This is a genomic window from Aquipseudomonas alcaligenes NBRC 14159, assembly GCF_000467105.1.
Lineage (GTDB): Bacteria > Pseudomonadota > Gammaproteobacteria > Pseudomonadales > Pseudomonadaceae > Aquipseudomonas > Aquipseudomonas alcaligenes.
Window position 1 is genome coordinate 1 of record NZ_BATI01000039.1, and the last position, 53852, is coordinate 53852.

At 65.3% G+C, this 53852-nt stretch carries 55 protein-coding genes; 5 read left to right on the plus strand and 50 right to left on the minus strand.

Annotated features, from left to right (window positions below):
- Positions 1–224 precede the first annotated feature (224 nt).
- Together PA6_RS18835 and PA6_RS18840 are read left to right on the plus strand one after the other, a co-directional pair.
- Positions 225–1100 carry a response regulator transcription factor gene (locus tag PA6_RS18835; protein WP_021702562.1) on the plus strand — a complete coding sequence of 292 codons (876 nt, stop codon included), beginning with the start codon at positions 225–227 and terminating at the stop codon, positions 1098–1100.
- A 129-nt stretch (positions 1101–1229) separates the two neighbouring features.
- Complete coding sequence (locus PA6_RS18840; protein ID WP_021702563.1) at positions 1230–1538, plus strand: TRL-like family protein; 309 nt, start codon at positions 1230–1232, stop codon at positions 1536–1538.
- Positions 1539–1574: 36 nt separating this feature from the next.
- Here PA6_RS18840 and ligA read toward each other — a convergent pair whose 3' ends face one another.
- The 3 genes from ligA to smc form a co-directional block, all read right to left on the minus strand.
- Entirely contained in the window at positions 1575–3932 is a 2358-nt protein-coding gene (ligA, locus tag PA6_RS18845; protein ID WP_021702564.1) for an NAD-dependent DNA ligase LigA, read from the minus strand.
- Positions 3933–4000: 68 nt separating this feature from the next.
- On the minus strand, positions 4001–4813 hold the full coding sequence (gene zipA / locus PA6_RS18850) for a cell division protein ZipA (protein WP_021702565.1): 813 nt from the start codon (positions 4811–4813) through the stop codon (positions 4001–4003).
- Positions 4814–4987: 174 nt separating this feature from the next.
- Complete coding sequence (gene smc, locus PA6_RS18855) at positions 4988–8476, minus strand: chromosome segregation protein SMC (RefSeq protein ID WP_021702566.1); 3489 nt, start codon at positions 8474–8476, stop codon at positions 4988–4990.
- Positions 8477–8650: 174 nt separating this feature from the next.
- On the opposite strand from smc, the gene PA6_RS18860 reads away from it, so the two are divergent.
- Positions 8651–9265 (plus strand): HD domain-containing protein, encoded by a 615-nt coding sequence (locus tag PA6_RS18860; protein ID WP_021702567.1) that lies wholly within the window; start codon positions 8651–8653, stop codon positions 9263–9265.
- Here the strand turns inward: PA6_RS18860 and PA6_RS18865 are convergent.
- The 10 genes from PA6_RS18865 to ccmA all read right to left on the minus strand — a co-directional run bounded on the left by PA6_RS18865 (position 9262) and on the right by ccmA (position 16536).
- Complete coding sequence (locus tag PA6_RS18865; RefSeq protein ID WP_021702568.1) at positions 9262–9579, minus strand: hypothetical protein; 318 nt, start codon at positions 9577–9579, stop codon at positions 9262–9264. The two genes, PA6_RS18860 and PA6_RS18865, sit on opposite strands and share 4 nt — an antisense overlap.
- Positions 9576–10772, minus strand: a complete 1197-nt coding sequence (gene ccmI, locus PA6_RS18870; RefSeq protein WP_021702569.1) for a c-type cytochrome biogenesis protein CcmI — start codon at positions 10770–10772, stop codon at positions 9576–9578. Before ccmI ends, PA6_RS18865 begins: the two co-directional genes overlap by 4 nt.
- Positions 10772–11254 (minus strand): cytochrome c-type biogenesis protein, encoded by a 483-nt coding sequence (locus tag PA6_RS18875; protein ID WP_021702570.1) that lies wholly within the window; start codon positions 11252–11254, stop codon positions 10772–10774. Before PA6_RS18875 ends, ccmI begins: the two co-directional genes overlap by 1 nt.
- Positions 11251–11784 (minus strand): DsbE family thiol:disulfide interchange protein, encoded by a 534-nt coding sequence (locus PA6_RS18880; protein WP_021702571.1) that lies wholly within the window; start codon positions 11782–11784, stop codon positions 11251–11253. The genes PA6_RS18875 and PA6_RS18880 overlap by 4 nt, the downstream gene beginning before the upstream one ends.
- Positions 11781–13754 (minus strand): heme lyase CcmF/NrfE family subunit, encoded by a 1974-nt coding sequence (locus PA6_RS18885; RefSeq protein WP_081694020.1) that lies wholly within the window; start codon positions 13752–13754, stop codon positions 11781–11783. The genes PA6_RS18880 and PA6_RS18885 overlap by 4 nt, the downstream gene beginning before the upstream one ends.
- Before the next feature lie 11 nt (positions 13755–13765).
- Complete coding sequence (ccmE, locus tag PA6_RS18890) at positions 13766–14221, minus strand: cytochrome c maturation protein CcmE (RefSeq protein WP_021702573.1); 456 nt, start codon at positions 14219–14221, stop codon at positions 13766–13768.
- Complete coding sequence (gene ccmD / locus PA6_RS18895; RefSeq protein WP_021702574.1) at positions 14218–14394, minus strand: heme exporter protein CcmD; 177 nt, start codon at positions 14392–14394, stop codon at positions 14218–14220. The genes ccmE and ccmD overlap by 4 nt, the downstream gene beginning before the upstream one ends.
- Positions 14391–15146: a heme ABC transporter permease gene (locus tag PA6_RS18900; RefSeq protein WP_021702575.1), complete on the minus strand. Its 756-nt coding sequence runs from the start codon at positions 15144–15146 to the stop codon at positions 14391–14393. The genes ccmD and PA6_RS18900 overlap by 4 nt, the downstream gene beginning before the upstream one ends.
- An 86-nt stretch (positions 15147–15232) precedes the next feature.
- Positions 15233–15904: a heme exporter protein CcmB gene (gene ccmB / locus PA6_RS18905; RefSeq protein ID WP_021702576.1), complete on the minus strand. Its 672-nt coding sequence runs from the start codon at positions 15902–15904 to the stop codon at positions 15233–15235.
- Positions 15901–16536 (minus strand): cytochrome c biogenesis heme-transporting ATPase CcmA, encoded by a 636-nt coding sequence (gene ccmA, locus PA6_RS18910; protein ID WP_021702577.1) that lies wholly within the window; start codon positions 16534–16536, stop codon positions 15901–15903. Before ccmA ends, ccmB begins: the two co-directional genes overlap by 4 nt.
- Positions 16537–16685: 149 nt before the next feature.
- Here ccmA and fliK point away from each other — a divergent pair, with 149 nt between their 5' ends.
- Both fliK and PA6_RS18920 read left to right on the plus strand, forming a co-directional pair.
- Positions 16686–18233: a flagellar hook-length control protein FliK gene (gene fliK / locus PA6_RS18915; protein ID WP_043217030.1), complete on the plus strand. Its 1548-nt coding sequence runs from the start codon at positions 16686–16688 to the stop codon at positions 18231–18233.
- Positions 18230–18577 (plus strand): EscU/YscU/HrcU family type III secretion system export apparatus switch protein, encoded by a 348-nt coding sequence (locus PA6_RS18920; protein WP_021702579.1) that lies wholly within the window; start codon positions 18230–18232, stop codon positions 18575–18577. Before fliK ends, PA6_RS18920 begins: the two co-directional genes overlap by 4 nt.
- Here PA6_RS18920 and PA6_RS18925 read toward each other — a convergent pair.
- From PA6_RS18925 to PA6_RS19105, 37 genes are all read right to left on the minus strand, one after another.
- Complete coding sequence (locus tag PA6_RS18925) at positions 18531–18998, minus strand: rhodanese-like domain-containing protein (protein ID WP_021702580.1); 468 nt, start codon at positions 18996–18998, stop codon at positions 18531–18533. The genes PA6_RS18920 and PA6_RS18925 overlap by 47 nt on opposite strands.
- 115 nt (positions 18999–19113) lie before the next feature.
- The gene (locus tag PA6_RS18930; protein WP_021702581.1) at positions 19114–19518 is read right to left on the minus strand and encodes a DUF2802 domain-containing protein; all 405 of its coding nucleotides are present in this window, start codon (positions 19516–19518) and stop codon (positions 19114–19116) included.
- 3 nt (positions 19519–19521) lie between these two features.
- Positions 19522–20001, minus strand: coding sequence for a chemotaxis protein CheW (locus PA6_RS18935; RefSeq protein WP_021702582.1), 480 nt, complete (start codon positions 19999–20001; stop codon positions 19522–19524).
- Positions 20002–20083: 82 nt separating this feature from the next.
- Positions 20084–20917 (minus strand): CheW domain-containing protein, encoded by an 834-nt coding sequence (locus tag PA6_RS18940; RefSeq protein WP_021702583.1) that lies wholly within the window; start codon positions 20915–20917, stop codon positions 20084–20086.
- Between the two features lie 86 nt (positions 20918–21003).
- Positions 21004–21792, minus strand: a complete 789-nt coding sequence (locus PA6_RS18945; RefSeq protein ID WP_021702584.1) for a ParA family protein — start codon at positions 21790–21792, stop codon at positions 21004–21006.
- A gap of 51 nt (positions 21793–21843) precedes the next feature.
- A complete protein-coding gene (motD, locus tag PA6_RS18950) occupies positions 21844–22728 on the minus strand; it encodes a flagellar motor protein MotD (protein WP_021702585.1) in 885 nt (294 codons plus the stop codon).
- Between the two features lie 3 nt (positions 22729–22731).
- On the minus strand, positions 22732–23472 hold the full coding sequence (locus tag PA6_RS18955; protein ID WP_021702586.1) for a flagellar motor protein: 741 nt from the start codon (positions 23470–23472) through the stop codon (positions 22732–22734).
- Complete coding sequence (locus PA6_RS18960; protein ID WP_021702587.1) at positions 23472–24572, minus strand: protein-glutamate methylesterase/protein-glutamine glutaminase; 1101 nt, start codon at positions 24570–24572, stop codon at positions 23472–23474. The genes PA6_RS18955 and PA6_RS18960 overlap by 1 nt, the downstream gene beginning before the upstream one ends.
- Before the next feature lie 39 nt (positions 24573–24611).
- Positions 24612–26843 carry a chemotaxis protein CheA gene (locus PA6_RS18965; protein ID WP_021702588.1) on the minus strand — a complete coding sequence of 744 codons (2232 nt, stop codon included), beginning with the start codon at positions 26841–26843 and terminating at the stop codon, positions 24612–24614.
- A 29-nt stretch (positions 26844–26872) separates the two neighbouring features.
- Positions 26873–27661: a protein phosphatase CheZ gene (locus PA6_RS18970; protein ID WP_021702589.1), complete on the minus strand. Its 789-nt coding sequence runs from the start codon at positions 27659–27661 to the stop codon at positions 26873–26875.
- Between the two features lie 19 nt (positions 27662–27680).
- Positions 27681–28055 carry a chemotaxis response regulator CheY gene (locus PA6_RS18975; RefSeq protein WP_169920072.1) on the minus strand — a complete coding sequence of 125 codons (375 nt, stop codon included), beginning with the start codon at positions 28053–28055 and terminating at the stop codon, positions 27681–27683.
- Positions 28056–28137: 82 nt separating this feature from the next.
- Positions 28138–28884 carry an RNA polymerase sigma factor FliA gene (gene fliA, locus PA6_RS18980; RefSeq protein WP_043217031.1) on the minus strand — a complete coding sequence of 249 codons (747 nt, stop codon included), beginning with the start codon at positions 28882–28884 and terminating at the stop codon, positions 28138–28140.
- Positions 28881–29714: a flagellar synthesis regulator FleN gene (gene fleN, locus PA6_RS18985; RefSeq protein WP_021702592.1), complete on the minus strand. Its 834-nt coding sequence runs from the start codon at positions 29712–29714 to the stop codon at positions 28881–28883. Before fleN ends, fliA begins: the two co-directional genes overlap by 4 nt.
- 98 nt (positions 29715–29812) lie before the next feature.
- Positions 29813–31135 (minus strand): flagellar biosynthesis protein FlhF, encoded by a 1323-nt coding sequence (gene flhF / locus PA6_RS18990; RefSeq protein ID WP_021702593.1) that lies wholly within the window; start codon positions 31133–31135, stop codon positions 29813–29815.
- 12 nt (positions 31136–31147) lie between these two features.
- On the minus strand, positions 31148–33271 hold the full coding sequence (gene flhA, locus PA6_RS18995; protein ID WP_021702594.1) for a flagellar biosynthesis protein FlhA: 2124 nt from the start codon (positions 33269–33271) through the stop codon (positions 31148–31150).
- Positions 33272–33387: 116 nt separating this feature from the next.
- Positions 33388–34212: a hypothetical protein gene (locus PA6_RS19000; protein ID WP_021702595.1), complete on the minus strand. Its 825-nt coding sequence runs from the start codon at positions 34210–34212 to the stop codon at positions 33388–33390.
- Between the two features lie 130 nt (positions 34213–34342).
- Positions 34343–35479: a flagellar biosynthesis protein FlhB gene (gene flhB / locus PA6_RS19005; protein ID WP_021702596.1), complete on the minus strand. Its 1137-nt coding sequence runs from the start codon at positions 35477–35479 to the stop codon at positions 34343–34345.
- A 9-nt stretch (positions 35480–35488) separates the two neighbouring features.
- Entirely contained in the window at positions 35489–36265 is a 777-nt protein-coding gene (gene fliR / locus PA6_RS19010) for a flagellar biosynthetic protein FliR (RefSeq protein ID WP_021702597.1), read from the minus strand.
- Positions 36265–36534: a flagellar biosynthesis protein FliQ gene (gene fliQ / locus PA6_RS19015; protein WP_021702598.1), complete on the minus strand. Its 270-nt coding sequence runs from the start codon at positions 36532–36534 to the stop codon at positions 36265–36267. The genes fliR and fliQ overlap by 1 nt, the downstream gene beginning before the upstream one ends.
- Positions 36535–36547: 13 nt before the next feature.
- Positions 36548–37303 (minus strand): flagellar type III secretion system pore protein FliP, encoded by a 756-nt coding sequence (gene fliP / locus PA6_RS19020; protein WP_021702599.1) that lies wholly within the window; start codon positions 37301–37303, stop codon positions 36548–36550.
- Entirely contained in the window at positions 37300–37737 is a 438-nt protein-coding gene (fliO, locus tag PA6_RS19025) for a flagellar biosynthetic protein FliO (protein WP_021702600.1), read from the minus strand. The genes fliP and fliO overlap by 4 nt, the downstream gene beginning before the upstream one ends.
- Positions 37738–37744: 7 nt before the next feature.
- Positions 37745–38224, minus strand: coding sequence for a flagellar motor switch protein FliN (gene fliN / locus PA6_RS19030; RefSeq protein WP_021702601.1), 480 nt, complete (start codon positions 38222–38224; stop codon positions 37745–37747).
- Between the two features lie 74 nt (positions 38225–38298).
- Positions 38299–39270 (minus strand): flagellar motor switch protein FliM, encoded by a 972-nt coding sequence (gene fliM / locus PA6_RS19035; RefSeq protein ID WP_021702602.1) that lies wholly within the window; start codon positions 39268–39270, stop codon positions 38299–38301.
- An 11-nt stretch (positions 39271–39281) separates the two neighbouring features.
- Complete coding sequence (gene fliL / locus PA6_RS19040; RefSeq protein WP_021702603.1) at positions 39282–39824, minus strand: flagellar basal body-associated protein FliL; 543 nt, start codon at positions 39822–39824, stop codon at positions 39282–39284.
- A 211-nt stretch (positions 39825–40035) separates the two neighbouring features.
- Positions 40036–41337, minus strand: coding sequence for a flagellar hook-length control protein FliK (locus PA6_RS19045; protein ID WP_021702604.1), 1302 nt, complete (start codon positions 41335–41337; stop codon positions 40036–40038).
- 79 nt (positions 41338–41416) lie between these two features.
- Positions 41417–41767 (minus strand): Hpt domain-containing protein, encoded by a 351-nt coding sequence (locus tag PA6_RS19050; RefSeq protein ID WP_021702605.1) that lies wholly within the window; start codon positions 41765–41767, stop codon positions 41417–41419.
- Between the two features lie 103 nt (positions 41768–41870).
- On the minus strand, positions 41871–43559 hold the full coding sequence (locus PA6_RS19055; protein WP_021702606.1) for a fused response regulator/phosphatase: 1689 nt from the start codon (positions 43557–43559) through the stop codon (positions 41871–41873).
- Positions 43560–43564: 5 nt separating this feature from the next.
- Positions 43565–43870 carry an STAS domain-containing protein gene (locus PA6_RS19060; protein WP_021702607.1) on the minus strand — a complete coding sequence of 102 codons (306 nt, stop codon included), beginning with the start codon at positions 43868–43870 and terminating at the stop codon, positions 43565–43567.
- 69 nt (positions 43871–43939) lie between these two features.
- Entirely contained in the window at positions 43940–44389 is a 450-nt protein-coding gene (gene fliJ / locus PA6_RS19065; RefSeq protein WP_021702608.1) for a flagellar export protein FliJ, read from the minus strand.
- 3 nt (positions 44390–44392) lie between these two features.
- Positions 44393–45751, minus strand: coding sequence for a flagellar protein export ATPase FliI (fliI, locus tag PA6_RS19070; protein WP_021702609.1), 1359 nt, complete (start codon positions 45749–45751; stop codon positions 44393–44395).
- Positions 45741–46514, minus strand: a complete 774-nt coding sequence (fliH, locus tag PA6_RS19075) for a flagellar assembly protein FliH (RefSeq protein WP_021702610.1) — start codon at positions 46512–46514, stop codon at positions 45741–45743. Before fliH ends, fliI begins: the two co-directional genes overlap by 11 nt.
- Positions 46515–46517: 3 nt before the next feature.
- Positions 46518–47534, minus strand: a complete 1017-nt coding sequence (gene fliG / locus PA6_RS19080; protein ID WP_021702611.1) for a flagellar motor switch protein FliG — start codon at positions 47532–47534, stop codon at positions 46518–46520.
- Complete coding sequence (gene fliF / locus PA6_RS19085; protein WP_021702612.1) at positions 47527–49314, minus strand: flagellar basal-body MS-ring/collar protein FliF; 1788 nt, start codon at positions 49312–49314, stop codon at positions 47527–47529. Before fliF ends, fliG begins: the two co-directional genes overlap by 8 nt.
- A gap of 15 nt (positions 49315–49329) precedes the next feature.
- On the minus strand, positions 49330–49662 hold the full coding sequence (gene fliE / locus PA6_RS19090; protein ID WP_021702613.1) for a flagellar hook-basal body complex protein FliE: 333 nt from the start codon (positions 49660–49662) through the stop codon (positions 49330–49332).
- Between the two features lie 155 nt (positions 49663–49817).
- A complete protein-coding gene (fleR, locus tag PA6_RS19095) occupies positions 49818–51248 on the minus strand; it encodes a sigma-54-dependent response regulator transcription factor FleR (RefSeq protein WP_021702614.1) in 1431 nt (476 codons plus the stop codon).
- 4 nt (positions 51249–51252) lie between these two features.
- A complete protein-coding gene (locus tag PA6_RS19100; protein ID WP_021702615.1) occupies positions 51253–52464 on the minus strand; it encodes a sensor histidine kinase in 1212 nt (403 codons plus the stop codon).
- A gap of 158 nt (positions 52465–52622) precedes the next feature.
- Positions 52623–53852 (minus strand): sigma-54 dependent transcriptional regulator (locus PA6_RS19105; RefSeq protein ID WP_021702616.1); only part of this gene is annotated, 1230 nt, incomplete at its 5' end.

Genomic DNA, 53852 nt, shown 5'->3' on the forward strand with positions numbered 1-53852 from the left:
GATTCAGGGCATGCAAACGATTCTCAGGCGACAGATGGAGCCCTGTGGGGCCGCGAGAGGCGGTCAGGTTTTACGAGGAGAGCGCTTATAAATCAATTGCCTGAGTCGCTTAAAACATAACAAGACTAAGCACCCGGACGATATTTCGATTCAGTATTTGTACTGATGGCACATTGACAATACTCCTCACACAGGGGAGCACAAAAACGTGCAGAGCTAAGTCAATGAAGTCTAACTCGGCCAATACCAACAACCAGCGCAAACCCGTTCTATTGTGGCTGGATCTAACCCACGACCGCTCCACCGAGGAGCTAATGGCACAGTTCCGCCTGGCTTGTGATTGCCGCCTGGCAAAGGAGTCCGGGGTCCCTGCACGCGATGCAGGACAGCAGCCGGACATGATCTGCATGCACTTCGACCGGCCCGATGCGCTTGGCCTGAACCTGCTGCTGGAGGTCAAGCGCACCGCGCCCTCCATCCCCATCACCATGTTCACCGTGCAACACTCCGAGGAACTGGCCGTCTGGGCCATGCGTTCAGGCGTATGGGAGTATCTGGTACTGCCGCTGTGCAGCCGGGACAGGAACCGCTATCTGCAGTCGCTACAGCAGCTCTGCCAGCTGCGCTGGCAGGAAGACAGCCATGCACGCAAGCCTCCTGTCGAGCGTTGCGACATCCTGCCCGAGAGCATTCGACTGACCAAGGAACACCAGAAGCATCAGGCCCTGCACAAGGCGATCGCCTATATCGACCAGCACTACCGCGAAGGTATCGATCAGAAGGATCTGGCCCAGCGCTGCGGCATGACGCCCTTCCGTTTCTCCCGGCTGTTCAAGGAAGTGTACGGACTCGGCTTCATGGAATACGTGCTGCGCAAACGCATGGACCTGGCCAAGGAGCTGCTGGGCAATAGCCAGATGCCAGTCACCAGTATTGGCTACGAGGCAGGCTTCAAGGACCCCTCCTACTTCGCCCGCGCGTTCAAGCAAGCCTTGGGCTGTACACCCAGCGAATATCGCGACGCCGGACGCAACCCATTACCGGCACTTTCCGGTGCCTCACTGCAGGAAGGGAGCCTGGAACTGCGTGCCAACTCCTGACAGGCCAACGAAATTTGAACCAGTCATCGCTGCGGGCACGTGCGTTTGCTCCGCAGCCACACCTTGGTTAATGTGACGCGGAGCCCGGTATTGGGCCGGGTCGTATTAAAAAGCCAAGGATGCTACATCATGCTGAAACGTATTCTGACTGCCACTGCCTTCGCCACCCTGCTGAGCGGCTGCGCCAACGGCCTGTCGCCGGTCGGTGTCGGCCTGATCACCGACGTGAAAGGCCCGATCACCGCTACCACCGCCCAGGGCGGCAAGCAGGGCACCTCCTGCGCCACCACCATCATCGGCCTGATCAACAAAGGTGACGCCTCCATCGAGGCCGCCAAGGCCAACGGCAGCATCTCCACCGTGGCTACCGCCGACTACCACACCAAGGGCTTCTACCCCTTCTACGGCAAGACCTGCGTCAACGTCACCGGTCAGTAATGGCCTGGGCCCCGGCATTCGCCGGGGCCTCCTCGCTCAGCGCCCGTAGCCGGCCAGCAGCGCCAGAAACTCCGCTTCGTCCATCACCTTCACGCCCAGCTCGTTGGCCTTGGCCAGCTTGGAGCCGGCACCCGGCCCCGCCACCACGCAGGCGGTCTTCGCCGATACCGAACCCGCCACCTTGGCACCCAGGCTCTCCAGCTTCTCCTTGCCGACATCGCGGCTCATAGCCTCCAGCGTGCCGGTCAGCACCCAGGTCTGTCCTGCCAAGGGCAAGCCCTCCACCACCTTCTTCTCGCTTGCCCAGTGCATGCCGAACTCACGCAGCTGAGCCTCGATAAGAGCGGCGCGCTCGGCATTGGCCGGGATGTCGAAGAAATCGCGCAGCGACTTGGCGGCTTTCTCGTTGAGGCGTTCGACCTGGCGCAGGTCCAGCCAGTCAGCCGAGATCACCCCCTGCAGGCTACCGAACCTGGCCGCCAGCTTCTCCGCGCCGGTGGCGGCGATGAAGGGGATGTTGAGCTTGTCGATGAAGCCCGCCAGGGTCGCGCAGGCGGAGAACTCGGGACTGAGGTCACCCTCCTCCTGCAGCTCGATGCCACGGGCCAGCAGGTCATCGATGACCTTGAGGTTGTGCGCGTCGTCGAAGAAGTTGCGGATCTCCGAGGCCACTTCCAGACCGACGTCCGGCAGGTAGGTCAGCACCTCCGGCAGCGCCACACGGATGCGCACCAGCGAGCCCAGCGCGCGGGCCAGCAGCTTGGCGGTTTCCTCGCCCACATCCGGGATGCCCAGGGCGTAGATGAAGCGCGCCAGAGTCGGCCTGGCGCTATCGCGGATTGCCGCCAGCAGGTTGCGCGTGGACAGGTCGGCGAAGCCTTCCAGCACCACCACCTGCTCGTAGGTCAGGGTGTAGAGATCGGCTGGCGAGGCCACCAGGCCGGTATCCACCAGTTGCTCGACGATCTTGTCGCCCAGGCCCTCGATGTCCAGGGCACGGCGCGAGGCGAAGTGGATGATCGCCTGCTTGAGCTGGGCAGCGCAGGACAGGCGACCGACGCAGCGGTAGACCGAACCCTCGCTGGTGGTCTCGCGGCCCTTGCTGCGCTTGACCAGCTGGGTGCGCTCGACGGCCGAGCCACACACCGGGCACTGCTCGGGCACATGCACCGGGCGGGCATCGGCCGGGCGACGCTCGGCCACCACCTGCATCACCTGCGGAATCACGTCGCCGGCGCGGCGGATGATCACGGTGTCGCCGATCATCAGCCCCAGGCGCGCGACCTCGTCCATGTTGTGCAGGGTGGCGTTGGAGACGGTGACGCCGGCCACCTTGACCGGCTTCAGGCGCGCCACCGGGGTGACGGCGCCGGTGCGGCCGACCTGGAACTCCACATCGAGCAGCTCGGTGAGCTCTTCCTGGGCGGGGAACTTGTGGGCCAGCGCCCAGTGCGGGGTGCGCGCACGGAAACCGAGCTGCTGCTGGTCCTCGATGTTGTTGACCTTGAATACCACGCCGTCGATGTCATAGGGCAGTGCCATGCGCCGCTCACCGATATCGCGGTAGTAGGCCAGGCACTGCTCGATGCCGCGCGCCAGCTTCAGCTCGCGGCTGATCGGCACGCCCCAGGCCTTGAGCTGTTCGAGCATGCCGACCTGGGTGGCCGGCAGCTCGCCGCTGACCTGACCGACCCCGTAGCAGCAGAACTCCAGCGGGCGGCTGGCGGTGATCTTCGGATCGAGCTGGCGCAGGCTGCCGGCGGCCGCATTGCGCGGGTTGGCGAAGCTCTTGGCACCGCTCTCGGCCTGGCGCGCATTCAGCTCGTCGAAGCCGGCCCTGGGCATGTAGACCTCGCCGCGTACTTCCAGAACAGCCGGCCAGCCCTCGCCCTTGAGCTTCAGCGGCACGTTGCGAATGGTGCGCACATTGGCGCTGATGTCCTCGCCGGTGCTGCCATCGCCACGGGTGGCACCGCGCACCAGCTGGCCGTCGCGGTACAGCAGGCTGACCGCCAGGCCATCGAGCTTGGGCTCGCAGCTGTATTCCACCTCGGCGCCGCCACCGAACAAGTCGCCGCCAGAGAGGCCGAGGCCACCCTGCACGCTGCGGTCGAAGGCGCGCAGGTCCTCCTCCTCGAAGCCATTGCCCAGGCTGAGCATGGGCACCTCGTGGCGCACCTCGCCGAAGGCGCTGAGCGCCTCGCCACCCACGCGCTGGGTCGGCGACTCCGGCGTCACCAGTTCGGGGTGTTCGGCTTCCAGTGCCTGCAGCTCGCGGAACAGGCGGTCGTACTCGGCATCCGGCACGCTGGGCTCGTCCAGTACATAATAGCGGTAGTTGTGCTCATCCAGTTCGGCACGAAGTGCGGCAATGCGTTGGGCGGCGTCGGTCATGCTGTGTGGGTCCTGGAAAACGACAAGAGCAGCCTAGGCTGCTCTTGGGATTGCGTAAGCTGGAGCGCTTAGCGTTTGCCGGCGAGCTGCTTCTTGCGCTCGAACTCGACGATACGCTGGCGATAGTGCTCGATGGTCTGCGCGGTCATCACGCTGCGCTGGTCGTCCTTCAGCTCACCATTGAGCTCATGAGCGAGCTTGCGCGCGGCGGCGATCATCACGTCGAAGGCCTGCTTCGGATGGCGCGGGCCCGGCAGGCCGAGGAAGAAACTCACCGCCGGGGTGTAGAACAGTTCGAAGTCGTCCAGATCGAAGGTGCCCGGTTTGACGCCGTTGGCCATGGAGAACAGCACTTCGCCGTTGCCGGCCATGCTCTCGTGGCGGTGGAAGATGTCCATCTCACCGAAACGCAGGCCGCTCTCCAGGATGTTCTGCAGCAGCGCCGGCCCCTTGAAGCCCTCGGCGTCGCGGGCGATCACGTTGATCACCAGCACTTCCTCGACCGGCAGTTGCTCCTTGCTCGATTTGGCGTTGTGCGGCTCGTCTTCGTCTTCGACCGGCGTCAGCAGGGTCGGCACCGGCTCGTCGGCATCCAGCCCCAGGTCACCCTGCTTCGGCTCGAGGTTGCGCTTGCGATTGAGCTCGCTGGCGCTGACGGTGGGCATATCGGCTTCGTTGAATTCGGGTTCGCGTTTGCGATCGATGACCCGCGACGGGCCCAGCAGGTCGGGATCGGAATCGTCGTCGGGCAGGTTGCTGAAGCTGTGGTCGAGCTTGAACTTCAGCTTGCCGCTACCGCCCCGCATGCGGCGCCAGCCGTCAAACAGAATGCCGACGATAACGATGACACCAATGACGATCAGCCAATAGCGCAGCTCCATGAAACTCCCAAACCCCTGAACGATGAAAATGTAATGAAAATAAGGGCTTCCTGCCCCTTTGGAACGCGAACAACTGTATGTTTTTACAGGTGATTTTCGCGTGTAACAAAAGTGAGGCCTAAGCTAGCACGACGAACGGTAAATGTGCACCGTCGCAAGGCATTTCCTGATTTTTCAGGCCTCCACCAGGGTCATCGCCTCCTCGACATCCACCGCCACCAGGCGCGAGCAACCCGGCTCGTGCATGGTCACACCCATCAGCTGATCGGCCATCTCCATGGCGATCTTGTTGTGGGTGATATAGATGAACTGCACCGTCTCCGACATTTCCTTGACCAGCCGGGCATAGCGGCCGACGTTGGCATCGTCGAGCGGCGCATCCACTTCGTCGAGCATGCAGAACGGCGCCGGATTCAGCTTGAAGATGGCGAACACCAGGGCCAGCGCGGTCAGCGCCTTCTCGCCGCCGGACAGCAGGTGGATGGTGCTGTTCTTCTTGCCCGGCGGGCGCGCCATGATCGCCACGCCGGTGTCCAGCAGGTCCTCGCCGGTCAGCTCCAGGTAGGCATGGCCGCCGCCGAAGACCTTTGGGAACAGCGCCTGCAGGCCGGCATTGATCTGATCGAAGGTCTCCTTGAAGCGGTTGCGGGTTTCCTTGTCGATCTTGCGGATGACGTTTTCCAGGGTCTCCAGCGCCTCCACCAGGTCGGCGTTCTGCGCATCCAGGTAGCGTTTGCGCTCGGACTGCTGCTGGTACTCGTCGATCGCCGCCAGGTTGATCGCGCCGAGACGGGCGATGCGCCCGGCCAGCTGTTCCAGCTGCTGGTCCCAGGCCGCCTCGCTGGCGTCGCTGGGCAGGGTGGCGAGCACCCCGTGCAGGTCGTAGCCGTCTTCCAGAAGCTGGTCCTGCAGGGCCTTGCGCCGCACGTTGAGGCCCTGCCAGTCCATGCGTTGCTGCTCCAGCTGGCCGCGCAGCAGTTGCGCCTGCTGCTCGGCCTGGCTGCGCCGCTTCTCGGCATCACGCAGCTCGCGGTCGGCATCTTCCAGGGCCAGACGGGCGAGCTTGAGCTCGTCCTCCACGCCCATGCGCTTCTCCAGCAGCTCTTCGAGCTTCATGCGCAGCTCTTCCAGCGGCGCGGCGCCCTCCTCCAGGTTCAGCGAGAGCTGCTCGCGGCGCTCGATGGCGCGCTCGAACTGCAGCTCCAGACGCTCCAGCGCCTGGCGCGTGGACTCGTGCTGGGCCTTGATCGAACCCAGGCGCACGGCCAGCTGGTGGGCGTGATCCTTGTGCTGGCGCGCCTCCTGGCGCACCCGGTCGAGCCGCTCGCGCAGCTGGTCACGAGTGGCCAGCAGCTGCTCGCGCTGCTCGGTATCGGTAGCCATGGCGTCCAGCGCGTCCTGCAGCACCAGACGCGCCTCGCCCAGTTGCTCCTGCTCCAGCTCGCGCTGCTCGGCGGCCTCGCCCTGCTCTTCGTCCAGACGGCGACGGCGCAGCGCCAATTGCTCAGCCTTGGCCTGGCCGGCGGAGAGTCTGGCCTTCAGCTCGCCCTGGCGACGTGCTTCGTCCTGGACCAGGCGGCGCTGTTGCTCACGCACCTCTTCCTGTTGGCGCTGGCCGGCCTGCAACTGCTGCAGGCGCTCGTCCAGATCGGCCAGGGCCGCCTCGCGTTCATCACGCTCGGCCTGCAGTCGTTCCAACTCCTGGCCACGCGCCAGCACGCCGCTCTCGGCCTCGCTGGCGCGCCGCACACGCAGGAACTGTCGGCCGACCCAGTAGCCATCGCGGCTGATCAGCGACTCGCCATCGCCCAGCTGCAGGCGCTGGGCCAGGGCCTGGTCCAGGTTCTCCACCGGGCGCACCTTGCCCAGCCAGGGCGCCAGGTCGATGCTGGCCTCGACCTTGTCCAGCAGACTGCCGGCAATGCGCGCGCCGCCGGCCTGCGGGTTGATCAGGCGCAGTTCGCCCTGATCGAAGCCGCCCAGGTTCAGGCCGTTGAAATCATCCAGCAGCACGGCCTGCAGATCGGCGCCCAACACCGTTTCCACCGCCAGCTCCCAGCCGCTCTCCACGCGCAGGCCTTCGGCCAGGCGCGGACGGTTGTTCAGCTGGTGTTCGCGCAACCAGTCGGCGGCGCCCTTGCCCGGGTTCAGCGCGGCCTGCTGCAGGGCCTCCAGCGAGGCGATGCGGCCATTCAGCCGCTGCAGTTCGCCCTGGGCCTGCTGCTGGGCCTGTGTGGCCTGCTGCAGCTCGCCACGCAACTGTTCGAGGCGTTCGGCCTGGCCTGCTTCGGCGGCATGCAGGTCTTCCAGCTGCAGCTCGCTGGCGGCCAGCTGTTCGGACAGCTCGAGAATCGCGGCGTCTTCCGGATCGGCTGCCAACTGGGCCAATTCGTCGGCCAGACGGCGCTGGCGCTCGGCCAGACGCTCCAGGCTCTGCTCCAGCTGGGCGATACGCGACTGCTGCACCTCGGCCTGGCGGCGCGGCTCGGCGCTGCGCTGGTTGAAGCCTTCCCACTGCTCCTGCCAGCCATGCATGGCGCTTTCAGCCTCTTCCAGGGCGGCAGCGGATTCCTCGGCAGCGGCGCTGGTCAGCTCCTGCTCGGGTTCGAGCATGGCCAGCTCTTCCGCCAGGGTCGCTAGCAGCGTGCGGTCATGGCCCAGGTGCGATTCGGTCTCCAGGCGCGCACGCTCGGCCTCGTTGAGGTCGTCCTGCAGCTGGCGCAAGCGCTGCTGGCCGTGCTGGATGCTCTGCTCGACCCGGGCGATATCGCCGCCCACCGAATAGAAGCGCGCCTGCACCTGGTTGAAGCGTTCGGACAGCTCGTGGTGACCGTCGCGCAGGCGCTCGATGCTCGCGTCGGCGCTGCGCTGCTCGGCCACCAGGGCCTCGTAGGCCACTTCCTGGTCGCCGATCACCTGCTCGCGGCTACCCACCTGCAGGTTCAGCGTCTGCCAACGCAGGGCCGCTAGCTGCGCCTTGAGCTGGCGCTCCTCGGCCTTGTATTCCTGGTACTTCTCGGCGGCCTGGGCCTGGCGGTGCAGGCGCTCGAGCTGGCGCTCCAGCTCCTCGCGCAGGTCGGTCAGGCGCGCCAGGTTCTCCTGGGTGCGACGAATGCGGCTCTCGGTCTCGCGGCGGCGCTCCTTGTACTTGGAGATGCCGGCGGCTTCCTCGATGAAATTCCGCAGATCCTCGGGCTTGGCCTCGATCAGCTTGGAGATCATGCCCTGCTCGATGATCGAGTAGCTGCGCGGCCCCAGGCCTGTTCCCAGGAAGATGTCGGTGATGTCGCGGCGACGGCACTTGGTGCCGTTGAGGAAGTAGGTGTTCTGTCCGTCGCGGGTCACCCGGCGGCGGATGGAGATCTCGGCGAACGCCGCGTACTCGCCGATCAGGCTGCCGTCGGAGTTGTCGAAGATCAGCTCGATGGAGGCCTGGGTCACCGGCTTGCGGGTGTTGGAGCCGTTGAAGATGACGTCGGTCATCGACTCGCCGCGAAGGTTCTTCGCCGAACTCTCGCCCATCACCCAGCGTACGGCGTCGATGATGTTGGACTTGCCGCAACCGTTGGGGCCGACCACCGCCGCCATGTTGCTGGGAAAGCTGACCGTGGTGGGGTCGACGAAGGACTTGAAGCCCGCCAGCTTGATGCACTTCAGGCGCATGCCGGGAACTCCGGACGGGAGCTGCGCAGAACGGGGCTGTCCGCTGCCATAAAGTGCATGGAAATCCTTGAGATAAGGGGTGAAACGGGAAGTCGCGCGAGTGTATCACAGGGTTTTTCGCGGCCAAGAGCATGCCGCGCTATGCTGGGCGCCCCGACTCTGGCGAGGTGAAGGATGCTCTCGGCAACAAGCTGGCAGGCGCTCTGGCAGGAACTCGGCGGCACGGCCCCGGCCGGTAGCTTTGCAGAACTGGACGCCGCCTATGGCGCCGCGGATCGCCACTACCACGGCGCCACGCATATCGAAGCCTGCCTGGCCCATCTGCAGCGCTGGCGCCACCTGGCCGTCGATGCCGCGCTGGTGGAACTGGCGCTGTGGAGCCACGACCTGGTCTACGACACCCGCCGCCAGGACAACGAGGCAGCCAGCGCCGCGCGTGCCTGCCAGTGGCTGGAAGACGCAGGCCTGGGCGAGCGGGCGCCGGCCCTGCGCGCGATGATCCTCGCCACCTGCCATCAGCAGCCACCGACGGGCAGCGACGCGGCGCTGGTGGTGGATATCGACCTGTCGATTCTGGCCAGCGCTGAGACCGTCTACGCCTGTTACGAAGCCGCCGTGCGCTGCGAATACGCCTGGGTGCCGGAGCCGCTGTTCCGCGCCGGCCGCGCCAAGCTGCTGCGCCAGCTGCTGGCCATGCCCGCGCTGTACCACCACGCGCCGCTGGCGGCGCTATGGGAGGCACCGGCACGGCGCAATCTGCAGGCGGCGTTGGCGCAGCTGGAAAGCTAGTTGCTGAAAGTGCGGCCCAGTCCGACCGGCACGCCGCTGCTGTCGGTGGGCTGCCAGGGGCCGCCGGGGTTGCTGGCCCAGGTCCAGCCGCGGTTCCAGCGGTAGTAGACGCGCTCGCGGTAGTACAGCTTGCTGCTGCCCTGGATCACGTACACGCCCAGCGCCGGGTCCCAGTAGGCGTTGCCGCCGGGCGGCGGCGCGTAGCGCGGATGGCTCTGCTGGCGCACCGGCTCGTCCGGCCTGGTAGCAATGCCGGGCTGCAGGGTACAGCCGCCGAGCGCCAGCAGCGTCAGAACCAGCCATGCACGGTTCACTGGGCCTGCTCCGGGCTGTCGATCAGCAGCGTCTGCGCATCACGGGTGGAGCTGGCAATCGGCTGACCACGGCCGACCCACTCGCCCTGGGTGGCCACGCCGCTGCGCGAAATGCGCGCGACCAGCTGTATTTCGGGGAAGCTGGACAGCTTGAGCTGCGCCATCATCGCGTCGGCATCGCTCAACTCGACCTGGGCCGGTAGGTCCGCCACCGTCAGGCGCTTGACCGCCAGCGGCATGGGCGGGCCGGAAGCGGCGCGGGCGAAGACGAACACCGCATCGCCCGGCTGCACCTTGGCCTTGACCTCGGGCGCCAGGTCGACGCTGACCCGAATCACCGCCATGGACTTGTTGACCACGGCCTCCGGCAGCGACTGCCCGGCCGCCTGCGCCTGCTCACGGGCCTGGGCGATGCCACTCTCGATCGAGCTGCGCGACGGATCATCCGCCGGCATCTGCGCCAGCAGGCGCTGCCAGTAGCCCACCGCATCGGCGAAACGCTGGTCCTCGAAGGCGGCAATGCCGAGCAGGCCGAGGCTGGTGACTTCGTTGGGGTCCTGGCGCAGGGCCTCGTCGGTCAGCGCCTGGAGCTGCGCGCTCCACTGCTTGCTGCCGGAGAAGTACAGGGCCTGAGCCCACTGCCCGAGCAGCTCGGGCTCGCGCCCGGCCACCCGGATGACCTGTTCGAAGGCCTTGGCCGCCTCGGCCGCACGGCCCTCGCCCATGTACAGACGCCCGAGGAAATACCAGGCCTCGGCCGAATCCGGGTTGTCCTTGACCGCCTGCTCCAGTCGAGCGGCCATCTGCTGCATCGACGGCTGCTCCTGCATGGCCGCCAGCTGCTGGCTGGCGCCCCAGTGCCAGTAAAGGCCGAAGGCCAGTACCGGCAGCGCCAGCGCCAGCAGCAGGGGCAACGCCTTGCCCAGGCGCAGCCCGCGGCCCGGGCCCGCACCCTCGGTATCGGCCAGCAGCTCGCGCGCCGCCTCGGCCTGCCCGGCGTCGAACTGCTCGACGGTCAGGGTGCCCGCCTCGCGCTGGGCAGTGAGCTCGGCCAGACGTTCCTGGTACAGGGCGACATTCAGCGCGGTGCGATCTTCCTCGGCCTGGGCGCGACGACCGCGCAGCACGGGAACCAGTAGAAAAGCCGTACCGACCAGCAGAAGCAGGCCGACGGCGAGCCAGAATTCGATCATCAGTCTTGGGTATCCCGGTTTTCTTTCAGCAGCGCGTCGAGGCGCTCACGTTCAGCCTTGCTCAGGGCGACCTGCGCGGGCGCCTTCTCTACCTTGCGGCGCCGCAGTACCAGCACGCACAGCACGATAGCGCCCAGGCCCAGCAGGCCGAAGGGGCCGTACCAGAGCAGCCAGGTGCGGCTGTCCAGCGGAGGCTTGTACATGACGAAATCGCCATAGCGCATCACCAGGAAATCGACGATTTCCTTGTCGCTACGGCCATCGTCGAGCATGCGGTAGATCTCGCGGCGCAGGTCGGTGGCGATCGGTGCGTTGGAGTCGGCGATGTTCTGGTTCTGGCACTTGGGGCAACGCAGTTCCTCGGTGAGGCTGCGGAAGCGCTCGCGCTCCACCTCGTCCTTGAACTCGTAGGTGTCGATGGCGGCACGGGCCACACCGACCAGGCTCAGGCCGAGCAGGCAGGCGATCAACAGGCGCTTCACGGTTTGCTCTCCAGCAGCGCCTGGTAGCGCGGCGCCAGTTCCTCGCGCCAGACGCGCTCATCGATGGCGCCGACGTACTTGTGGCGGATGATGCCCTGGGCATCGATCAGGAAAGTCTCGGGCGCGCCATACACGCCCAGGTTGATGCCCAGCGAGCCTTGCGGGTCGGCGACATTGACCTGGTAGGGATCGAGGTAGTCCTTGAGCCACTGACGCGCGGCCACGCTGTCGTCCTTGTAGTTGACGCCATGGATCACCACGCCGGCCTTGGCCAGCTGATTGAGCATCTGGTGCTCGGCCTTGCAGGTCGGACACCAGGTGGCCCAGACGTTGACCAGGGCCGGCCCCTTGAGCTCCTTCTCGGTGATCAGGCGCTGTTCGTCCTTCAGGTCCGGCAGGCTGAAGGCCGGCAACGGCTTGTCGATCAGTGCCGAAGGCAGCTCCTGCGGATTGAGGAACAGGCCGCGATAGAGGAATACCGCCACGCCGAGGAACAGCGCCAGCGGCAGCAGCAGGATCAGACGTTTCATGCAGCGGCCTCCTTCATGCCCAGCACATCGCGTACGCGGCTACGCACCTTGACCCGGTAGCGCGGGTCGAAGGCTGCCAGCAGGCCGCCCAGGCCCATCATCAGGCCGCCCAGCCAGATCCAGCGCACATAGGGCTTGATGTGCACGCGTACGGCCCAGGCCCCGTTCTCCAGCGGCTCGCCGAGGGCGACGTAGAGGTCACGGGTGAAGCCGGCGTCGATGCCCGCCTCGGTCATCGGCATCTGCTGCACGGTGTACAGACGCTTCTCCGGGTGCAGCACGGCGACTTCCTCGCCGTCCTCCAGCACCCGTACGGTGCCCTTATCCGAGGTGAAGTTGGGGCCTTCGAAATGCTCGGCGCCTTCGAAGACGAACCGATAGCCGCCCAGCTCCAGCGACTCGCCCGGCGCCAGGCGCAGGTCGCGCTCGGCGCTGCCATGGCTGACCAGCACCACACCGATGGCGCAGGCGGCAATGCCGAGGTGCGCCAGCTGCATGCCCCAGTAGCTGCTGGACAGGCTGCGCATGCCCTTGAACAGGCCCTTGTGGCGGCACTTGTCGAGCAGGTCGCGGACGCCGGCCAGCAGCACCCAGAAGGCCAGCAGGAACACCGCCAGCACGCTCCAGTGGAAATCGCCGAAGGCCCAGCTGGCGAGGAAGCCCAGCACCACCGCGCCGATCAGCACCGGAGTGAGCATGCCGGTCAGCCATTTCACCGGGGTGTCCTTCCAGCGCACCATCACGCCCACCGCCAGCACCAGCATCAGCAGGGCCATCAGCGGTACGAACAGGGCATTGAAGTAAGGCGGGCCGACCGACAGCTTGGCGCCGCTGAGGGCATCCAGCACCAGCGGATAGAGCGTGCCGAGCAGGATCATCGCGGCGGCCACCACCAGCACCAGGTTGTTGGCCAGCAGGAAGGTCTCGCGTGACCACAGGGCAAAGCCGACCTGGCTCTTGACCACCGGCGCACGCACGGCGAACAGCGCCAGCGAACTGCCGACCACAATCAGCAGGAACACCAGGATGAACACGCCGCGCTCAGGATCGTTGGCGAAGGCATGCACCGAGGTGAGCACGCCGGAGCGCACCAGGAAGGTACCGAGCAGGCTCAGGGAAAACGCGGCGATGGCCAGCAGCACGGTCCAGCTCTTGAACACGCCACGCTTCTCGGTGACCGCCAGCGAGTGGATCAGCGCGGTGCCGACCAGCCAGGGCATGAACGAGGCGTTCTCCACCGGGTCCCAGAACCACCAGCCGCCCCAGCCCAGTTCGTAGTAGGCCCACCAGGAGCCGAGGGCGATGCCGACGCCGAGGAAGGCCCAGGCGACGATGGTCCACGGCCGCGACCAGCGCGCCCAGGCGGCGTCCAACTTCCCGCCGAGCAAGGCGGCGATGGCGAAGGCGAAGGCCACCGAGAAGCCGACATAGCCCATGTACAGCATCGGCGGGTGGACGATCAGGCCGAAGTCCTGCAGCAGCGGGTTGAGGTCGCGGCCATCGGCCGGGCTGTTCGGCAGCAGGCGTTCGAAAGGGTTGGAGGTGACGATCAGGAACAGCAGGAAGCCGACACTGATCATGCCCATCACGGCCAGCACGCGGGCCAGCATCACTTCCGGCAGCTGGCGCGAGAAGATCGCCACGGCGAAGGTCCAGCCGCCGAGGATCAGTGCCCACAGCAGCAGCGAGCCCTCGTGGGCACCCCATACCGCACTGAACTTGTAATACCAGGGCAAGGCGCTGTTGGAGTTGTTGGCCACATAGGCGACGGAAAAGTCGTCGGCCATGAAGGCCCAGGTCAGGCAGGCGAAGGAGAACGCCAGCATGGCGAACTGGCCCCAGGCCGCCGGCTGGGCCAGGCCCATCCACTGACGGTCGCCCAGCCAGGCGCCCACCAGCGGCAGCGTGGCCTGTACCACGGCCAGGCACAGGGCGAGGATCAGGGCCAGGTGGCCCAACTCCGGAATCATCAGAGCGGCAGTCATGGCTTGACCTCAGCGTCGGCCGGCAGCTTGCCGCTCTCCTTGAGCGCCTTGGTCACTTCCGGCGGCATGTAGTTCTCGTCGTGCTTGGCCAGCACCTCGTCGGCCACCAGTACACCCTCGTCGTTCAGCTTGCCGAGGGCGACGATGCCCTGCTCCTCGCGGAACAGGTCCGGCAGGATGCCGCGGTAGCGGATGGTGAGTTTCTTGGCGAAGTCGGTGACCACGAACTCGACGTCCAGCGAGTCGGCGGAGCGCTTGACCGAACCCTTGGCCACCATGCCACCGGCGCGGATGCGGGTGTCCTTGGGCGCCTCGCCGTTGGCGATCTGGGTCGGGGTGTAGAACAGGTTGATGTTCTCCTGCAGGGCACTCAGGGCCAGGCCAACGGCAACGGAGACGCCGACCAGGATGGCCAGGACGATGTACAGGCGTTTCTTGCGGACCGCGTTCACTGTTGTTTCTCCCGGCGCAGACGGCGCGCCTCGTCTTGCAGATAACGTCGACGCGCGAGGATCGGCAGCACCACGTTCAGCGCCAGCACCGCCAGGCTGATGGCATAGGCCGACCACACGTAGGGCCCGTGATGGCCCATGGCGAGGAAATCGCCGAAGGATTCGAAGCTCATGCCCTGCCCTCCACCAGTCGCGCCACTTCGGCACGCACCCAGCTGCTGCGCGCCTCGCGCTTGAGCACCTCGGTGCGCATGCGATAGAGCAGCACGGCGCCGAGGAAGCAGTAGAAGCCGAGCACGCAGAGCAGCAGCGGCAGCCACATCTCCATGCTCATGCTGGCCTTGCCGGTGACCTTGAAGGTGGCCGGCTGGTGCAGGGTGTTCCACCACTCCACCGACTTCTGGATGATCGGGATGTTCACTGCGCCGACCAGCGCCAGCACGGCGCAGGCCTTGGCCGCGCTGTCGCGGTTGGAGATGGCATTGCCCAGGGCGATGACGCCGAAGTAGAGGAACAGCAGGATCAGCATCGAGGTCAGGCGTGCATCCCACACCCAGTAGGTGCCCCAGGTCGGCTTGCCCCAGATGGCGCCGGTGATCAGCGCGACGAAGCACAGCCAGGCGCCGATCGGCGCGGCCTGCTGCAGGGCCACGTCGGCCAGCTTCATTTTCCACACCAGACCGACCAGGCCGGCCACCGCCATCATCAGGTAGCAGGACTGGGCGAGAAATGCCGCCGGCACGTGAATGTAGATGATCCGGTAGCTGTTGCCCTGGTACTTCTCGGGCGGCGCAAAGGCCAGGCCCCAGACGATACCGACGGCCAGCAGCAGCACGGCAGCTGCGGCCAGCCAGGGCAGCCAGCGGCCGCTGCGCTCATAGAACCACTTGGGCGAACCCCATTGGTGAAACCAGGTCCAGTTCATCGCTCAACTCATCACTCAACGTAGCCCGGATGCGCTCCGGGAAGGCCGGGCCCGGAGTGCATCCGGGCTGCGGTCATGGTTCGCGGTTATTCGCCGATGCTGATCTTCAGCCCGGCGCCAATTGCAAAAGGTGTCAGGGTGACCGCCAGAGCGGTCAGGCTGGCCAGCCACAACAGGTGACCGGCTGCCGGCAATCCTTGCAGTGCCGCTTGCAATGCCCCGGTGCCGAGAATCAGCACCGGGATGTACAGCGGCAGAATCAGCAGCGCCAGCAGCAAGCCGCCGCGCTTGAGTCCGACAGTCAGGGCCGCGCCGACGGCGCCGAGCAGGCTCAGCACCGGGGTGCCCAGCAGCAGCGAGCCGAGCAGCACCGGCAGGCAACGCCCGGGCAAGCCGAGCATCAGTGCCAGCAGCGGCGCCAGCAACACCAGCGCCAGGCCAGAGAAAAGCCAGTGTGCCAGCACCTTGGCCAGCACCAGAAGAGGCAGCGGGTGCGACGAAAGGACCCACTGCTCGAGCGAACCATCCTCGAAATCACTGCGGAAAAGCCCGTCCAGCGAGAGCAGCACGGCCAACAGCGCAGCCACCCAGATCAGCCCCGGCGACAAGGTCTGTAACAGATTGGTCTCGGGACCGACCGCCAACGGGAACAGGGCAATGACGATGGCGAAGAACACCAGCGGGTTGGCCAGCTCGGCCGGGCGCCGGAACAGCAGGCGCGCCTCGCGGGCCAGCAGCAGAAGGAAGACGCTGTTCATGCGCGGCGCTGCCCCAGGTCAAGCACGCGATAGCCGGACGGCACCTGCTGCAGCGTGTGGTGAGTGGTCAGCACGACCAGGCCGCCGCGTTCGCAGTGCTGGGCCAGGTGGGCCTCCAGCTGCGCCACGCCCTGCTTGTCCAGTGCGGTGAAAGGCTCATCGAGGATCCACAGTGGCGGTGCATCCAGATACAGCCGGGCGAGCGCCACGCGGCGCTGCTGACCGGCCGACAGGGTATGGCAGGGCACATCCTCGAAGCCGCGCAGGCCGACCGCCGCCAGGGCCTGCCAGATCGCCTCACGGCTGGCAGGGCGATGCAGCGCACAGAGCCAGGCGAGGTTCTCCTCGGCGCTGAGCAGGCCCTTGATGCCGGCCGCATGGCCGATCCACAACAAGGTGCTACCCAGTTCGCCGCCCAGGCGGGCCAGCGGCTTGCCGTTGAGCATGATCTCGCCAGCGGTCGGCTGCATCAGCCCGGCCAACAGGCGCAGCAGGCTGGTCTTGCCACTGCCGTTGGGGCCGGCCACCTGCAACAGGGTACCGCTGCCCAGGTCCAGCTCCAGCCCCTCGAACAACAGGCGCCAGTCCCGCTCACAGGCAAGGGCAACGGCTTGGAGTCGCGGATTGGTCACTGCATGGCATCCCGGAGGGGTTCAAGTCGGAGGGGGGCTGGCCGCTATACTGGGGCAAGTTGACCGTACAGCCAGCCCGAACGGGGCGGCATTATACATGCCGGGCTTCGCCCCCCGAAGCCGGCTTTTTGACAGGGTGTGACCCGGCCATGGCAGAAATCAGCAGTCCTCGCCCGCTTCCCGCGACGCCGCCGGCCGTCCGCCCTGCCCAGGTCAGCGCCGCGGATCTGGCAGTGAAGCTGCTGCAGCCGCTGGAAGGCCTGCTCGCCGCCGGAGAAACCGCCAAGGCCGAGGTACTGGCGGCGAAGGAAACCGCACAGAGCTTCCAGCTGCTGCTCAAGCTGACCCTGGACAGCGGCAAGCAGACCACGCTGGAAGCCAGCAGCCCGCGCCCCCTGGCCCAGGGCACGGCACTCGCCGTTACCGCGCTCTCCGAGACGCGTCTGGCACTGGCCCTGCAGGGAGGAGATACACGCCTGCTGAGCAGCCTGGACCTAGAGCAGTTGCCGGTCGGCACCTTGCTGCAGGGCAAGGTCGAATCCCGCGAACTGATCGCCCAGCTCAAGGCTCAGCAAGCGCTCTATCGGGTGGTGGTCAGCCTGCTCAACACGCCCCTGGCCGGCAGCAAGCTGAGCATCGAAACCCCCCTGCCCCTGCCGCTGGGTAGCCTGCTTACCGCCCAGGTGCAGGGCAGCCAAAGCCTCGGATTCCTGCCGCTGAGTGGCCGCCTGGACCAACTGGTGCTGGGCCAGCAACTGGCGGCCCAGCAAGGTCGCCAGGGCTCGCTGGAGGGCCTGTTCAAGGGATTGCAGGGCATGGCCCAGCAGGACGGCCTGCCCGCCGAGTTGCGCAACAGCATCGACAAGCTGCTCGGCCTGCTGCCGGACGGCAAGCAGCTGGGCAGCTCCGACGGATTGGCCAAAGCGATGGAGCAGAGTGGCGTGTTTCTCGAAGCCAAGCTGCTGAGCGGGCAAACCCAGCAACTGCCACAGGACCTCAAGGCCAACCTGCTGCGCCTGGTCGCCCAGCTGCTGCCCAGCCTGCCTGGCGCAGCGGCACTGCCGGCGGCCAGCGCCGGTAACGCCCTGGCGCAAGCGCTGCCCGCCTTCGTCCGCAATGCCCTCGGCGCGCTCGGCCAGGCCAGCCTGCGCCAGCAAGCCATGAGCTTCCCCCTGCCCTCGCGCCTACTGCAGTCGATGGACGAGGAGGCCGATCTGGAGACGCTGCTCAAACTGGCTGCGGCCGCAGTGTCGCGCCTGCAAACGCACCAGTTGTCCAGCCTGGCACAAAGCCAGCTGACCCCGGAAGGCAACCTGCTGACGACCTGGCAGCTGGAGCTGCCGATGCGCAACCAGCAGGACGTCGTCCCCCTGCAAGTCAAGCTGCAACGCGAGGAGTCCGGTGCGGAAAACCGCAAGGAACAGAAGGAAGTCCTGTGGCGCATCGACCTGGCGTTCGACCTCGACCCGCTGGGACCACTGCAAGTACAGGCGCAGCTGCTGCGCGGCAGCCTGTCCAGCCAGCTGTGGGCTGAGCGTGCCGAAACCGCGCAGCTGATCGACCAGGAGCTGGACAACCTGCGCCAACGCCTGCTCGGTGCGGGCCTGGAAGTCGGCGAGCTGAGCTGCCGCCAGGGCATGCCGCCGCAGGGACCGAAAACCCATCTGGAACAGCGCTGGGTGGACGAAACCGCATGAAGCAGGACAAAAAGGCGCCCCGCCAGGCCATCGCCCTCTCCTACGACGGCGCCAGCGCCCCCAGCCTGACGGCCAGGGGCGACGACGAGCTGGCCGAAGCCATCCTGGCCATCGCCCGCGAGTACGAGGTGCCGATCTACGAGAATGCCGAGCTGGTACGCCTGCTGGCGCGCCTGGAACTGGGTGACGCGATTCCGGAGCCGCTGTACCGCACCATCGCCGAGATCATCGCCTTCGCCTGGTACCTCAAGGGCAAACGCCCGGAAGGCTTCGTCGAAGAGCCAGCGGAGCGCGACGTCAGTCCCGCGTCACCCCTGCAGCTGCTGCCGGCGCCCCGGGGTTGAAGGCGAGCATCTCGCCTGCACTGCCCTTGCCCTGCGGGAAGTCGAGCAGCTGCCAGGCGAAATAGCCGGAACGGAAGTAATAGACCTGCTGGAAGCCCCAGCCCACAGCGCGGCGTGCAGCCTCTGCACTGTGCGGGCAGACCTCGCTGTCGCAGTACAGGACCATCGGCATGGCGCGCGGCCAGTCGGGATTGGCCAGCTCATCAAAGCGCCGCTCCAGTGCCAGGTGCAGGGCTCCATGGACATGCCCCCAGCCCCACTCGCGGGCCGGCCGCACATCGATGAAGAGAACCCCGAACTCGTAGAGCTGACGTGCCTGCACGGCATTGATCGTCGTCGCGCCCTTGACCGACAGAGGCGCCTCGCTGGCGCCGACGCTGGGCACGCCCAGGCACAGCAGCAACATCAACGCAACACGCATGGCGGACCTCCTCGAGAAGCCATCCCCCTGTGTTCAGGTTAGGCACACTGAGGCCACGCGCTTGGAACGCTTAGCGCCGCACGGTCGAGAAGTGAGAACCGAAAGAAGTAAGGACTCAGGAGCGCTGCTTGGGCGCCTTGTGCAGGCGACTGACCAGCTCGGCCTCGGCCTGGGTCAGACCGCAGGAGTGCGTCAGGTCATCGACACTGGCGCCCATGCCCACCAGGCGTGCGGCCTGGGTGAAAGACAGGCTGGAAGGGTCGCGCTGCTCCATCTGATTGAGCTTGTCGGGCAACGGCGCCACCACCCGACGCAGTTCGTGCAACTCCTCGCCCATGCGGATGCTGCCGGTCAGGTAGGCATCCAGACGCTTGCCCAGCTCTCTCAGACGCTGATCGCGGAAGGCATCGCGCTCCTTCTGCAGCTCAGCCTGCTGGCGCAGCTTCAGCGCCAGCTGGTAGCTGAAGCCGCCAAGCAGCACGCAGAACAGGCCGAGCACGGCCACCGCGATCTCCAGCATGGGTCAGATGCTCTCCAGCTCGGACCACTCTTCCTCGCTCATCATCTTGTCCAGCTCGACCAGGATGAGCAGCTCGCCGTTCTTGTTGCACACGCCCTGGATGAACTTGGCCGACTCCTCGTTGCCCACGTTCGGCGCGGTTTCCACCTCGGACTGACGCAGGTAGACCACTTCGGCAACGCTGTCGACCAGGATGCCGACCACCTGCTTGTCCGCCTCGATGATGACGATACGGGTGTTGTCGGTCACCGGAGCCGACGACAGACCGAAGCGCTGGCGAGTATCGATCACGGTGACCACGTTACCGCGCAGGTTGATGATGCCCAGCACATAGGCCGGTGCACCCGGAACCGGAGCGATCTCGGTATAGCGCAGGACTTCCTGCACCTGCATCACGTTGATGCCGTAGGTCTCGTTATCCAGGCGGAAGGTCACCCACTGCAGGATAGGATCTTCGGAACCTTGCGCTGACGTTTTCTTCATGTCCCTAGCCTCGGTCTAGTGCCGCCTTCGGCGGCGTTCGCGGGTATGCCCGCTTGTCGTTAACTATAGAGCCCCCGCCGCATCAGTGCGGGCGGACGGCTCCGTTGCGCGTAGCGCCGCTGGCGATCAGCTCGGCCAGGGCCGAGACATCGAGCAACGCACACATGTGTTCGATCACCGTACCGGCCAGCCAGGGCCGCTGCGAGCGCTGGCTACGCCATTTGATCTCGCTCGGCTCCAGGCGGATCGAGCGGCTGACCTGATGCACGGCCAGCCCCCACTCGTAGCCTTGCACGGAGATTACATACTGCAGGCCTTCGCGGAAATCGTCGCGATAGCGCTCGGGCATTACCCAGCGCGCGGTATCCAGGACTTTCAGGTTGCCCGCCTGGCTCGGCAGTATGCCAAGGAACCAGTCGGGCTGGCCGAACAGCGGCGTGAGCTCCGCATCGGCCAGCGGGTAGATGGTCCCCAGGCACACCAGCGGCACCGCCAGGGTGAGGCCGGCAACGTCGAAGAGCAGGCACTCGAAAGGCTCATCGGCCCAGCTCGGGCGGCCATCCAGGCTCACCGCCGCCGGCGTGGGCGCAGGCTCGACCGCGACCACAACCTCCGGCGTGGCGACCACCACCGGCTGCGGTACGACGACTTCGGCCTGGGGCGGCACCTCCGGCAGGCGCAGATCGATGGTCGGCAGTACTTGCGGCTTGGCCTCGGCCAGCGCCAGTGGCCGGGTCAGTACCGGCTTGGCTTCCACTCGCCGGGCGTCACGCACCTGCTCTTCGAGGACGGCAGCCTCGAATTCGTCGAGCACACCGCTCTCCTCCAGCTCGACAGCCGCCTCCTGCAGCAGAGCATCCAGATAGGACTGCAGGGCCTGCTGGGGGCGCGTGACGGTGGTTGCGGTGCGACTCATAAGGTAATCCACGAAAGAAGTCTGTACAGCCTATCGGCAGGGCCCGTGCGGGACTTGAGCCTACCTACTCAGCATAGTCCGAACTCTCAGGCCACCTGGGTGGCCGGCTGGGCCGCCAGCAGGTGCTTGAGCAGCGCGCGGTAGGCGATCACCCCGCGGCTGTTGCCATCGAATTGCGAAGGCGTCAGCCCTGCCCGGCTGGCGTCACGCAGCCGTGTATCCACCGGCACATAGGCCTGCCAGAGGTGCTCGGGATAGGCGTTGCGCAGCACTCGCAGCGTACTCAGCGACGCCTGGGTACGGCGGTCGAACAGGGTTGGCACTATGGTGTAGGGCAATGGCTGCTTGCGCGAGCGATTGACCATGTTGAGGGTGCTGACCATACGTTCCAGCCCCTTCACCGCGAGAAACTCGGTCTGCACCGGGATCACCAACTGCTGGCTGGCGGCCAGGGCATTGACCATCAGCACGCCCAGCAGTGGCGGGCTATCGATGATGGCATGGTCGAACTTTTCCCACAGCTGCGCCAGGCTTTTGGCGATGACCAGCCCCAGGCCGTTCTGCCCTGGCGACTGGCGCTCGAGCGTGGCCAGTGCGGTACTGGACGGCAGCAGGAAGATGTTCTCATGGCTGGTAGGCAGCAGCAGGCTGGCCGGCAGCCCCTGCGGCACGTTGCCCTGATGCAGAAACAGGTCGAAATTGCTGTGCTCCAGGGTATCCGGATCGTGGCCGAAATAGCTGGTCATCGACCCGTGCGGGTCCAGGTCGACCACCACCACGCGCTTACCGGCATCAGCCAGCAGGCCTGCCAGAGCGATGGATGTGGTGGTCTTGCCGACTCCACCTTTTTGATTGGCTACTGCCCAGACTTTCATTTTCTTGGTCCTCCCGGCCTGGCCGCCCCCTGCCGAGAACTGGGTGACGCCTCAGGGTGCGGGCGTCGGAATATTGGCGGAACCAGCTGCAGGCGCCACCACTGGTTGTGCCGGTGCAGGTTGCGTGCCAGCACGCTGCAGCGCGGGGTCGGCCTTGGCGTTACTACTACCGACACCACTGATGCTACGGCGCACATCAAGATTACGCGACACCACCAGCACCACCCGGCGATTGCGTGCACGCCCCTCCGCGGTGGCATTGTCCGCCACCGGCTGGAACTCGCCATAGCCGACCGCTGCCATGCGCCCCGGGTTCACCCCATCCATCGCCAGCATGCGCACGATGCTGGCCGCCCGCGCCGAGGAAAGCTCCCAGTTGCTCGGGTACTGCGCGGTGTTGATCGGCAGGTTGTCGGTAAAGCCTTCGACATGTACCGGATTCTCGTAAGGCGCGAGGATCTTCGCCACCTTCTCGATCAGGGTGAAGGCCATTTCGTTCGGGACCGCGTCGCCGCTGGGAAACAGCAGGCTGGAGTTCAACTCAATCTCCACCCACAGTTCGTTACCGCGCACGGTCAGCTGTTCGGAAGCGATCAGGTCGCCGAAGGCATCGCGCATGCTGCTGGCGATCTGCTGCAGCGGGTCGCTCGGCTCAGCGCTGGAGGTGCTGCTGTTGGGATTGTCCTCGATCATCGAGCGGTCCGGCTCGGTGGTACGCGGCTTCTCGTCACCGATCGGAATCGGCTTGATCGCCCGCTCCGGCTCGCTGAATACCCCCACCAGACTCTCGGACAGGACTTTGTACTTGCCCTCGTTGATCGAGGAGATCGAGTACATCACCACGAAAAAGGCGAATAGCAGGGTGATGAAGTCCGCGTAGGACACCAGCCAGCGTTCGTGATTCTCATGCTCTTCGTGATTGCGCCGGCGGGCCATGGGTCAATCCATGAAGCCCTGCAGCTTCAGCTCGATGGAGCGTGGGTTCTCACCTTCGGCAATCGACAGAATGCCTTCCAGCAGCATCTCGCGATAACGCGACTGACGCATGGCGATGGCCTTGAGCTTGTTGCCGATCGGCAGCAGCAGCAGGTTGGCGAAGGCCACACCGTAGATGGTGGCGACGAAGGCCACGGCAATCCCGCTGCCCAGCTTGCTGGGGTCGGCCAGGTTGCCCATCACGTGAATCAGCCCCATCACCGCACCGATGATACCGATGGTCGGCGCGTAGCCACCCATGCTCTCGAATACCTTGGCCGCCTGGATGTCACGGGCTTCCTGGGTATAGAGGTCAACCTCCAGGATACTGCGAATGGCCTCGGGCTCGGCGCCATCGACCAGCAGCTGCAGGCCCTTGCGCGCATAGGGGTCGGCCTCGACATCGGCCACCGACTCCAGCCCCAGCAGGCCTTCCTTGCGTGCGGTCATGCTCCAGCCGACGACGCTGTTGATGCCGCCAACCAGATCGATACGCGGGGGAAAGACAATCCAGCCGAGGATCGCCAGGGCGCGCTTGAACACATTCATCGGCGCCTGGATGAAAGCGGCCCCCAGAGTGCCGCCAATCACGATCAGTGCCGCCGGGCCGTTGACCAGCGCCCCCGCATGCCCGCCTTCCAGGTAGTTGCCGCCGATGATGGCGACAAACGCCAGGATGACGCCGATGAGGCTCAGTACATCCATCAGATGCAGGCCTCGGCCAGATGCCGACCTATGTCATCGAGACCGTACACCGCATCGGCCAGATTGGCCTTCACCACGGCCATGGGCATGCCGTAGATCACACAGCTGGCCTCATCCTGGGCCCACACCTGGCTGCCGCTCTGCTTGAGCAGACGCGCGCCCTCACGCCCATCGGCGCCCATGCCGGTGAGCACCACGGCCAGGACCTTGTCGCTGAACGACTTGGCAGCCGAGCCGAAGGTGATATCGACACAGGGCTTGTAGTTGAGGCGCTCGTCGCCAGGGAGGATTTTCACTACCCCACGGGCGTCGACCATCATCTGCTTGCCGCCAGGGGCCAGCAGCGCCAGGCCGGGACGCAGCAGATCGCCGTCCTCGGCCTCCTTGACGGTGATCCGGCAGAGCTTGTCCAGGCGCTCGGCAAAGGCCTTGGTAAAGGCCGCCGGCATGTGCTGGATCAACACGATCGGCGCCGGAAAGCTGGCCGGCAACTGGGTCAACACCCGCTGCAGGGCCACCGGGCCGCCGGTGGAGGTGCCGATTGCCACCAGCTTGTATGACTTGCGCTTGGGCGCAGCCGCGCTGGATGTCGCCGCAGGCGAAGCCGGGCTCGGGCGGCTTGCCGGAGCAGGCGCGGCACCGCGGGCAGCCGGAGCGGCGGCGGTCGGAGCGCTTGGCGGGCTGAAGGTACTGAAACGACGGTTGCTGCGCGCGATGGTGTGGACCTTCTCGCACAGCAGCGCCTTGACCTTCTCCGGGTTGCGCGAGATGTCCTCGAAGTTCTTCGGCAGGTAATCGACCGCCCCCGCATCCAGCGCATCCAGGGTGACGCGGGCGCCCTCGTGGGTGAGGGAGGAGAACATCAGCACCGGCGTCGGGCAGGACTGCATGATGTTCCTGACCGCCGTGATGCCATCCATCATCGGCATCTCGTAGTCCATGGTGATGACGTCAGGCTTCAGTGCCTGGGCCTGATCGATGGCCTCGCGACCATTGGTGGCGGTACCTACGACCTGGATATCGGGATCAGCGGAGAGGATCTCCGAAACCCGGCGGCGGAAAAAGCCGGAATCATCCACCACCAGGACCTTGACTGCCATAAACACTCCAGAGCGGCCGGATTGACCGGCCGCGAACGATCAGATGCGACGCGCGTAGCGCTTGAGCATGCTCGGCACGTCGAGGATAAGGGCAATGCGCCCATCACCGGTAATGGTAGCGCCAGACATGCCGGGAGTACCCTGGAGCATCTTGCCCAGCGGCTTGATCACCACCTCCTCCTGGCCCACCAACTGGTCGACCACGAAGCCGATGCGCTGGCTACCGACGGTGAGAATCACCACATGCCCCTCGCGCTGCTGCTCATCGAAGCTGGCACCACTGACCAGCCAGCGCTTGAGGTAGAACAGCGGCAACGCCTTGTCACGCACGATGACCACTTCCTGACCATCCACCACGTTGGTGCGTGACAGGTCGAGGTGGAAGATCTCGTTGACGTTGACCAGCGGGAAGGCGAAGGCCTGGTTGCCCAGCATCACCATCAGCGTCGGCATGATCGCCAGAGTCAGCGGCACCTTGATGATGATCTTCGAGCCCTGACCCTTGGCCGAGTGCACGTCGATGATGCCATTGAGCTGGGAGATCTTGGTCTTCACCACATCCATGCCCACACCGCGGCCGGATACGTCGGAAATCTCGGTCTTGGTCGAGAAGCCCGGGGCGAAGATCAGGTTGAAGCACTCGGTCTCGCTCAGGCGATCCGCTGCGTCCTTGTCCATCAGGCCCTTCTCGACGGCCTTGGCGCGCAGAATCTCCGCATCCATCCCCTTACCGTCATCGGAAATCGACAGCAGGATATGGTCGCCCTCCTGCTCGGCGGAAAGCACCACACGGCCGGACCGTGCCTTGCCTGCAGCCTCGCGCTCTTCGGGCATCTCGATGCCGTGGTCGACCGCGTTGCGCACCAAGTGCACCAGCGGGTCGGCCAGGGCCTCGACCAGGTTCTTGTCGAGGTCGGTCTCTTCCCCGACCAGCTCCAGGTTGATCTCTTTCTTCAGCTGACGCGCCAGGTCGCGAACCAGTCGCGGGAAACGACCGAAGACTTTCTTGATCGGCTGCATGCGGGTCTTCATGACCGAAGTCTGCAGGTCCGCCGTCACCACATCGAGGTTGGAAACCGCCTTGGCCATGGCTTCGTCGCCACTGTTCAAGCCGAGGCGTACCAGACGGTTACGCACCAGCACCAGCTCGCCGACCATATTCATGATCTCGTCCAGGCGCGCGGTGTCGACCCGTACGGTGGTCTCCGCCTCGCTGGCAGCGGCAGGCCCGCCCGCGGCAGGCGCCGGGGCAGCCACGGCAGGCTTGGCCGGCTCGGGCTTGGCAGCCGGTTTTGCAGCCGGCTCGGCCTTCTTCGGCGGGGCCTTCGGTGCCGGTGCGGCAGCCGCAGGCTTGGCGGCAACAGGGGCGACCGCTTCTTCGGCAGGGCCGGTGAACTTGCCCTTGCCATGCAACTGATCGAGCAGGGCTTCGAACTCGTCGTCGGTGATGTCATCACCGCCGGTCGCCTGGGCCGGAGCCGGAGCCGGAGCCGCAGGTTTGACGACCGGAGCAGCCTCTTCGGCAGGGCCGGTGAACTTGCCCTTGCCATGCAGTTGGTCGAGCAGGGCTTCGAATTCGTCGTCGGTGATCTCGTCGCCGGCACCGGCGGCCGGGGCTGCAGCGGCTGGCTGGGCGGCCGGAGCAGCGACTTCCTCGGCGGGACCGGCGAACTTGCCCTTGCCGTGCAGCTGATCGAGCAGCGCCTCGAATTCGTCGTCGGTGATCTCGTCACCGCCGCTTGCTACCGGCGCCTCGGCCGCAGGTTGCTCACCAATGGCGTCCAGCAGCTGTTCGAACTCGTTGTCGGTGATGTCGTCATCGCCCGCCGCCGCTTCGGCGACCGGCTCAGGCTCGACGGCGCCAGCCAGCTCTTCCTCGCTCTCCGGCTCGGCCAGACGCGCAAGCGCCGCCAGCAGCTCGGGGGACGCTGGAGTGGGCTCGGTGCGTTCACGCACCTGGCTGAACATCTCGTTGACCGAGTCCAACGCCTGCAGGACCACATCCATCAGCTCGGCAGTCACGCGGCGCTCACCCTTGCGCAGGATGTCGAACACGTTTTCTGCGATGTGGCAGCACTCCACCAGCTCGTTGAGCTGCAGGAAGCCCGCGCCACCCTTGACGGTGTGGAAGCCGCGGAAAATGGCATTGAGCAAGTCCATGTCATCGGGTCGGCTTTCCAGCTCGACCAGTTGTTCGGACAACAACTCAAGAATTTCGCCGGCCTCTACCAGGAAGTCCTGGAGGATTTCTTCATCGGCGTCGAAGCTCATCGGTGCGCTCCAAAGGCTCTGTTAGAGCCCTAAAATCCAAGGCTGGACAGCAGATCGTCGACATCGTCCTGACTGGACGCGACGTCATCACGCTTATCGGCATGTATCTGCGGACCTTCACCCCTGGAAGGCTCTTTTTGTTGTTTTTGCTCGGCGCGCAGCGCATCCATGTCGTGCTGGATGCCGGCAAAGCGATCGACATGGCTGGCCATCAGCATCAACTTGAGCAGATCGCGCTCCACTTCGGTGACCAGTTGGGTCACGCGCTTGATCACCTGACCGGTGAGGTCCTGGAAGTCCTGCGCCAGCAAGATGTCGTTCAGCTGGCTGGACAGTTTCTGACTATCACGCTCGCTGCGCGCCAGAAACAGCTCAATACGCTTGGCCAGGTCACGGAAGGCGTCTGCGCCCATCTCGCGGCGCATGAACTTGCCCCACTCGACAGACAGCCCCTTGGCCTCATCGCCCAGGTCGTTGACCAGCGGCGCGCTCTGCTCGACCAGGTCCATGGTGCGGTTGGCCGCTTTCTCGGTCATCTGCACCACATAGGACAGACGCTCGGTGGCATCGGAAATCTGCGAAATTTCCTGGGCATGCGGGTTGTGCGGATCAACCTGGAAATTGACGATCGCGTTGTGCAACTCGCGGGTGAGCTTGCCGATCTCCTGATAGAGACCGTGGTCACGCGCCTTGTTGAGTTCGTGAATCAGGCCTACCGCCTCACCGAAACGACCTTTCTCAAGGCTGTCGACAAGTTGCGTGGCGTGTTGCTTCAGGGTCGATTCGAGTTCGCCCAGATGTGAATCATCGTGTGCCATAGCGCCCTCGCGGCGGACATCAGCCGTTAACCCGTTCGAAGATCTTCTCGATCTTCTCCTTCAGCACCTGGGCAGTGAACGGCTTGACTACATAACCGTTAACGCCAGCCTGGGCGGCCTCGATGATCTGTTCGCGCTTGGCCTCGGCGGTGACCATCAGCACCGGCAGGGTCTTCAGGCGCTCGTCGGCGCGCACCGCGCGCAGCAGGTCGATACCGGTCATGCCGGGCATGTTCCAGTCGGTCACCAGAAAATCGAAGCTGCCGCTCTGCAACATGGGCAGTGCCGTGTTGCCGTCGTCAGCCTCCGCCGTGTTGGTGAACCCCAGATCACGCAGGAGGTTCTTGATGATCCGTCGCATCGTCGAGAAATCGTCAACGATGAGGATTTTCATGTTCTTGTCCAAGTCGACCTCCGTACAGTCTAAACACCGCCGGTATCCCGACAGTGTCGCAAATCATGGAACCGGCTGGCTCTCAGCTGACCCGCCACTCACCCAGCCTGGCCCGCAGACGCGCGGCGCACTGGCTGTGCAACTGGCTGACCCGGGATTCGCTGACCCCCAAGACTTCGCCGATTTCCTTCAAATTCAATTCTTCGTCGTAGTACAGCGACAAAACCAGGCGCTCGCGCTCCGGCAGATGAGCGATGGCATCGGCCAGTGCCGCCTGGAATCGCTCATCCTCAAGACCATGCAGGGGCCCGCTGTGACTACTGCTGACATCCTCGCTCAGCCCCCCGTGCTCACCGTCCTGTACCAGATCGTCAAAGCTGAACAGGCGGCTACCCAGAGTATCGCCAAGGATGCCGTAGTAATCTTCGAGACTCAATTGGAGTTCGGCCGCAACCTCTTGATCTTTAGCGTCTCTTCCGGTGCGGGCCTCGATCGCGCGAATGGCATCGCTGACCATGCGGGTGTTGCGGTGTACCGAACGCGGTGCCCAGTCGCCCTTGCGCACCTCGTCGAGCATGGCGCCGCGGATGCGGATGCCGGCGTAGGTTTCGAAGCTGGCGCCCTTGCTGCCATCGTATTTTTTTGACGCTTCCAGCAGACCGATCATGCCCGCCTGGATCAGGTCGTCGACCTGAACACTGGCCGGCAGGCGTGCCAACAGATGATAGGCGATGCGCTTGACCAGCGGCGCATAGCGCTCGATCAACTGGTGCTGGGAATCCTGCGCCTGCGCCTTGTTGTACATGCGAAGTCCACTGGCTGCTGTCATACCGCCGTCCCCGCGATCGGCTGCTGCACCAGACGCTCGACGAAGAACTCCAGATGGCCGCGCGGGTTGGCCGGAAGCGGCCACGTGTCGACTTTCTGGGCGATCGCCTTGAACGCCAGTGCGCATTTCGAGCGCGGGAAGGCTTCATATACCGCGCGCTGCTTCTGCACGGCCTTGCGGACGGATTCGTCGTAGGGAACGGCGCCGACGTACTGCAGGGCCACATCGAGAAAACGGTCGGTTACCTTGGTCAGCTTAGCAAACAGATTGCGTCCTTCCTGCGGACTGTGAGCCATGTTGGCCAGCACGCGGAAGCGGCTCATGCCGTAGTCGCGGTTGAGCAGCTTGATCAGCGCGTAGGCGTCGGTGATCGAGGTCGGCTCGTCGCACACCACCACCAGCACTTCCTGGGCGGCGCGGACGAAGCTGACCACGCCGTCGCCGATGCCGGCGGCCGTATCGATCACCAGCACGTCGAGGTTGTCACTGATATCACTGAAGGCCTGGATCAGGCCGGCATGCTGCACCGGCGACAGCTGCACCATGCTCTGCGTACCGGACGCTGCGGGCACGATACGGATGCCGCCGGGCCCCTGCAGCAGCACGTCCTTAAGGTCGCATTCGCCATTGATCACATCGGCCAGGGTGCGCTTGGGGGTCAGGCCGAGCAGCACGTCAACATTGGCAAGACCAAGGTCGGCGTCCATCAGCATGACCCGGCGACCAAGGTCGGCCAGTGCCAGCGACAGATTCACCGACACGTTGGTCTTGCCGACGCCGCCCTTGCCGCCAGTCACCGCGATCACCTGTACGGGATGCATACTACCCATGTTCTTCTCTTTACCTTGTCTTGCCTGGTCTGGGCTGGTCGGGCAACTTCACCGACCCTTTCCTACACACTAGAACGCCTTGTCCGCCGACGCCTGCCCTACCCTGCACGGCGCGGATGATAGAAGCCCGCGAACATATCGGCCATGGCTTCTTCACTCGGATCTTCGGCAGCCTGCAGGCTCACGGCACGGCTCACCAGTTGGTGGCTGCGCGGCACCTGCAGATCGTCCGGAATCTTCGGCCCATCTGCCAGATAGGCTACCGGGAGATGCTGGCTGATAGCCAGCCCCAGAACCTCACCGAGATTGGCCGCCTCGTCCACCTTGCTCAGGATGGACCCGGCCAGGCCGCAGTGCTTGTAGCTGTGATAGGCCGCCTTGAGCACCTGAGCCTGGCTGGTGGCAGCCAGCACCAGATAATTCTTGGCCTTCAGGCCGCGCACGGCCAGGCTGTCCAGCTGCTGACGCAGGGCCGGATCATTGCCAGGCAGGCCGGCGGTGTCGATCAGGATCACCTTCTTGCGTGCCAGCGGCGCCAGCGCCTGGACCAGCGATTGCCCTGGCTCGACCTGGGTCACCGGCACGTTGAGGATGCGACCGAGGGTCTTGATCTGCTCCTGGGCGCCGATGCGGAAGCAGTCCATGCTGACTAGGGCGATGCTCTGCGAGCCGTACTTCAGCACGTAGCGAGCCGCCATCTTGGCCAGGGTGGTGGTCTTGCCCATACCGGCCGGCCCGACCAGGGCAATGACACCGCCCTCCTCCAGCGGCTCCACCGCCGGAGTTCTGATCGCGTGAGCCAGGTGAGCCAGCAGCATTCGCCAGGCCTGCTTCGGCTCGGCGACCTTGGCCACACGTTCCAGCAGGGCCTTGGACAGCTCGGCAGACAGGCCCATGCGCTGCAGGCGACGCCACAGGTTGGCCTGCTGCGGCTTGCGGTTCTGCAACTGGCCCCAGGCGATGGAGCCCAGCTGCACCTCGATCAGCTCGCGCAGGCCGTGCAGCTCGAAGCGCATGGCGTCGAGGGCATGCTGATCGACTGGCGCCGCCGCGGCGCGAGCCGGCTGCGGCTGGGCGGCGGCAACCGGACGCTGCACCTTGACTGCAGTAGCCGGCAGCTCGGGCGCGATCAGCGATTCGTTGGCGAACAGCTGGCGATCCTTGCGCTCGTCGGCCACGGCGCGGATGGTCAGCTCCGCCTGAGCGTTGGCGATTTTCGCCTGGGTCTTGCGCAGCTCGGCCTCCAGGGCCGGATTGGGCGTACGCGCCGGGGTAGCCGGCTGGTAATCCAGCGCCGCAGTCAGCTCCACGCCGCCGGCCACGCGGCGATTGCCGATGATGGCGGCATCGGCGCCCAGTTCGTCACGCACCAGCTTCATGGCGGTACGCATATCGGCGGCGAAGAAGCGTTTGACTTGCATGGCTTAGAACCCTCAGTTCTGGCCGACCGTGGCGACGATCGTGACCTGCTTGTTATCCGGTATTTCCTGGTAGGCCAGTACGTGCATGCTGGGTACGGCGAGCCGCGCAAAGCGCGAGAGCATCGCCCGGACCGGGCCGGCTACCAGCAGGATCACCGGTTTGCCGAGCATTTCCTGGCGCTGCGCCGCTTCCACCAGGGAGCGTTGCAGCTTCTCGGCCATGCCGGGTTCGAGGAGGATGCCATCCTCGGAGCCCTGACCGGCCTTCTGCAGGCTATTCAGCAATAACTGTTCCAACCTGGGTTCCAGGGTGATCACAGGCAGCTCCGGCTCTAGTCCCACAATGCTTTGCACGATTGCACGGGAAAGAGCGACGCGGACTGCAGCGACCATCGCGGCGGGATCTTGACTCTTGCTCGCGACGTTGGAGATCGCCTCGGCAATGCTGCGAATGTCGCGCACCGGTACCTGTTCGGCCAGCAGTGTCTGCAGCACCTTGAGCAGGGTCGACAGCGAGACCATGCCCGGCACCAGCTCTTCGGCCAGTTTCGGCGAGCTCTTGGCCAGCAGTTGCAGCAGCTGCTGCACTTCCTCATGACCGAGCAGCTCATGGGCGTGCTTGTGCAGCACCTGGTTGAGGTGAGTGGCAACCACGGTACTGGCGTCCACCACGGTGTAGCCCAGCGATTGCGCCTGGTCGCGCTGGGTCGGGTCGATCCACACCGCCTCCAGACCGAACGCCGGATCTTTGGCGGCGATGCCGTTGAGGGTACCGAATACCTGGCCGGGGTTGATCGCCAGCTCGCGCTCCGGGTAGACCTCCGCCTCCGCCACGCTGACGCCCATCAGGGTCAGGCGATAGGCATTGGGCAGCAGGTCGAGGTTGTCGCGGATATGTACCGACGGCATCAGGAAGCCCATCTCCTGCGACAGCTTCTTGCGCACGCCCTTGATCCGCGCGAGCAACTGGCCACCCTGGTTGCGATCGACCAGCGGGATCAGGCGGTAGCCGACCTCCAGGCCGACCATGTCCACCGGGGTCACGTCGTCCCAGCCCAGCTCCTTGACCTCCTGGGCCTTCTGCGCCGGCAGCAGCTCCTGCTGGCGCTTGACCTCCTTGACCTCCTCTTCCTTGACCTTGCGCTGCTTGTTGGCAATCCAGTACGCGGCACCGGCAGCCACCAGACCGAGGCTGATGAACGAGAAATGCGGCATGCCCGGCACCAGGCCCATGGCGATCATGATCGCGGCCGCCACGGCCAAAGCCTTGGGCGAGGCGAACATCTGCCGGCTGACCTGGGCCCCCATGTCCTCGGAAGTGGATACCCGGGTGACCATGATGGCGGCCGCAGTGGACAACAGCAGCGAAGGGATCTGCGCTACCAGACCGTCACCGATGGTCAGCAGGGTGTAAATTCGCCCGGCTTCGGAGAATGGCAGATCATGCTGGGCCACGCCGATGGCGATACCGCCAATCAGGTTGATGAAGAGAATCAGCAGGCCGGCAATGGCGTCGCCACGGACGAACTTCGAGGCACCGTCCATCGAGCCGTAGAAGTCGGCCTCCTGGGCCACCTCGGCACGCCGCTTCTTGGCCTCGGCCTGATCGATCAGACCGGCATTGAGGTCCGCGTCGATGGCCATCTGCTTGCCGGGCATGGCGTCGAGGGTGAAGCGCGCACTCACCTCGGAAATCCGCCCGGCGCCCTTGGTAACCACCACGAAGTTGATGATCATCAGGATGGCGAACACCACGGCACCCACCACGTAGTTGCCGCCGATCACCACTTCACCGAACGCCTGGATCACCTTGCCCGCGGCGTCGTGGCCCTCCTGGCCGTGCAGCAGCACCACGCGCGTGGAGGCCACGTTCAGCGCCAGGCGCAGCAGCGTCGCGGCCAGCAGGATGGTGGGGAACACGGCGAAGTCCAGCGGCCGCAGCGAGTAGATGGCGACCAGCAGGACCACGATGGACAGGGCAATACTGAAAGTGAACAGCACGTCGAGCAGGAACGGCGGGATCGGCAGCATGACCATGGCGAGCATGACCAGCAGCAGCAGCGGAATACCCAGATTGCCGTGGCGCAACCCGGCCAGGTTGCTGCGTACGTCACCGATGAGTTGAGCACGATCCACTGCCACTTGTTTTCCCCAGCCAATTCAATCTTTTGACGCGAACAGGCGCCTTGCAGGGGTATTGGCAAGAAGCATTCCAACTCGGCTCTGCCCCGTGTGGGCAGAGCCTTATTCGCTCAGGCCGCCTGGCGTTGCGCCTGACGCGGATCGCCCGGCAGATAGTGCCCCGTGACCTGCCGGTAGGCCTCGGAGGTCCGCTGCCCGGGGATACCGTCGACCTTGACGAAGACGCCGGGAAAACCGTTAAGCCAGTGCTGCAGAGCCACGACCTGCCGCTCCAGCGCGGGGTCACCAGGTTTCTGCATCGAGTAACCCGCCACCAGCGGGCCGCTGCTGGCGGCAGGACGCGGCTGATCGGCGAACTCGATCAGGCCACGCTCAGCCATGCGCCGCAACAGCACGGCGGCCCCGCACTGCTTGGTGACCGCGCTGTCGGACCAGGTACCGTCGGCCACATATTTGCCGCTGCTGTAATGGTTGGAAAAGCCCCACAGGTAGGGCGACAGCACATGCGGGTGGTACAGGCGATAGCCGAAGCCGTTGTAGCGCTCCAGCTGATACAGGGTACCCGCCAGGCCCCAGTCGGTGTCGGCACCGAGGCGCTTGAGCTGCAGCGCATCGGCGGCGCTCTGCTCCCAAGTGAAGGGCGGGCTGCCGTTCTTCGGTCGCCCTGGCGGCTGCTGCACGGTACGCGCCGTCAGCGGATCGCCGTTGTGCAGGTGCTTGTGGAAGCTCTGGCTGCTCTCCATGTTGTGGATCACCGCGATGAAGCTCCAGGGAATCCCCAGAGCCTCTGCAACCTTCTCGTAACGCGGCTGGTTGTTGAGCAGCTGTTTGACGAGGCTTTCCACATCGTCGCCCCGCTCGGGGCGGATCCGGCAGCTGTCAAAAAGATGTGCGTACTCGCCGCGCAAGGCGGGGGTTAGAACGACTCTGGCCATGGGCAAGGCTCCGTAGCTATGACTGACTCCGCTCAGGTGCAGTACCACGGCAACGGCAAGGCCATCCGCCCTTCTAGCAGGTGTAGGCGGCGCGCGGGGGCTGTCAAAGCCAGGCGACGAATGACGATGGCTACTCGTCGCGGCGCAGATCCGGCGGAATCGGCAGATCCGGCAGCGGCCCCGGGCGCTTGCCCTTGCCGGCACGGAACTGCTTGAGCTGGTAGACGTAAGCCAGCACCTGGGCCACGGCCAGGTAGAGGCCGGCGGGGATCTCTTGGTCCACCTCGGTGGAGTAGTACACCGCCCGCGCCAGGGCCGGCGACTCGAGCAGGGTCACCTTGTGCTCCTGGGCGATCTCGCGGATCTTCAGTGCCAGGAAGTCGCCACCCTTGGCCAGCATCACCGGCGCATTGCCCTTGGCCGGGTCGTATTTCAGCGCCACGGCGAAGTGGGTCGGGTTGGTAATCACCACATCGGCCTCGGGCACCTGCTGCATCATCCGCCGCTCGGCCATCTGCCGCTGCAACTGGCGGATCTTCGACTTGACCTCGGGCTTGCCCTCGCTGTCCTTGTACTCGTCCTTGACCTCCTGCTTGGTCATCATCAGCTTCTGCTTGGAATCCCAGAGCTGGAACGGTACATCCACCGCGGCGATGAGAATCAGCCCGCAAGCCATCCACAGCAGGCTCCAGCCTGTCACCAGCATGGAGTGCAGGATCGCCGACTCGACCGACTCGTTGGCGATGGCCAGCAGGTCGTCCTGGTCGGCCTTGAGCACCGCCAATGCCACCATCAGGATGATGATGAACTTGGCCATGGCCTTGAGCAGCTCCACCAGGGCATGGGCGGAGAACATGCGCTTGATCCCCTGCAAGGGGTTCATGCGACTGAACTTCGGCTGCAGGGCCTCGCCGGAAAACAGCCAGCCGCCCACGGCAACCGGGCCGATGATGGAGGCGATCAGCATGACGATGAAGAAAGGTTGCAGCGCCAGCAGCGCCTCCATGCCGGTACGCAGCAGGTAGCGGGCCATGGAGCCTTCGTCCAGCAGCACCTCACGCGACAACGCGAAGTTGCCCTGCATGAGGTCCAGCATCGCCCGTCCCATCTCGGCCCCGAAGATCAGCAGTGCCGCGGCGCCGCCGAATGTCACCGCCAGGGTGCCGAGCTCCTTGGAACGCGCGATCTGGCCCTTCTGGCGCGCCTCTTCCAGGCGCTTACTAGTGGGTTCCTCGCTCTTGTCGGCGCCGCTTTCGCTCTCTGCCATGGCGCCTCCTCAGCGTAACCGCGCCAGTTCGCGCAGCTGCTGCAGGGCGTCTGCGGAGAACTCCTGAAAGTGCGCCAGGAAATCTGCCAGTCCCACCCAGAAGATGAACAGACCAAGTACCAGGGTCAGCGGAAAACCGATGGAGAAGATGTTCAACTGCGGCGCCGCGCGGGTCATCACGCCGAACGCCAGGTTGACGACCAGCAGTGCAGTCACGATCGGCAGCGAGATAAGCAGGCCTGCAGCCACCACCCAGCTCAGCTTGCCGGCTATCGACCAGTAATGGTCGAGCAGCAGGCCCTCACCCACCGGCAAGGTGACGAAGCTCTCCGCCAGCACCTCGAGCACCACCAGGTGCCCATTCATGGCCAGAAACAGCAGGGTCACCAGCATCAGCAGGAACTGGCCGAGCACCGGCACCGAAACCCCGTTGGAGGGGTCGACCATGGAAGCGAAGCCCAGGCCCATCTGCACGGCAATGATCTGCCCGGCGACGGTAAACAGGTGGAAATAGAGCTGCAGCATGAAACCGAACATTACGCCGATCAGCACCTGCTCACCCACCAGCAACATGGACTGCAGGCTGACCGAATCCACCTGCGGCATCGGCGGCAGCGTCGGCGCCAACACGACACAGATAGCCAGGGCCAGATACAGGCGCACGCGCACGGGTACCAGCTGGGTGCCGATCACCGGCATTACCATCAGCATGGACGCGATACGAAATAGCGGCAGGAGGAACTGGCCCAGCCAGCCGCCGATCTGCGCATTGGTCAGTTCGAGCATCAGCCGATCAACAGTGGGATGTTCTGCACCAGCGTCTGGGTGTACTCCATCAGCTCGCGCACCAGCCAGGGCCCGGCCCAGATCAGGGTGAGCAGCATCACCAGCAGGCGCGGGATGAAACTCAGGGTCTGCTCGTTGATCTGCGTGGCGGCCTGGAACACCGCGACCAGCAGGCCCACCAGCAGGCTGGGCATCACCAGCAGGCCGACGATCAATGCGGTCAACCAGAGCGCTTCGCGGAACAGATCGACGGCGATTTCAGGAGTCATGTGCGGCGCCTCGCTATAACGTGCCGAAACTGCCGGCCAGGGTGCCCATGATCAGCGCCCAGCCATCGATCAGGACGAACAGCATGATCTTGAACGGCAACGAAATGATCAGTGGCGACAGCATCATCATACCCATCGCCATGAGGATGCTGGCGACCACCATGTCGATGATCAGGAACGGGATGAAGATCATGAAGCCGATCTGGAACGCCGTTTTCAGCTCGGAGGTGACGAAGGCCGGGATCAGGATGGTCAGCGGCGCCTGCTCGGGGCTGGCAATATCGGTACGCTTGGACAAGCGGACGAACAGCTCCAGGTCCGAGGCGCGGGTCTGGGCCAGCATGAACTCCTTGATCGGCACCTCGGCACGGGCAATCGCCTGCTGCGCCGGCAGCTGCTCGTTGAGGTAGGGCTGCAGGGCGTCCTGATTAATCCTGTCGAACACCGGGGCCATGATGAACATGGTCAGAAACAGCGCCAGGCCGATCAGGATCTGGTTCGACGGTGTCTGCTGCAGGCCCAGGGCCTGACGCAGAATCGAGAAGACGATGATGATCCGGGTGAAGCTGGTCATCAGCATGACGAACGCCGGGATGAAGCTCAGCGCCGTCATGATCAGCAGGATCTGCAGGCTGACCGAGTACTCCTGCTGCCCTTCGGCGTTGGTGCTCAGGGTAATGGCGGGAATCGACAACGGGTCGTCGGCGCCGAACGCCAGGGGCGCCGCGATGACCAGCAACAGCGCCAGCAGAATGCGCCAGGCGCTCATGGCTTGTCGTCCTTCTGGTCCTTGCCGAGCAACTCCATCAGGCGCTGGGCGAATTCGGGCGGCGCCGCTTCGGTTGCCGCTACCGGCACCGGCTCCTTGAGCACATGCAGCGGGGTGATGCGCCCGGCACTGATGCCAAGCAGGATCTGCTCGCCGCCGACCTGTACCAGTAGCAGGCGATCACGCGGACCGAGCACCTGACTGGCCACCAGTTTGATCGCCTGGTTGCCACGCGGGCCGATCTGCTGCACCCGGCGCAGCAGCCAGGCCAGCGCGAAGATCAGGCCGACCACCAGCAACAGACCGAACAGCAGCTGCACCAGTTGGCCGCCAATATCGCTGCCGGCCATGGGCGTGGTCGCGGCTTTGGCCACCGGCTCGGCGGCCAGCGCCGACAGGGGCGCCAGCAGAAGAAGACTGCAGAGTCCGCGCATCCTCACCTCAGCGCAGCTTCTTGATGCGTTCGCTGGGGCTGATCACGTCGGTCAGGCGGATGCCGAACTTCTCGTTGACCACCACCACTTCGCCGTGAGCGATCAGGGTACCGTTGACCAGCACGTCCAGCGGCTCGCCGGCCAGGCGATCGAGTTCCACCACCGAGCCCTGATTGAGCTGCAAGAGGTTGCGAATGCTGATCTCGGTACTGCCGACTTCCATGGAGATGGACACCGGAATATCGAGGATCACATCCAGATTCGGCCCCTCCAGCGCCACCGGGCCATTGCCTGGCTTGGGCGCGCTGCCAAACTCCTCCATGGCCATGCGCGGCGCGGCAGGGGCGGCTGCCCCGCCTCCACCCTGGGCCATCAGCGCATCGATATCTGCCTGACCAGCGTCATCGCCAGCCTCGGCCAATGCGGCGGCCCACTCATCGGCCAGGGCCTGCTCCTCTGGGCTGGTGCCTTCGTTTTCGTCTGCCATCGCTCTACCTCGGCTGGCTATCTATCGGGGGTGTATCGGCACAGCGGCGCTGACATGCCGCTGTCGCCGCTCAATCAGCGCAGACGCTCGACGGGTTCGAGAATCTGCAGGGCCAGGTTGCCCTTGTGCGCGCCCAGCTTGACCTTGAAGGCCGGTACGCCGTTGGCGCGCATGATCATCTGCTCCGGCAACTCCACGGGAATCACATCACCCGGCTGCATGTGCAGGATGTCGCGCAGCTTCAGCTCGCGCCGCGCCAGGGTAGCGCCGAGCGGCACATTGACGTCGAGGATGTCCTCGCGCAACGCCTTGATCCAGCGCTCGTCCTGATCGTCCACGTCGGACTGGAAACCGGCATCGAGCATCTCGCGAATCGGCTCGATCATCGAATAAGGCATGGTGATGTGCAGGTCGCCGCCGCCCCCATCGAGTTCGATGTGGAAGGTCGACACGACGACCACCTCGCTTGGGCTGACGATGTTGGCCAGCGCCGGGTTCACTTCCGAGTTGATGTACTCGAAGTTGACGTCCAGTACTGCGTGCCAGGCTTCCTTGAGGTCGATGAAGGCCTGGTCGATGACCATGCGCACCACGCGCAGCTCGGTGGGGGTGAACTCGCGCCCCTCGATCTTGGCGTGACGACCGTCGCCGCCGAAGAAGTTGTCCACCAGCTTGAACACCAGCTTGGCGTCGAGGATGAACAGGGCGGTGCCGCGCAGCGGCTTCATCTTCACCAGGTTGAGGCTGGTCGGCACATACAGCGAATGCACGTACTCGCCGAACTTCATCACCTGCACGCCGCCCACCGCCACGTCGGCGGAACGACGCAGCAGGTTGAACATGCTGATGCGGGTATAGCGGGCGAAACGCTCGTTGATCATCTCCAGGGTCGGCATGCGTCCGCGGACGATGCGATCCTGGCTGGTCAGGTCGTAACTTTTGACGCTGCCGGGCTCGGCATCGGCTTCGGTTTCGACCAGGCCATCGTCGACGCCATGCAGCAGCGCGTCGATCTCGTCCTGTGACAGCAGGTCTTGTACGGCCATGGCAGCTCCCGCTACTGCAGCACGATATTGGTGAACAGTACCTGTTCGACCACGGTTTTACCGGTTTCCTTCTGCGCCAGCTCCTGTACCACCGCGGTGGCCTGGCTGCGCAGCATCTCCTTGCCGACCGGCGTCATCAGGGTGCCGAAGTCCTGGCCGGAGAACAGCATGACCAGACGGTTGCGCACCAGCGGCATGTGGACCTTGAGGGCATCCAGCTCGGCCTGGTTGCGCGCCATCAGCGCCACGCTGACCTGCATGTAACGCTGCCGCCCCTGGTAGTTGTAGTTGGCGATGAACGCCGGGGCGATGGCCTCGTAGATGGCCGGCAGCTTGACCGGTGCGGCAGTGCTCTCGCTGGCGGCTTCTTCGGCCGGCTTCTCCTCCTCACCACCCTTGTCCTTACCGAGGAAGAACAGGGTCGCGCCCACCGAGCCGCCGATCGCCAGCAGCAGGATGACCACGATCAGGATGATGAGTTTGAGCTTGCTCTTGCCGCCGGCCTTCTCGCCGCCATCGGCTGCCGGCGGAGTGGGAGCTTGTTTCTTTGCCATGCCAGAAATCCGTCACCGTTCTGTGATTTGTCCAGAGTCAAAGGCTTAGGAGCAAGTGTTATGCCACCTTGTAAACAAGATAGTCTGTCCTGCGGCCCTCGATACAGGCTGCCGATATACCAAGGCCACGACCGCCTGTCATCCGAAAACGACTGCGCCCGGTGCTTTTGTCGGCACCGGGCGCAGCTTCCTGGTCAACGATCGACAGACGTCAGGCGTAGTAGTCCACCAGGCCACGTGGCGCGGCGCCGCTCGATGGCGTGCGGATCTCGCTGACACCACCGATCGCTTCCTCGTCGCGCGAGCCACCAAAGCCGCGGCCGGCGGAGCGACGCTGCCCCTCCTCGCCACCGCCCTGGGAACCCCGTGCCATGGACTGGTCGGAGACGTTGACGTCCAGCTGGTTCATGCCCTGCTGAGCGAACAGCTCGCGCAGACGGTGGGCCTGGCCTTCCAGCTGGTCACGCACGTTGGCGTTGGCGCTGACGAAAGTGACCTGGGCCGCCTGGTCCTTGTTCAGCTCGATACGCACCTCCAGCCGCCCCAGCTCGGCCGGATCCAGCTGGATCTCGGCAGACTTGAGATTCTGACTGGACAGCCACATGACCTTGTCGACCACCGCCTCGCTCATCCCTGGATGCCCCACCTGCACCGGCTGGCCAGGCACCAGCGGCAGGCGCTGGGCGGCGTTGGTCTGCTGGCTGATGGCCTGGCTCAGGGCGCTGAGCTTGCTGGCGAAGGCTTCGGCACGCGCATCGCTCTGGCCCTCGCGAAGATTCGGCACCGAGGTATCCAGAGCCTCGCCGAGCAACTCGCCCTCCAGCCCTTCGCTCGGCGCTTCCTCACTGGGCATGGCATCGCCGGCAAGGGCCGCGAGGGCGTTGGCGAAGCCCTGTGCCGGGTTGTTGGCACGCTCGGCCGCCACCGCGCCCGGGCTCAGTTGCTGCTGCGCAGCGGCTTGGTTCTGCGCACCTATTTCAAGGGCCAGCTTTACCCCGGACAGGCTGTTGAGCATGTCCAGCTCAGGATCATGGCTGGCCTCGGTCAGGGTGGCTGGCGCAGCGCTGGCCACTGTCGGTGCGCTGGCTTGCAACAACGGCTCGCCCTCGACCGCCTCGGCCGCGCCACTCAGGGCCGGATCGACCATTTCGGTCGCCGGCAACTGGCCGGTCATGGCCATCAGCAGCAGCGGATCGACCACTTCCTCCTCGCCACCGTCGACCACTTCCTCCGGCAAGGTATTGCCGCTTTCGGCAACTGCCTGCTGCTCGGCGGCAGCCTCTGCCGCTGGCTCTTCGGTCGTTTTGCTCTCGGCGGCACGCTCTTCGGCCGCCTTGCTACCGGCCTCCTTGCGTTCGGCGGCCTTGGCCTGGCGCTCCTTGGCATAGACCTCGGCAAAGCTGGAAGCCTCGCCCCTGCTGGGCTCCGGCGCCGTACTGGGGGCCTTGGCAGCAGGTGCCTTGGGGCGCACGTCAGGCGCGGACTGAAGAAGGAAATCGGGTGCAACGGACATGGGTACTCTCCGTCAGGATTGGATCGTACCTGGGCTAGAGCAAGCAGCGGGCCAACTTTGCCAAGGCGCCGGCGCAGACTCAGCGATAACGCTGGCGCTCGGTCTTGAGCAGGATGCGCACGATGGCGAATTCGCGGCCGATCTGCTCGATCAACGCCGGCGCCTCGTCCAGCAGCTCGCGCCGCGCGGCCTCCTCCAGCTGCTTGCACAGCCCCGCCAGCATCGGTGCGCCCATATTGCTGCAGCTGCCCTTGAAACTGTGCGCAGCCAGGCGCAGGGCCTGCGGATCGGCAGCGGCAAGCGCCTCATGGATATGGCGCTGGCGCTCATCCGAGTCGACCAGGAAGGTATCCAGCAACACGGGGTACTCTTCCCCCATGACATCCAGCAGGGAAGCCAACACATTCTGATCGAGGTGGATATCGGACACCGGCTCACTCCATGATCGGGGAAGTGGCGATTATGCCTCAGAAGCTGCTGGCGATCTGCTGTCTGTTGGCCATGGGCCAGCATCCACTCGACCGCCGGCCCCCTCAGGTCGACCAGCGGAACTCGACCACCGCGCCGCGCCCATCGCTCAGCCAGTGACACTGATCGGTCAACTGGCGGATCAGGCGCAGGCCGCGCCCGCTGAGGCCACCGCTATCCTGCTGTCGCGCCAGCGCGCTGGCCACATCGAAACCGGCGCCACTGTCCTGCACGCCAATGCGCAGGCGGCCGCCGCCGGCCTCCGGCAGCAGCTCCAGATCGAAGCGCACGAACCCCTCTGCCAGCGCCTGCAAGCGTTCGCCACGCTCACGGTAGTAGCGGGAAAAGCCCTTGGCGTCGGCCTTGAGCGCCGAATCCAGGCCCAGCACACCATGCTCCAGCGCGTTCGAGTACAGCTCAGCCAACACCGTGTACAGCGCCCCACCCTGGGCACGCAGGTCGCGCACCTCCATCAGCAGCTGTAGCAGGAACGGCAGCGGATTGAAACGTTTGAGCGCCTCGGCACGGAACTCGAAGCTGGCCGACCAGTCCAGCGGGCTGCTCTGCCCACTGTCGGAGAAAGCCAGCGGTGGACGGCTGAGCATGCCCTCCTCGACCATGCACAGCTCGATCATGCTGACGTCGTCCTGGGCCTCGCCTCGGAAGGCGGCGAGAGCACGCTGGATTTCGTCGAACAGGTTCTGCGGCGCGTGCCCGCCATCAAGCACCTGCAACAGGCGTTCCTCACCGAACAGCTGCCCGCGAGTATCACGCGTTTCCAGCACACCGTCAGAGAGCAGGAACACGCGGTCATTGGGCTGCAGCGGATGAACTTCGTAGGACTCGTTGAACGAGCCCGGCTCCAACACCCCCAATGGCAGATGGCGCGATACCAGCGGCACGCGCTCGCCCGTGCCCACCCGCAGCAGGTGGCCGTCCGGCAAGCCGCCGTTCCACACTTCCAGCACGCGCCGCTGGAAGCTCAGGTTGAGCATGGTGGCGCAGCAGAACACGCCAATCGGGAGGATGCGCTTGAGCTTGGCGTTCATCTCGCGAAGGATCTCCGCCATGGAGAAGCCCTTGGCGGTCATCCCGTAGAACACCTCGGCCAGCGGCATGGCGCCGATCGCCGCCGGCAGACCGTGGCCGGTAAAGTCGCCGAGCAGCACGTGCATGCCGCCGGAGGGCTTGAACGCGGCCAGCAGCAGGTCGCCATTGAACAGGGCGAAGGGCGACTGCAGATAGCGGATATTGGCCGCGCTGAGGCAGCCGGAGTGGGCCACCTTGTCGAACACCGCCTTGGCCACGCGCTGCTCGGTCATAAGGTGTTCATTGTGCTTGGCGATCAGATCGCGCTGTTGCACCACCGTCTGCTGCAGCCGGCGCAAACGGTCCATGGCGCGGATCTTGGCCTCGAGAATGATCGGGTTGTAAGGCTTGGCGAGGAAGTCGTCACCGACCTCCAGACAGCGCACCAGCGCCTCGTTCTCGGTCAGCGAGGTGAGGAAGATGATCGGCACCAGCGCTTCACCGGCCGCTTCCTTGATTCGCCGGGCGGCATCGAAGCCATCCATCACCGGCATCAGCGCATCCATCAGCACCAGCTGCGGGCGCTCCTGCTCGAACAGTCCGACCGCCTCCAGACCATTGCCGGCAGTCAGCACCCGGTGGCCCTGGCGGCTGACGATGGTCGACAGCAGCATGCGGTCGGCCGCGCTGTCCTCGGCGATCAGGATGGACAGGCGCCCGGGCATGGCAGTCAGCCGATCTGGAACAGCTGTTCGAAGTTGGAGATGGAGAGGATCTTGCGCACATCCGGGTTGCAGTTGACCAGGCTGATGCGCGCATGGTCGCCACCGGCGTGGTCGCGCAGCAGCAGAAGCATGCCCAGAGCCGAGCTGTCGAGGTAGGTGGCCCCCTTGAGATCGACCACATAGCGCTTGGGTGTGGCGCTCACCCGCTCATAGGCATCGCGGAATTCCTGATGCGCGGAGAAATCGAAGCGACCCTGGATATGGATGGTCAGTTCCTGTCCATCGCTCGAGGGCAGCGCGGTGATGGCCATGTAGCACTCCTTGTTTTTTCTTGTGCAGACACAGATTTAGCACCCGCGGATGAGCGCGGCAACCATGCGTTAGCCATCATCGCGCTGCGGCAGGCGCTGCGCCAGTTCATCGAGCAGTTTCTGCTCGCGCTTGTCGGCGGCGGCACGCGCCTCCTCCAGATAGCGCTGCACCAGCTTGCGCAGCCCCTCCACCCGCGCATACCGCTGCTGCCAGGCAGCCCTGGCCTTGTCGAGATTCTGCCGATGCCAGGCGATGCTCTGCAGCTGCTGGCCGATGGCGGTCTCCAACTGGCTGAGAAAGCGCTGGTAGTTCATCAGCCATTGGCCGGAGACGCCCTTGCTGCCTTCGCTGATCCACTGCTGCTGGTAGTCGGCGCGGTAGCGCTCCAGCTCGCCCAGCTGCGCCTCGGCCTTGCCCAGCAGGCCCTGACAGTGGGCGAGCTGGCGGGCCGCTTCGCGCTCGGCGCGCTCGGCCATCTCGATCACCGGCGCCAGGCGCACGGCACGGCTGTCAGCCATCTATCAGGCCTGCGCCTGCGGATTGAATACCTGCGCCAGCTGGGTCACGCTGTCAGCCATGGACTCGCTCTCGCCCAGGCTCTGACGCAGGTAGCGGGCCATGGCCGGCTGGCGCGCGATGGCCAGATCGGTGTCGGCATCGCCACCCGGCACATAGGCGCCGACGCTGATCAGGTCGCGGCTCTGCTGGTAGCGCGACCACAGCTGCTTGAAGCGCTGCGCCTGCTTGAGATGCTCGGGGCTGACCACCTGCGGCATGACCCGACTGATCGACGCCTCGATGTCGATGGCCGGGTAGTGCCCTTCCTCGGCCAGCCGGCGCGACAGCACGAAGTGGCCGTCGAGCACACCACGGGCGGCGTCGGCGATCGGGTCCTGCTGGTCGTCACCCTCGGAAAGCACGGTGTAGAAGGCGGTGATCGAGCCGCCGCCCGCCTCCGCATTGCCGGCGCGCTCGACCAGGCGCGGCAGCTTGGCGAATACCGAGGGCGGATAGCCCTTGGTCGCCGGCGGCTCGCCGATGGCCAGGGCGATCTCGCGCTGGGCCTGGGCGAAACGGGTCAGCGAATCCATCAGCAGCAGGACGTTCTTGCCCTTGTCGCGGAAGTATTCGGCGATGCGCGTGCAGTACATGGCGGCACGCAGGCGCATCAGCGGCGCGTCGTCGGCCGGCGAGGCGACCACCACCGAGCGCTTGATGCCCTCCTCGCCGAGGATCTCGTCGATGAACTCCTTGACCTCGCGACCGCGCTCGCCGATCAGGCCGACCACGATGATCTCGGCCTCGGTAAAGCGGGTCATCATGCCCAGCAGTACCGACTTGCCCACGCCGGTACCGGCGAACAGGCCCAGACGCTGGCCACGGCCGACGGTGAGCAGGCCGTTGATGCTACGGATGCCGACATCCAGCGGCTCACTGATCGGGTGGCGGTTGAGCGGGTTGATGCTCGGCCCGTCCATCGGCACCCAGTCCTCGGCCTTCATCCCGCCCTTGCCGTCCAGCGCACGACCGGCACCATCCAGCACACGGCCGAGCATCGACATGCCCATGGGCAAACGGCCGGTATCCGGCAGCGGCACCACGCGGGCGCCAGGGGCGATACCGGCCAGGCTGCCGACCGGCATCAGGTAGATCTTGCCGGCGGAGAAGCCCATCACCTCGGCCTCCACCTGCACCGGGTGATAGCTGTCGTCGTTGATCACCAGGCACCGGCTGCCCAGCGCCGCGCGCAGGCCCTCGGCCTCCAGCGTGAGGCCGACCATGCGCAGCAGGCGCCCCTCGACCACCGGCTGGCTGGGTAGATCGATCGCCTCGGCGTACCCGGCCAGGCGCTTGGCAAAGCTGGTGCGCTCAAGGCGCATCGGGGCTCTCCAGGTCGACCTGGATATCCGCCTCGGGCGGATTGGTGGCCTGTGCGCGCTGCTGCTCGAACAGCTGCTTGAGGGCCAGGGCCATGCGCGTCTCGACGCTGGCGTCGATGCGGCTTTGCTCAGTTTCGACGCGGCATCCACCGGGCTGCAGAGCGTCGTCTTCGAGGATGCGCCAGGTCTCCTCGTGGCGCTCGCGCAGCGCCTTGACCAGCTCGAAGTCCTGCGGGTGCACATGGATGCGGATGTTCTCCGCGCCCATCGGCAGCAGTTTGAGCGCCTCGCGCAGCACATGGCGGATCTGGCTGGAGTCGGTGGTCAGTTCCCGCTGGATCACCTGGCGGGTCATCTGGCTGACCAGATCGACCAGACTCTGCTCCAGCTCGCGGTCCTGGCTGGCGATGGGCTCCAGCAGATGCTCCATGAGCGCTTCCAGTTGCGCCAGCTTGGCGGCCAGCGCAGCGTCGGCCTCCTGCTTGGCCTTCAGCTGGCCAGCGTGGAAACCGTCTTTCTCGCCGGTGGCGAAGCCCTCGTTGTAGGCATCCTGGCGGATCGCCTCGACTTCCTCGAGCGTCAGCGGTTTGACGTCCTCGACCGCCACCTCCTCGATCTGCGGCTCAGGCTCGGGCTCGGCCGGTGCCTCCGGCGCGGGCGCCGGCTCCTCCACCTCGGGATCGAAGCTGGGGATCGCCCAGCGGTCGAAGACCGCCACGTCCTTGGCGCGGATCAGCTCGCTGGGCGCTTCCTTCGCGGCCATGGCTTAGATCATCGCCTCGCCGCCGGCACCGCCGAGGACGATCTCGCCGGACTCGGCCATGCGCCGGGCGATGGTGAGGATTTCCTTCTGCGCCGTTTCCACTTCGCTGACGCGCACCGGCCCCTTGGCTTCCAGATCGTCGCGCAGCAGTTCGGCGGCGCGCTTGGACATGTTCTTGAACACCTTTTCCTTGATGCCGTCGTCGGCGCCCTTGAGCGCCAGCACCAGCACATCGGAAGACACCTCGCGCAGCAGCGCCTGGATGCCACGGTCGTCGACGTCGGCCAGGTTATCGAAGACGAACATGAGGTCCTCGATCTGGCTGGACAGGTCCTCGTCGACCTCACGGATGGAGTCCATCAACTGGCCCTCCACCGAGCTGTCGAGGAAGTTCATGATGTCGGCAGCCCGCTTCACCCCGCCCAGGCTGGCGCGAGTGGTGTTGGCGCTGCCGGAGAACTGCTTCTCGAGAATCTGGTTGAGTTCCTTGAGCGCGGCCGGCTGCACGGTGTTCAGGGAGGAGACACGCAGGATGATGTCCAGGCGCACCTTGTGATCGAAATGGCTGAGCACCTCGCCCGCCTGGTCCGGGTCGAGGTAAGCCACGACGATGGCCTGGATCTGCGGGTGCTCGTAGCGGATCACATCGGCCACGGCGCGCGGCTCCATCCACTTGAGGCTGTCCAGGCCGCTGGTACTGCCACCCAGCAGGATGCGGTCGATCAGGTTGCCGGCCTTGTCCTCGCCCAGCGCCGCGGTGAGCATCTTGCGGATGTAGGCGTCGGAGCCGACGCCCAGGCTGGTCTGGTCGCCGACGATCTCGACGAACTCGCCCATCACCTGCTCGACCTGCTCGCGCTGCACATTGCGCATACCGGCCATGGCCACGCCGACCCTCTGCACTTCCTTCGGCCCGAGGTGGCGCAGCACCTGCGCCGCGTCGGTCTCGCCGAGGGACAGCAGGAGGATGGCGGCCTTGTCGACCCTGGTCAGCTTGGCAGGAGCACGATTGTCACTCATCGGCGTTGATCCACTCTTTGACTACCTGGGCCACGCGGCCCGGATCTTCCGCCACCAGACTCTTGATGGCGTTCAGTTGTGCATCATACCCCTCGGAGGGGCTCGGCAGCAGGATGCTTTGCGGGCCACCAAGGCTGACGCGGTCGGCGGACAGCTCGCCCTCCAGGCCACCCATGTCGCCCAATTCGATGTCGCCGTCGCCACCCTCGCCCGCAGAACCTTTGCCAGCGTTGGTGATGTTGTTGAGCACCGGGCGCAACACGCCGAAGACCAGCACCAGGATGAACAGCACGCCGAGAATCTGCTTGATGATGTCCCAGAACCAGGGCTGCGAGTAGAACGGGATCTCGATCATTTCCTCGCCGGTTTCGGCGGAGAACGGCGCGTTGATCACGCTGACGCTGTCGCCACGGCTGGCGTCGAAACCAACCGAGTCCTGCACCAGGCGGGTAAAGCGCGCCAGGTCCTCGGCGGCCCAGGGGCTGCGGGTGACTTCGCCGGTTTCGGCGTTGATGCTGACCTTGTCATCCAGCACCACGGCCACCGACAGGCGCTTGAGGCGACCCTGCTGCTGCTTGGTGTAGCTGATCGAACGGTCCAGCTCGAAGTTGCGCGTGGACTGCTCGCGCTTGTCGGCCGGGTACGGCGCCAGCATCGGCTGACCGGTGGCCGGGTCGGTGATCTGCGCGCCATTGGCGTCGAGCAGCGGCTGGCCAGGCTGCACCGGCCCCGGCGGCGCAGCCGGAGCGTTGGCCTGCTCGGGAGCGGCGGCCGCGCCGGGCGGCTGGTTGCTCAGCGCACCCGGCACGCCCTGCGGCGGCAGGCTGCTGGAACGTTGCTCGTTGACCTGCTGCTCGCTGCGCAGCGCCGGCTGGTCGGGGTTGAACATCTCGGAGGTAGATTCCACCGCACTGAAGTCGACGTCGGCAGACACTTCGGCCTTGTAGCGACCATTGCCCAGTACCGGCTGCAGGATGTTGTGCACACGCTGGGTGAACAGGCTTTCCATGCGCCGGGTGTAGTCGAACTGCTTGCCGGCCATGGTCAGCTCGGACAGCTCCTGCTGGTCGGACAGCAGGTTACCCTTCTGGTCGACCACGGTGACCTGCGACTTGGTCAGCTCGGGCACGGAGGTGGCCACCAGGTTGACAATCGCCATCACCTGGCTCGGCTCCAGGCTGCGCCCCGGATACAGCTCGACCAGCACCGAAGCGGTGGGCTTGCGCTCGTCACGCACGAACACCGAACTCTTCGGGATGGCCAGGTGGACGCGAGCGCCCTTGACGTTGTTCAGGCTGGAGATGGTGCGTGCCAGTTCGCCTTCCAGGCCGCGACGGTAACGGGTGGCCTCCATGAACTGGCTGGTGCCCAGGCTCTGCTCCTGGTCGAGTATCTCGAAACCGACGTTACCGTCGCTCGGCGCCACGCCGGCGGCAGCCAGCTTCATGCGCGCCCGGCCGAGGTCTTCGGACTTGACCAGCAGCGCACCGGAGTTCGGCTCCACGGTGTAGGCGATGTCGGCGGCGTTGAGCGCCTCCATCACCTGGTTGCTGTCCATACCGGCCAGATTGCCGAGCAACGGCTTGTAGTCCGGCTGCTGCGACCACAGCACCACGGCGAAGCCGATCGCCACGCTGGCAGCCAGACCGACCAGCAGGCCGATCTGCCGCAGCATGGACATCTCGGAGAGGTTCTCCAGGAAGGCCAGCCCGAACAGCGGCTTCTTCGCCTCGTCGGCGCCGGTGGTGGCGGGTACGTTTGCAGCGACTGCTTCAGCCATGTCTCAACTCCACCATTAAACCGGCATCTGCATGATGTCTTGGTAGGCCTGGACCAGCTTGTTGCGCACCTGGGTCATGGCCTGGAAGGATACGCTGGCCTTCTGCGAAGCGATCATCACATCAGTGATATCGACGCCGCCCTGCCCCATCTCGAAGGCAGTGGCCAACTGGCTGGAAGCCTGCTGCGTCTCGCTCACCTTGTTCACCGCCTGGCCAAGCATTTCCGAGAAGCTCGGGGCTCCCGGCTCCGGCGCGCTGACCTGTACAGGTTTGATCTTGGCCATGGCCTCCATCTGCATGGAGCGCATTTCCAACATCAGGCGATTGAATTCGACACCCTGGCTCATCTTTCCTCCGTCGGCCGCGGTTTTTTGACGCTTCGCGGCCTTTAGGAGGGTGTTTGCAAACGCAATGCCAGAAAACAAAGACCCGCACGAGGCGGGCCAATAGGGGAAAAGGAAACCTGTAAAAACTACCCATGGGGACGCTCGGCCCCCACTGTTCAGCTGGCGTAGAGGTAGGCCTCGACATCCATGCCGGCATCGCGCATCTGCGCCAGCTTGTAACGCAGGGTGCGCGGGCTGATGCCCAGACGCTCGGCGGCTTCCTTGCGGCGACCGCGCTCGGCGCGCAGGGTGTCGATGATCATCTGGAACTCGCGGCGACGCAGGTCTTCGCCCAGGGCGCCGGCGCCCTCGACCACCACGCCCGACTCATCCAGCGGCGGCACGTTGCCGATCGCCGCGGCGGCAGGCGGCGGATTCGCCGCCACCACACTCAGCACCGGCGTCGGCGCCATGCCGATGGGTGCGGTCAGACACAGATCATGCGGCTGGATCAGCCCGCCCTGCTGCAGGATCAGCGCGCGCTGGATGGCGTTATCCAGCTCGCGCACGTTGCCCGGCCAGGCATGCGCCACCAGGGCGGCACGGGCCTGAGGGGAAAGCTGCACGGCGGCATGGTTCATTTTTTTGACGTGCTTGGCCAACAGGCGCTCGGCCAACGGCAGAATATCGGCGGGACGCTCGCGCAACGCGCGCCAGGCCAGCGGGAACACCGACAGGCGATAGTAGAGGTCTTCACGGAAGCGCCCGGCCGCCACCTCGCCGGCCAGGTCGCGGTTGGTGGTGGCCAGCACGCGGATGTCCAGGTTGATCGGCTTGCGCGCGCCAACCCGCTCCACTTCACGCTCCTGCAGTACGCGCAGGAGCTTGGCCTGCAGTCCCAGCGGCATCTCGGAAATCTCGTCCAGCAGAATGGTGCCGCCATCGGCCAGCTCGAACTTGCCCGGCTGCGCGGCAATGGCACCGGTGAAGGCGCCCTTCTCATGGCCGAACAGGGTGGCCTCGAGCATGTTGTCGGGAATCGCCGCACAGTTGATGGCGATGAAGGGGCCGTCAGCGCGCTTGGACTGCTGATGGATGTAGCGGGCCAGCACTTCCTTGCCGGTGCCGGACTCGCCGGAAATCAGCACGGTGGAATCACTCCTGGCCACCCGTGCAGCCAGCTCCAGCAGCTGCTGACTGGCTGGCTCGCAGGCTACCGGCCCCTCACCCGCGTCAGCCTGGACGCGCCCCAGCGCATGACGCGCTACCAGATCCAGCAGGGTGCGCGGCTCGAACGGCTTGACTAGGTAATCGGCGGCGCCCTGGCGGATGGCATCGACGGCACGCTCGACGGCGCCATAGGCGGTCATCAGCAGCACCGGCAACTGCGGGTAGCGGGCGCGAATCAGGCCCAGCAACTGGTGACCGTCCATGCCCGGCATGTTGACGTCGCTGATCACCAGGCTGAACGCCTCTTCGCCCAGCGCGGCAACGGCATCCTCGGCGCATTCCACGGCACGGAACTCATGCCCGCCGATCATCAGCGTATCGGCAAGGGCCTCGCGCAGCGCGCGGTCGTCTTCGACCAGCAGAACCTTGGCAGTCATGGGCTTACTCCTGAGTATCCGGTTGCGCCGCAGTGATCAGCGGCAGTACAAGGGTGGCGCAGGTGCCGCGGCCGACGCGCGAGCGCAGGCGCAGCTCGCCACGATGGGCGCGCACCACCGCCTGGACCACCGCCAGGCCGAGGCCAGTACCGGTGGTCTTGGTGGTAAAGAAGGGTTCGCCAAGGCGCGCCACGGTTGCAGGCTCGATACCCGGGCCGTTGTCGCTGACACTCAGGCGCAGGCTGTTGTCGCGGGCATAGAGATGAATCTTCAGCTGCGCCTCGCGCCCACCGGCCTGAATGGCGTTCTCGATCAGATTGAGTACCGTGCCGACCAGGGTGTCGCGATTGCACAGCAATTCACCCAGGCGGGCGTCGCACTGCCAGCGCACGGTCATGCCCAGCACATGCGACTCGGCGGCGCTGCGCAGGGCAGCGAACAGCGCGCTCGGCGAGATGCGATCCGGCAGCGGCAGCTCGCCACGGGCGAACACCAGCATGTCGCGCACCTGGTGCTCCAGCTCGTGCAGGCGTTCCTTGATGCGCCCGGCGAAGCGCTGCTGCTGCTCGAACGGCAGCTCCTGCTCGGACAGATGACTGGCATACAGCAGCGCGGCAGATAGCGGCGTGCGGATCTGGTGGGCCAGCGAGGCGACCATGCGCCCGAGGGCGGACAGGCGCTCGTGGCGAGCCAGCTGATCCTGCAGACGACGGGTTTCCGTCAGGTCGGTCAGCAGTACCAGCTGTCCGGGCTCACCCTGCAGGGAACGGGTGGCGATGGACAGGCGACGCCCATCCTTCATGGAAATTTCGTGACCATCATCCTCGCGCGGCGCGAAGTTGCGCGCGATCACCTCGCGCCAGAGCATGCCCACCAGCGGCTTGCCGAGCATGCTGCGCGCCACCGGATTGGCTTCGCGCACCACGCCCTGGCCGTCGATGACGATCACGCCGCCAGGCAGCAGGTCGAGCAGGCTCTGCAGGCGGTTGGCCAGGCGCTCCTTCTCCGCCAGTTCCTGCATGCGCTGGGCACTGACCAGGGCCAACTGGCCCTTGAGCTCGCTGACCCGTGCCTCGAGCATGCTGTAGGAGCTGCTCAGCTGCGTGGACATCTGATTGAACAGGGCGAAGGCCTGCTCCAGGCTGGCACGGCTGGCCTGCTCGACAGGTGCGGCAGTGGCTTCAGGGATGGCGGGCGATGGGGCGGCTTGGCTCATGCTCTTCTCTCGGGTGTCGTACCGTCGGTAAACGGTCGGTCAAGAGAGTCTTAGCAATCCCCATGCCTAAAAAATAATTCTTATTTTTCAATCACTTAAAAAATTAAGCCGGAGCTTGCGTCAAAGCTCCGGCTTAATTGGGCAAGGCGAGAAGCCGATCAGTCCTCGTCGCCGCCCTCCTCGTCGCGACGGCTCATGCCGTACTTGCGCATCTTCTCCACCAGCGTGGTGCGGCGAATGCGCAGGCGTTCGGCGGCACGCGCCACCACGCCACCGGCATCGTCCAGCGCCTGCTGGATCAGGCCCTGCTCTAGGTTGCCCAGGTAGTCCTTCAGGTCCAGGCCTTCCGGCGGCAACATCGCGGCGTTGGCGATGCCCGGCAGGCCGGCGCCGATGACCGCGCGCTCGTCCAGCTCCTCGCGGATGCTGATGGCCAGCTGCTCGTCCTCGTCGTCGACATGACGGAACTTCTTCGGCAGCTCGCCGACGCCGATCACACCGTAGGGATGCATGATCGCCATGCGCTCGACCAGGTTGGCCAGTTCGCGCACGTTGCCCGGCCAGTCGTGGCGGCACAGCGACATGATGGCGGCGGAGTTGAAGCGGATAGAGCCGCGCTTCTCGAACTCCATGCGCGAGATCAGCTCGTTCATCAGCAGCGGGATGTCCTCCACGCGCTCGCGCAGCGGTGCCATCTCGATCGGGAAGACGTTGAGGCGGTAGTAGAGGTCCTCGCGGAAGGTCCCCTCCTCAATCATCTTCTCCAGGTTCTTGTGGGTCGCGGCGATGATGCGCACGTCGACCGATTGGGTCTTGTTGCTGCCCACTCGCTCGAAGGTGCGCTCCTGCAGCACGCGCAAAAGCTTGACCTGCATCGGCAGCGGCATGTCGCCGATTTCGTCGAGGAACAGGGTGCCGCCGTTGGCCAGCTCGAAACGCCCGGCGCGGCTGGTGATGGCGCCGGTGAAGGCGCCCTTCTCATGGCCGAACAGCTCGCTCTCCAGCAGCTCCGCCGGGATCGCCCCGCAGTTGACCGGCACGAACGGCGCCTCGCGGCGCTTGGAGTGGTAATGCAGGTTGCGCGCGACCACTTCCTTGCCGGTACCGGACTCGCCTAGGATCAGCACGCTGGCCTCGGTGTCGGCCACCTGCTGCATCATCTGGCGTACCTGATGGATGGCGCGGCTGGTACCAACGAGGCTGCGGAACAGGTTGGGCTCGCGCTGGCGACCACGCTCGCGGGCCTGGTCGTACATCTCGCGATAGACCTGGGCACGGTGCAGGGAGTCGAGCAGCTTGTTGTAGCTGGGCGGCATTTCCACACTGGCCAGTACGCGACGGCGCAGGTCTTCGGCCCAGTCGGCCGGAACCGGTTCGCCGATCACCCC

Coding starts and splice junctions, on each gene's coding strand:
- PA6_RS18835 (WP_021702562.1), top strand. CDS start 225: ATGAAGTCTAACTCGGCCAATACCAACAACCAGCGCAAACCCGTTCTA.
- PA6_RS18840 (WP_021702563.1), top strand. CDS start 1,230: ATGCTGAAACGTATTCTGACTGCCACTGCCTTCGCCACCCTGCTGAGC.
- ligA (WP_021702564.1), bottom strand. CDS start 3,932: ATGACCGACGCCGCCCAACGCATTGCCGCACTTCGTGCCGAACTGGAT.
- zipA (WP_021702565.1), bottom strand. CDS start 4,813: ATGGAGCTGCGCTATTGGCTGATCGTCATTGGTGTCATCGTTATCGTC.
- smc (WP_021702566.1), bottom strand. CDS start 8,476: ATGCGCCTGAAGTGCATCAAGCTGGCGGGCTTCAAGTCCTTCGTCGAC.
- PA6_RS18860 (WP_021702567.1), top strand. CDS start 8,651: ATGCTCTCGGCAACAAGCTGGCAGGCGCTCTGGCAGGAACTCGGCGGC.
- ccmI (WP_021702569.1), bottom strand. CDS start 10,772: ATGATCGAATTCTGGCTCGCCGTCGGCCTGCTTCTGCTGGTCGGTACG.
- PA6_RS18880 (WP_021702571.1), bottom strand. CDS start 11,784: ATGAAACGTCTGATCCTGCTGCTGCCGCTGGCGCTGTTCCTCGGCGTG.
- PA6_RS18885 (WP_081694020.1), bottom strand. CDS start 13,754: ATGATTCCGGAGTTGGGCCACCTGGCCCTGATCCTCGCCCTGTGCCTG.
- ccmD (WP_021702574.1), bottom strand. CDS start 14,394: ATGAGCTTCGAATCCTTCGGCGATTTCCTCGCCATGGGCCATCACGGG.
- PA6_RS18900 (WP_021702575.1), bottom strand. CDS start 15,146: ATGAACTGGACCTGGTTTCACCAATGGGGTTCGCCCAAGTGGTTCTAT.
- ccmB (WP_021702576.1), bottom strand. CDS start 15,904: ATGAACAGCGTCTTCCTTCTGCTGCTGGCCCGCGAGGCGCGCCTGCTG.
- fliK (WP_043217030.1), top strand. CDS start 16,686: ATGGCAGAAATCAGCAGTCCTCGCCCGCTTCCCGCGACGCCGCCGGCC.
- PA6_RS18920 (WP_021702579.1), top strand. CDS start 18,230: ATGAAGCAGGACAAAAAGGCGCCCCGCCAGGCCATCGCCCTCTCCTAC.
- PA6_RS18925 (WP_021702580.1), bottom strand. CDS start 18,998: ATGCGTGTTGCGTTGATGTTGCTGCTGTGCCTGGGCGTGCCCAGCGTC.
- PA6_RS18930 (WP_021702581.1), bottom strand. CDS start 19,518: ATGCTGGAGATCGCGGTGGCCGTGCTCGGCCTGTTCTGCGTGCTGCTT.
- PA6_RS18935 (WP_021702582.1), bottom strand. CDS start 20,001: ATGAAGAAAACGTCAGCGCAAGGTTCCGAAGATCCTATCCTGCAGTGG.
- PA6_RS18940 (WP_021702583.1), bottom strand. CDS start 20,917: ATGAGTCGCACCGCAACCACCGTCACGCGCCCCCAGCAGGCCCTGCAG.
- PA6_RS18945 (WP_021702584.1), bottom strand. CDS start 21,792: ATGAAAGTCTGGGCAGTAGCCAATCAAAAAGGTGGAGTCGGCAAGACC.
- motD (WP_021702585.1), bottom strand. CDS start 22,728: ATGGCCCGCCGGCGCAATCACGAAGAGCATGAGAATCACGAACGCTGG.
- PA6_RS18955 (WP_021702586.1), bottom strand. CDS start 23,472: ATGGATGTACTGAGCCTCATCGGCGTCATCCTGGCGTTTGTCGCCATC.
- PA6_RS18960 (WP_021702587.1), bottom strand. CDS start 24,572: ATGGCAGTCAAGGTCCTGGTGGTGGATGATTCCGGCTTTTTCCGCCGC.
- PA6_RS18965 (WP_021702588.1), bottom strand. CDS start 26,843: ATGAGCTTCGACGCCGATGAAGAAATCCTCCAGGACTTCCTGGTAGAG.
- PA6_RS18970 (WP_021702589.1), bottom strand. CDS start 27,661: ATGGCACACGATGATTCACATCTGGGCGAACTCGAATCGACCCTGAAG.
- PA6_RS18975 (WP_169920072.1), bottom strand. CDS start 28,055: ATGAAAATCCTCATCGTTGACGATTTCTCGACGATGCGACGGATCATC.
- fliA (WP_043217031.1), bottom strand. CDS start 28,884: ATGACAGCAGCCAGTGGACTTCGCATGTACAACAAGGCGCAGGCGCAG.
- fleN (WP_021702592.1), bottom strand. CDS start 29,714: ATGGGTAGTATGCATCCCGTACAGGTGATCGCGGTGACTGGCGGCAAG.
- flhF (WP_021702593.1), bottom strand. CDS start 31,135: ATGCAAGTCAAACGCTTCTTCGCCGCCGATATGCGTACCGCCATGAAG.
- PA6_RS19000 (WP_021702595.1), bottom strand. CDS start 34,212: ATGGCCAGAGTCGTTCTAACCCCCGCCTTGCGCGGCGAGTACGCACAT.
- flhB (WP_021702596.1), bottom strand. CDS start 35,479: ATGGCAGAGAGCGAAAGCGGCGCCGACAAGAGCGAGGAACCCACTAGT.
- fliR (WP_021702597.1), bottom strand. CDS start 36,265: ATGCTCGAACTGACCAATGCGCAGATCGGCGGCTGGCTGGGCCAGTTC.
- fliQ (WP_021702598.1), bottom strand. CDS start 36,534: ATGACTCCTGAAATCGCCGTCGATCTGTTCCGCGAAGCGCTCTGGTTG.
- fliP (WP_021702599.1), bottom strand. CDS start 37,303: ATGAGCGCCTGGCGCATTCTGCTGGCGCTGTTGCTGGTCATCGCGGCG.
- fliO (WP_021702600.1), bottom strand. CDS start 37,737: ATGCGCGGACTCTGCAGTCTTCTTCTGCTGGCGCCCCTGTCGGCGCTG.
- fliN (WP_021702601.1), bottom strand. CDS start 38,224: ATGGCAGACGAAAACGAAGGCACCAGCCCAGAGGAGCAGGCCCTGGCC.
- fliM (WP_021702602.1), bottom strand. CDS start 39,270: ATGGCCGTACAAGACCTGCTGTCACAGGACGAGATCGACGCGCTGCTG.
- fliL (WP_021702603.1), bottom strand. CDS start 39,824: ATGGCAAAGAAACAAGCTCCCACTCCGCCGGCAGCCGATGGCGGCGAG.
- PA6_RS19045 (WP_021702604.1), bottom strand. CDS start 41,337: ATGTCCGTTGCACCCGATTTCCTTCTTCAGTCCGCGCCTGACGTGCGC.
- PA6_RS19055 (WP_021702606.1), bottom strand. CDS start 43,559: ATGCCCGGGCGCCTGTCCATCCTGATCGCCGAGGACAGCGCGGCCGAC.
- PA6_RS19060 (WP_021702607.1), bottom strand. CDS start 43,870: ATGGCCATCACCGCGCTGCCCTCGAGCGATGGACAGGAACTGACCATC.
- fliJ (WP_021702608.1), bottom strand. CDS start 44,389: ATGGCTGACAGCCGTGCCGTGCGCCTGGCGCCGGTGATCGAGATGGCC.
- fliI (WP_021702609.1), bottom strand. CDS start 45,751: ATGCGCCTTGAGCGCACCAGCTTTGCCAAGCGCCTGGCCGGGTACGCC.
- fliH (WP_021702610.1), bottom strand. CDS start 46,514: ATGGCCGCGAAGGAAGCGCCCAGCGAGCTGATCCGCGCCAAGGACGTG.
- fliG (WP_021702611.1), bottom strand. CDS start 47,534: ATGAGTGACAATCGTGCTCCTGCCAAGCTGACCAGGGTCGACAAGGCC.
- fliF (WP_021702612.1), bottom strand. CDS start 49,314: ATGGCTGAAGCAGTCGCTGCAAACGTACCCGCCACCACCGGCGCCGAC.
- fliE (WP_021702613.1), bottom strand. CDS start 49,662: ATGAGCCAGGGTGTCGAATTCAATCGCCTGATGTTGGAAATGCGCTCC.
- fleR (WP_021702614.1), bottom strand. CDS start 51,248: ATGACTGCCAAGGTTCTGCTGGTCGAAGACGACCGCGCGCTGCGCGAG.
- PA6_RS19100 (WP_021702615.1), bottom strand. CDS start 52,464: ATGAGCCAAGCCGCCCCATCGCCCGCCATCCCTGAAGCCACTGCCGCA.